This window comes from Streptomyces sp. SCSIO 75703 (assembly GCF_036607905.1).
Lineage (GTDB): Bacteria > Actinomycetota > Actinomycetes > Streptomycetales > Streptomycetaceae > Streptomyces.
In genome coordinates this window covers 4,294,818-4,352,488 of record NZ_CP144555.1, presented here as the reverse complement: position 1 = coordinate 4,352,488, position 57,671 = coordinate 4,294,818, and the positions used below count along the sequence as shown (strand labels likewise).

The 57,671-nt window shown below is 74.7% G+C and carries 42 protein-coding genes, 1 other RNA gene and 1 pseudogene (2 of these 44 cut by a window edge); 18 read left to right on the top strand and 26 right to left on the bottom strand.

Annotated elements, in window-relative coordinates; translation table 11 throughout:
• Positions 1 to 1,206, top strand: the 3' portion of a protein-coding gene (murA, locus tag VM636_RS19085) for a UDP-N-acetylglucosamine 1-carboxyvinyltransferase (RefSeq protein WP_030418461.1). Its footprint begins 141 nt before the window's first position; the window shows 1,206 of its 1,347 coding nt (coding positions 142-1,347); its start codon lies off the left edge, out of view; the stop codon is at positions 1,204 to 1,206.
• A 169-nt stretch (positions 1,207 to 1,375) separates the two neighbouring features.
• Here the strand turns inward: murA and VM636_RS19080 are convergent, their stop codons facing one another.
• The 12 genes and pseudogenes from VM636_RS19080 to VM636_RS19025 all read right to left on the bottom strand — a co-directional run bounded on the left by VM636_RS19080 (position 1,376) and on the right by VM636_RS19025 (position 17,547).
• On the bottom strand, positions 1,376 to 1,657 hold the full coding sequence (locus tag VM636_RS19080) for an HU family DNA-binding protein (RefSeq protein ID WP_004987462.1): 282 nt from the start codon (positions 1,655 to 1,657) through the stop codon (positions 1,376 to 1,378).
• Positions 1,658 to 2,015: 358 nt separating this feature from the next.
• Entirely contained in the window at positions 2,016 to 3,431 is a 1,416-nt protein-coding gene (locus VM636_RS19075; RefSeq protein ID WP_030418462.1) for an NAD-dependent malic enzyme, read from the bottom strand.
• Positions 3,432 to 3,946: 515 nt separating this feature from the next.
• Positions 3,947 to 6,256 carry a UvrD-helicase domain-containing protein gene (locus tag VM636_RS19070; protein WP_053913926.1) on the bottom strand — a complete coding sequence of 770 codons (2,310 nt, stop codon included), beginning with the start codon at positions 6,254 to 6,256 and terminating at the stop codon, positions 3,947 to 3,949.
• 74 nt (positions 6,257 to 6,330) lie between these two features.
• Complete coding sequence (locus VM636_RS19065) at positions 6,331 to 7,167, bottom strand: zf-HC2 domain-containing protein (RefSeq protein WP_305793753.1); 837 nt, start codon at positions 7,165 to 7,167, stop codon at positions 6,331 to 6,333.
• Complete coding sequence (locus VM636_RS19060) at positions 7,167 to 7,688, bottom strand: sigma-70 family RNA polymerase sigma factor (RefSeq protein ID WP_037857363.1); 522 nt, start codon at positions 7,686 to 7,688, stop codon at positions 7,167 to 7,169. Before VM636_RS19060 ends, VM636_RS19065 begins: the two co-directional genes overlap by 1 nt.
• Before the next feature lie 333 nt (positions 7,689 to 8,021).
• Positions 8,022 to 8,660, bottom strand: a complete 639-nt coding sequence (locus tag VM636_RS19055; protein ID WP_030418466.1) for a CGNR zinc finger domain-containing protein — start codon at positions 8,658 to 8,660, stop codon at positions 8,022 to 8,024.
• A gap of 163 nt (positions 8,661 to 8,823) precedes the next feature.
• Positions 8,824 to 9,651, bottom strand: a pseudogene (locus tag VM636_RS19050) (uroporphyrinogen-III synthase); the annotation flags it as partial.
• Between the two features lie 201 nt (positions 9,652 to 9,852).
• On the bottom strand, positions 9,853 to 10,815 hold the full coding sequence (locus VM636_RS19045; RefSeq protein WP_053913925.1) for a hypothetical protein: 963 nt from the start codon (positions 10,813 to 10,815) through the stop codon (positions 9,853 to 9,855).
• A gap of 111 nt (positions 10,816 to 10,926) precedes the next feature.
• Positions 10,927 to 12,399 carry an acyltransferase gene (locus VM636_RS19040; RefSeq protein ID WP_338485206.1) on the bottom strand — a complete coding sequence of 491 codons (1,473 nt, stop codon included), beginning with the start codon at positions 12,397 to 12,399 and terminating at the stop codon, positions 10,927 to 10,929.
• On the bottom strand, positions 12,396 to 14,600 hold the full coding sequence (locus tag VM636_RS19035; RefSeq protein ID WP_338485205.1) for a glycosyltransferase: 2,205 nt from the start codon (positions 14,598 to 14,600) through the stop codon (positions 12,396 to 12,398). Before VM636_RS19035 ends, VM636_RS19040 begins: the two co-directional genes overlap by 4 nt.
• Complete coding sequence (locus VM636_RS19030; RefSeq protein WP_338485204.1) at positions 14,600 to 15,997, bottom strand: hypothetical protein; 1,398 nt, start codon at positions 15,995 to 15,997, stop codon at positions 14,600 to 14,602. Before VM636_RS19030 ends, VM636_RS19035 begins: the two co-directional genes overlap by 1 nt.
• Positions 15,998 to 16,578: 581 nt before the next feature.
• Entirely contained in the window at positions 16,579 to 17,547 is a 969-nt protein-coding gene (locus VM636_RS19025) for a LysR family transcriptional regulator (protein ID WP_030418472.1), read from the bottom strand.
• 83 nt (positions 17,548 to 17,630) lie between these two features.
• Between VM636_RS19025 and VM636_RS19020 the strand changes: the two genes are divergently transcribed.
• On the top strand, positions 17,631 to 18,944 hold the full coding sequence (locus tag VM636_RS19020) for an MFS transporter (RefSeq protein WP_338485203.1): 1,314 nt from the start codon (positions 17,631 to 17,633) through the stop codon (positions 18,942 to 18,944).
• 58 nt (positions 18,945 to 19,002) lie between these two features.
• Here the strand turns inward: VM636_RS19020 and VM636_RS19015 are convergent, their stop codons facing one another.
• The 6 genes from VM636_RS19015 to ftsE form a co-directional block, all read right to left on the bottom strand.
• Positions 19,003 to 19,242, bottom strand: a complete 240-nt coding sequence (locus VM636_RS19015; RefSeq protein ID WP_159042127.1) for a hypothetical protein — start codon at positions 19,240 to 19,242, stop codon at positions 19,003 to 19,005.
• Positions 19,243 to 19,507: 265 nt separating this feature from the next.
• Positions 19,508 to 19,908: a transfer-messenger RNA gene (gene ssrA, locus VM636_RS19010) on the bottom strand.
• 117 nt (positions 19,909 to 20,025) lie between these two features.
• The gene (gene smpB / locus VM636_RS19005) at positions 20,026 to 20,505 is read right to left on the bottom strand and encodes an SsrA-binding protein SmpB (protein WP_030418475.1); all 480 of its coding nucleotides are present in this window, start codon (positions 20,503 to 20,505) and stop codon (positions 20,026 to 20,028) included.
• A gap of 76 nt (positions 20,506 to 20,581) precedes the next feature.
• A complete protein-coding gene (locus VM636_RS19000) occupies positions 20,582 to 21,754 on the bottom strand; it encodes a S41 family peptidase (RefSeq protein ID WP_199825492.1) in 1,173 nt (390 codons plus the stop codon).
• Between the two features lie 68 nt (positions 21,755 to 21,822).
• Positions 21,823 to 22,740: a permease-like cell division protein FtsX gene (gene ftsX, locus VM636_RS18995; RefSeq protein ID WP_030418477.1), complete on the bottom strand. Its 918-nt coding sequence runs from the start codon at positions 22,738 to 22,740 to the stop codon at positions 21,823 to 21,825.
• A gap of 48 nt (positions 22,741 to 22,788) precedes the next feature.
• Entirely contained in the window at positions 22,789 to 23,478 is a 690-nt protein-coding gene (ftsE, locus tag VM636_RS18990) for a cell division ATP-binding protein FtsE (RefSeq protein WP_030418478.1), read from the bottom strand.
• Positions 23,479 to 23,727: 249 nt separating this feature from the next.
• On the opposite strand from ftsE, the gene VM636_RS18985 reads away from it, so the two are divergent.
• Complete coding sequence (locus VM636_RS18985) at positions 23,728 to 23,922, top strand: hypothetical protein (protein WP_053913917.1); 195 nt, start codon at positions 23,728 to 23,730, stop codon at positions 23,920 to 23,922.
• A gap of 104 nt (positions 23,923 to 24,026) precedes the next feature.
• On the opposite strand, the gene VM636_RS18980 is transcribed toward VM636_RS18985, so the two are convergent.
• The 4 genes from VM636_RS18980 to VM636_RS18965 form a co-directional block, all read right to left on the bottom strand.
• Positions 24,027 to 24,905, bottom strand: a complete 879-nt coding sequence (locus VM636_RS18980; protein ID WP_338485202.1) for a hypothetical protein — start codon at positions 24,903 to 24,905, stop codon at positions 24,027 to 24,029.
• Positions 24,906 to 25,238: 333 nt separating this feature from the next.
• Entirely contained in the window at positions 25,239 to 26,345 is a 1,107-nt protein-coding gene (gene prfB, locus VM636_RS18975; protein WP_030418481.1) for a peptide chain release factor 2, read from the bottom strand.
• 99 nt (positions 26,346 to 26,444) lie between these two features.
• Positions 26,445 to 27,686, bottom strand: a complete 1,242-nt coding sequence (locus VM636_RS18970) for a serine/threonine-protein kinase (RefSeq protein ID WP_053913915.1) — start codon at positions 27,684 to 27,686, stop codon at positions 26,445 to 26,447.
• 225 nt (positions 27,687 to 27,911) lie between these two features.
• Positions 27,912 to 29,537, bottom strand: coding sequence for a serine/threonine-protein kinase (locus tag VM636_RS18965; protein WP_030418483.1), 1,626 nt, complete (start codon positions 29,535 to 29,537; stop codon positions 27,912 to 27,914).
• A 516-nt stretch (positions 29,538 to 30,053) separates the two neighbouring features.
• Here VM636_RS18965 and VM636_RS18960 point away from each other — a divergent pair.
• The 9 genes from VM636_RS18960 to VM636_RS18920 all read left to right on the top strand — a co-directional run bounded on the left by VM636_RS18960 (position 30,054) and on the right by VM636_RS18920 (position 46,647).
• Positions 30,054 to 33,623, top strand: a complete 3,570-nt coding sequence (locus VM636_RS18960; protein WP_338485201.1) for an FHA domain-containing protein — start codon at positions 30,054 to 30,056, stop codon at positions 33,621 to 33,623.
• Positions 33,624 to 33,953: 330 nt separating this feature from the next.
• The gene (locus VM636_RS18955; RefSeq protein WP_030418485.1) at positions 33,954 to 35,333 is read left to right on the top strand and encodes an ABC transporter substrate-binding protein; all 1,380 of its coding nucleotides are present in this window, start codon (positions 33,954 to 33,956) and stop codon (positions 35,331 to 35,333) included.
• Positions 35,334 to 35,399: 66 nt separating this feature from the next.
• Positions 35,400 to 36,683: a sugar ABC transporter permease gene (locus tag VM636_RS18950; RefSeq protein WP_030418486.1), complete on the top strand. Its 1,284-nt coding sequence runs from the start codon at positions 35,400 to 35,402 to the stop codon at positions 36,681 to 36,683.
• The gene (locus tag VM636_RS18945; protein ID WP_030418487.1) at positions 36,680 to 37,600 is read left to right on the top strand and encodes a carbohydrate ABC transporter permease; all 921 of its coding nucleotides are present in this window, start codon (positions 36,680 to 36,682) and stop codon (positions 37,598 to 37,600) included. The genes VM636_RS18950 and VM636_RS18945 overlap by 4 nt, the downstream gene beginning before the upstream one ends.
• 154 nt (positions 37,601 to 37,754) lie before the next feature.
• A complete protein-coding gene (locus VM636_RS18940; protein ID WP_338485200.1) occupies positions 37,755 to 39,095 on the top strand; it encodes a CDP-glycerol glycerophosphotransferase family protein in 1,341 nt (446 codons plus the stop codon).
• 159 nt (positions 39,096 to 39,254) lie between these two features.
• The gene (locus VM636_RS18935; RefSeq protein ID WP_030418489.1) at positions 39,255 to 41,459 is read left to right on the top strand and encodes a CDP-glycerol glycerophosphotransferase family protein; all 2,205 of its coding nucleotides are present in this window, start codon (positions 39,255 to 39,257) and stop codon (positions 41,457 to 41,459) included.
• 7 nt (positions 41,460 to 41,466) lie between these two features.
• Positions 41,467 to 43,689: a bifunctional glycosyltransferase/CDP-glycerol:glycerophosphate glycerophosphotransferase gene (locus VM636_RS18930; RefSeq protein WP_053913910.1), complete on the top strand. Its 2,223-nt coding sequence runs from the start codon at positions 41,467 to 41,469 to the stop codon at positions 43,687 to 43,689.
• Entirely contained in the window at positions 43,686 to 44,963 is a 1,278-nt protein-coding gene (locus VM636_RS18925) for a hypothetical protein (protein ID WP_338485199.1), read from the top strand. Before VM636_RS18930 ends, VM636_RS18925 begins: the two co-directional genes overlap by 4 nt.
• A gap of 142 nt (positions 44,964 to 45,105) precedes the next feature.
• Positions 45,106 to 46,647, top strand: a complete 1,542-nt coding sequence (locus VM636_RS18920) for a hypothetical protein (RefSeq protein ID WP_053913909.1) — start codon at positions 45,106 to 45,108, stop codon at positions 46,645 to 46,647.
• 16 nt (positions 46,648 to 46,663) lie between these two features.
• Here VM636_RS18920 and VM636_RS18915 read toward each other — a convergent pair whose 3' ends face one another.
• A complete protein-coding gene (locus VM636_RS18915) occupies positions 46,664 to 47,077 on the bottom strand; it encodes an organic hydroperoxide resistance protein (RefSeq protein ID WP_030418493.1) in 414 nt (137 codons plus the stop codon).
• 105 nt (positions 47,078 to 47,182) lie between these two features.
• On the opposite strand from VM636_RS18915, the gene VM636_RS18910 reads away from it, so the two are divergent.
• Both VM636_RS18910 and galE read left to right on the top strand, forming a co-directional pair.
• Positions 47,183 to 47,653, top strand: coding sequence for a MarR family transcriptional regulator (locus VM636_RS18910; protein WP_338485198.1), 471 nt, complete (start codon positions 47,183 to 47,185; stop codon positions 47,651 to 47,653).
• A gap of 90 nt (positions 47,654 to 47,743) precedes the next feature.
• The gene (gene galE, locus VM636_RS18905) at positions 47,744 to 48,724 is read left to right on the top strand and encodes a UDP-glucose 4-epimerase GalE (protein WP_030418495.1); all 981 of its coding nucleotides are present in this window, start codon (positions 47,744 to 47,746) and stop codon (positions 48,722 to 48,724) included.
• A gap of 137 nt (positions 48,725 to 48,861) precedes the next feature.
• Here galE and VM636_RS18900 read toward each other — a convergent pair whose 3' ends face one another.
• Positions 48,862 to 49,488 carry a TetR/AcrR family transcriptional regulator gene (locus tag VM636_RS18900; RefSeq protein WP_053913907.1) on the bottom strand — a complete coding sequence of 209 codons (627 nt, stop codon included), beginning with the start codon at positions 49,486 to 49,488 and terminating at the stop codon, positions 48,862 to 48,864.
• A gap of 186 nt (positions 49,489 to 49,674) precedes the next feature.
• Between VM636_RS18900 and VM636_RS18895 the strand changes: the two genes are divergently transcribed.
• The 4 genes from VM636_RS18895 to VM636_RS18880 all read left to right on the top strand — a co-directional run bounded on the left by VM636_RS18895 (position 49,675) and on the right by VM636_RS18880 (position 55,528).
• The gene (locus tag VM636_RS18895; protein ID WP_030418497.1) at positions 49,675 to 50,604 is read left to right on the top strand and encodes an ABC transporter permease; all 930 of its coding nucleotides are present in this window, start codon (positions 49,675 to 49,677) and stop codon (positions 50,602 to 50,604) included.
• Complete coding sequence (locus VM636_RS18890) at positions 50,597 to 51,475, top strand: ABC transporter ATP-binding protein (RefSeq protein WP_338485197.1); 879 nt, start codon at positions 50,597 to 50,599, stop codon at positions 51,473 to 51,475. Before VM636_RS18895 ends, VM636_RS18890 begins: the two co-directional genes overlap by 8 nt.
• A gap of 190 nt (positions 51,476 to 51,665) precedes the next feature.
• Positions 51,666 to 53,870 carry a CDP-glycerol glycerophosphotransferase family protein gene (locus VM636_RS18885; RefSeq protein WP_338485196.1) on the top strand — a complete coding sequence of 735 codons (2,205 nt, stop codon included), beginning with the start codon at positions 51,666 to 51,668 and terminating at the stop codon, positions 53,868 to 53,870.
• The gene (locus tag VM636_RS18880; protein ID WP_338485195.1) at positions 53,867 to 55,528 is read left to right on the top strand and encodes a glycosyltransferase family 2 protein; all 1,662 of its coding nucleotides are present in this window, start codon (positions 53,867 to 53,869) and stop codon (positions 55,526 to 55,528) included. The genes VM636_RS18885 and VM636_RS18880 overlap by 4 nt, the downstream gene beginning before the upstream one ends.
• A 106-nt stretch (positions 55,529 to 55,634) precedes the next feature.
• On the opposite strand, the gene VM636_RS18875 is transcribed toward VM636_RS18880, so the two are convergent.
• A complete protein-coding gene (locus VM636_RS18875) occupies positions 55,635 to 57,050 on the bottom strand; it encodes a hypothetical protein (protein ID WP_338486405.1) in 1,416 nt (471 codons plus the stop codon).
• A gap of 419 nt (positions 57,051 to 57,469) precedes the next feature.
• Positions 57,470 to 57,671, bottom strand: partial view of an NAD-glutamate dehydrogenase gene (locus VM636_RS18870; RefSeq protein ID WP_030418502.1) — the end only. 4,730 nt of this gene lie beyond the right edge of the window; only the last 202 of its 4,932 coding nucleotides appear in the window; its start codon lies beyond the right edge, outside the window; the stop codon is at positions 57,470 to 57,472.

Genomic DNA, 57,671 nt, shown 5'->3' with positions numbered 1-57,671 from the left:
CGCAACGTGCCGGACATCCGCGACGTGCGGGTCGTACGCGGGCTCCTCCAACTGCACGGGGTCACGGTCCGCCCGGGTGAGGAGCCCGGCGAGCTGGTGCTCGACCCGACCCACGTGGAGAGCGCGAACGTCGCCGACATCGACGCCCACGCCGGTTCCTCGCGCATCCCGATCCTCTTCTGCGGCCCGCTGCTGCACCGGCTCGGGCACGCCTTCATCCCGGGTCTGGGCGGCTGCGACATCGGCGGCCGGCCCATCGACTTCCACTTCGACGTGCTGCGCCAGTTCGGCGCGCGGATCGAGAAGCGGGCGGACGGCCAGTACCTGGAGGCACCGCAGCGGCTGCGCGGCACCAAGATCCGGCTGCCCTACCCGTCGGTCGGCGCCACCGAGCAGGTGCTGCTGACGGCCGTGCTCGCCGAGGGCGTCACGGAACTGTCCAACGCGGCCGTCGAGCCGGAGATCGAGGACCTCATCTGCGTGCTGCAGAAGATGGGCGCGATCATCGCCATGGACACCGACCGCACCATCCGGATCACCGGCGTGGACGAGCTGGGCGGCTACAACCACCGCGCCCTCTCGGACCGTCTGGAGGCCGCCTCGTGGGCCTCGGCGGCACTGGCGACCGAGGGTGACGTCTACGTCCGCGGCGCCCAGCAGCGCTCGATGATGACCTTCCTGAACACCTTCCGGAAGGTGGGCGGCGCCTTCGAGATCGAGGACGAGGGCATCCGCTTCTGGCACCCGGGCGGCCGGCTCAAGTCCATCGCCCTGGAGACGGACGTGCACCCCGGCTTCCAGACCGACTGGCAGCAGCCGCTGGTGGTGGCGCTGACGCAGGCCACGGGGCTGTCCATCGTCCACGAGACGGTCTACGAGTCGCGGCTCGGCTTCACCTCCGCGCTCAACCAGATGGGCGCCCACATCCAGCTCTACCGCGAGTGCCTGGGCGGCTCCGACTGCCGCTTCGGCCAGCGCAACTTCCTGCACTCCGCGGTCGTCTCCGGGCCGACCCGGCTGGAGGGCGCCGACCTGGTCATCCCCGACCTGCGCGGCGGCTTCTCGTACCTGATCGCCGCCCTCGCGGCCCAGGGCACCTCCCGGGTGCACGGCATCGACCTGATCAACCGGGGCTACGAGAACTTCATGGAGAAGCTCGTGGAGCTGGGAGCCAAGGTCGAACTGCCCGGCAAGGCGCTCGGCTAGCGGCCAGCACGCCGATGGGGCGGCCACCCGGGTCCCGGGTGGCCGCCCCATCGGCGTCTGGAGGGGGGAGCCCCACCGAGCGGCCCGGGGAACCGCGCGGCCGGCCGCGGGCGGCCCGCGAGCCGCGCGACGGCCCGCAGTCACCCTGCGCCCGGAGCGGGGCGCCTGCTTACTTGCCCTTGGCGGCTTCCTTGAGCTTGGAGCCCGCCGAGACCTTCACGCTGTAGCCGGCCGGGATCTGGATCGGCTCGCCGGTCTGCGGGTTGCGGGCGGTCCGAGCGGCACGGTGGGTGCGCTCGAAGGTCAGGAAGCCGGGGACGGTGACCTTCTCGTCGCCCTTGGAGACGATGTCGCCGACGACCTCGGCGAACGCGGCCAGCACGGCGTCGGCGTCCTTGCGGGTCACCTCGGCGCGGTCGGCCAGCGCGGCCACCAGCTCACTGCGGTTCATTTTCTTACTCCCGTGTTCTTCTTGCCATGGAGGCGTGCCACGCGGCGGAGCCGCATGTCAGGCACAGCGAAAGCCGATGCTGCCAGGGCCCTCGGACAGTTCCCTCACCCGGGTCCGTCGTCGGACCGTCGCGCCCAGGGAGGCATCCTGCCTGCACCTGCGGCGGTAATGCCAATCCGGCACCCCCAGGAGAGGTGAGAACACCCCAGGGAGTCACACGAAGAGACGGCCCGAGCCTGGCGCCACCCTAGAGGGCGACACGCGGCCCGCCGGTCCGCGACGCGCCGGAGGGGCGCAGCCGTGTGCGGATCGCCCGCACGCGGCCCGGACCCGCGGGCCCGCCGGCGCGCGCCCCGGCCTACGGGGCGACGCCCGCGGCCTTCGCCGCGTCCCGCACGGCGCCCGCGACGGCGCCCGCGACCTTGTCGTTGAAGACGCTCGGGACGATGTAGTTCGGGTTCAGCTCGTCCTCGGTCACCACGTCCGCGAGGGCCTGCGCGGCGGCCAGCATCATGCCGGTGGTGACCGCGCGGGACTGGGCGTCGAGCAGACCGCGGAAGACGCCCGGGAAGACCAGGACGTTGTTGATCTGGTTCGGGAAGTCGGAGCGGCCGGTGGCGACGACCGCGGCGGTCTGCCGGGCGACGGCCGGGTCGACCTCGGGGTCCGGGTTCGCGAGCGCGAACACGACCGCGCCCTCGGCCATGGCGGCGACGTCGTCGCCGTCCAGGACGTTGGGGGCGGAGACACCGACGAAGACGTCGGCGCCCCGCACCGCGTCCTTCAGCGTGCCGGTCACGTTCTCCGGGTTGGTGTTGTCCGCGATCCAGCGCAGCGCCGAGTCGGGCGCCGCGTCCACCAGGTCCTCGCGGCCGGCGTGCACGACGCCGTGGATGTCGGCGACGACCGCGTTCTTCACGCCCGCGGCGAGCAGCAGCCTGAGGATGGCGGTGCCGGCCGCGCCGGCGCCGGACATGACCACGCGGACGTTCTCGATGCCCTTGCCGACCACCCGCAGGGCGTTGGTGAGGGCGGCGAGGACGACGATGGCCGTGCCGTGCTGGTCGTCGTGGAAGACGGGGATGTCCAGGGCCTCGCGCAGCCGGGCCTCGATCTCGAAGCAGCGCGGCGCCGAGATGTCCTCCAGGTTGATGCCGGCGAAGCCCGGGGCGATGGCCTTGACGATCTCGACGATGGCGTCGGTGTCCTGGGTGTCCAGGCACAGCGGCCAGGCGTCGATGCCGGCGAAGCGCTTGAAGAGGGCGGCCTTGCCCTCCATGACCGGCAGCGCGGCCTTCGGGCCGATGTTGCCGAGGCCCAGCACGGCCGAGCCGTCCGTCACGACCGCAACGGAGTTGCGCTTGATGGTCAGGCGGCGGGCGTCCTCGGGGTTCTCCGCGATGGCCATGCAGACGCGGGCGACACCGGGGGTGTAGACCATGGAGAGGTCGTCGCGGTTGCGGATGGGGTGCTTCGACGCCATCTCGATCTTGCCGCCGAGGTGCATCAGGAAGGTACGGTCGGAGACCTTGCCGAGGACGACGCCCTCGACACCGCGCAGCTCCTCGACGATCTCGTCGGCGTGGGAGGTCGAGGTGGCCGCGATGGTGACGTCGATGCGGAGCTTCTCGTGGCCGGACGCCGTGACGTCGAGGCCGGTCACCGAGCCTCCGGAGGACTCGACGGCGGTGGTGAGCTGCGACACGGACGTTCCGCTCGCGGGCACCTCCAGCCTGATGGTCATCGAGTAGGAGACGCTGGGCGCCGTTGCCATGGCCGACTTCCTCTGCTTTCACGGTGTCGCTGGTTGTGCCGTCCGATCGTCGCACCTACCGCCGAGTACGCGGTAGCCGCCCCGGATTGCGAACTTTTTGTTCACGCTCCACCCGACCGGCGGATGTTCTTTCGGAAAACGACTTCCACCATACGAGAAATCACGTCCGTGACGGAAGGGGCGTACGGCTCCCGGAAACCCACCTGCGCGAGGGAATGGCCTCACGGGCATCGTTTGTTACCGTGGATGTGGCACCGGCTCGATCCAAGCCCCCGGGCCCAACCTTCGTCGCTGCGAGCGACCACTTGCCGCGAGGCGAGCATGGCGGGTCGGTGCCACCTGGAATTCCGTGAGACCACGAGAGAGGCCCGCGCCGCACGGCACGGGCCTCTCACCTGTCTCGGCCCCCTCTCCCGCGGGGCCTTCGGGCCCCCCGCCGCCGTCTCGTTCGTCACACGCCCCGGAAGCGTCCGGGCCCGCGTTCCGTACGTCACACGACCGGGGGCCGGCCGGGCTCAGTCGCGGAGGAGGTCCGGCACGCCCCGCGCGTCCGGCTCGTCGCGCTCGCCGGAGACGAGGGTGAGCTGCTGGGTGGCCCGGGTCAGGGCCACGTAGAGCACCCGCAGCCCGGCGGGCGACTCGTCGGCGATCTCCGCCGGCGAGACGACGACCGTCGCGTCGTACTCCAGGCCCTTGGCCTCCAGGCTGCCCAGCGCCACCACCCGGTCCCCGAGCCCGTCGAGCCAGCGCCGGGCCTCCTCGCGCCGGTGCATGGCGACGACGACGCCGACGGTGCCGTCGACCCGCTCCAGCAGCCGCGCCGCCTCCTCGCGGACCGTGGCGGCGAGCGACTCCCCCGCGACGGTGAAGCGGGGCTCCACGCCGGTCGAGCGCACCGCGGAGGGCGCCGCGGCGCCGGGCAGGGCGAGGGCGAGCACCCGGGAGGCCAGCTCGGCGATCTCGGCCGGGTTGCGGTAGTTGACCGTGAGGCGGAAGCGGCGGCGCGGGCGGCTGCCGAGGGCCTCGTCGCGGGCCGCCGCCGCCTCGTCCGGGTCGGACCAGGAGGACTGGGCCGGGTCGCCGACCACGGTCCAGGTGGCGTGCCGGCCGCGGCGGCCCACCATCCGCCACTGCATCGGCGTCAGGTCCTGCGCCTCGTCGACGATGACGTGGGCGTACTCGGTGCGCTCCCGGGCAAGCCGCTCGGCGCGCTCGCGCCGGCTCTCCTCGCGCTGCGGCATCAGCTCCTCCACACCGCCGAACTGGTCGAAGGCGTCCGGATCGCGCCGCGGGCGGGGCCGGGCGGGGGCGCCGAGCAGGGCCTGCAACTCGTCGAGCAGGGCGATGTCGTGCACGCTGCGGCCCTCGCGCCGCAGGGAGCGCGCCACCCGGCGCACCTCGCCCGGGGTGAGCACCCGGCGGGCCCAGCGGCCGAGCGCCTTCTCGTCGGCCATGGCGTCCAGCACGGCCGCCGGGGTCAGCTCGGGCCACCAGGCGTCGAGGAAGGCGACGAAGTCGTCCTCGGAGCTGACGTCCTCGTCGAAGGAGGAGCGCAGCTCGGCGGCGAGTTCCGGGTCGGTGTGGCGGGCGCCGGCGCCCGAGGCGTCCCACAGGGCGTCCAGGAGCAGCCGGCGGGCGCGGGGGCGCAGCAGGTTGACGGGGGCGGTGCCGCCGAGGACGGCGCGCCGGATGCCGGCCAGCTCCTCGGCCTCCAGTTCGAGCCGCCGGCCGAAGGCGACGACCCGCAGCCGGGTCGGGGAACCGCTCGGTTCCAGCGCGCCGCGGGCGGCCTTGCGCAGCACCTTGAGCATCCGGGCGGAGCCCTTGGCGCGGGCGGTGGCGGGCGCGTCGTAGAGGGTGGCCTCGGCGCCGTCGACGAGGGAGCCGAGGGCGCGGATGGCGACCTGCCCCTCCTCGCCGAGGGAGGGCAGCACGCCCTCGGTGTACGCCACCAGCAGCGGGGTCGGGGAGACGATCAGGATGCCGCCCGCGTACCGGCGCCGGTCCCGGTAGAGCAGGTACGCCGCCCGGTGCAGGGCGACGGCGGTCTTGCCGGTGCCGGGGCCGCCCTCGACGTGGGTCACGGAGGCGGCGGGGGCGCGGATCACCAGGTCCTGCTCGGCCTGGATGGAGGCGACGATGTCCCGCATCGTGTGGGTGCGGGCCTGCCCGAGGGCGGCCATCAGGGCACCGTCGCCGACGGCGGGCAGTTCGCGGCCGTCCAGGAAGGCCCGGATCCCGGGGCGCATCAGGTCGTCCTCGACGCCGAGGACGCGCCGTCCCCTGGAGCGGATCACCCGGCGGCGCACCACCCGGCCGGGGTCGACGGGCGTGGACCGGTAGAAGGGGGCCGCGGCCGGGGCCCGCCAGTCGATGACGAGCGGGGTGTAGTCCTCGTCGAGGACGCCGATGCGGCCGATGTGCAGGGTCTCGGCGATGTCGGCGGTGTCGTCCGGCCGGATGGCGCCGTCGGCGGGCTCGACGGCGGTGTAGGCGCCGTCGGGTCCCTTCTTGCCGTCCTTGCCGGCCAGCAGGTCGATCCGGCCGAAGAGGAAGTCCTCGAACTCGCTGTTGAGGCGGTTGAGGTGGACGCCGGCCCGGAAGACCTGGGCGTCGCGCTCGGCGAGCGCGCCGGGCGTGCCGACCTGGCCGCGCTGCGCCGCGTCGCGCATGAGGAACTCCGCCTCGTGGATCTTCTCCTCCAGGCGCCGGTACACCCGGTCCAGGTGTGCCTGCTCCCCGGAGATCTCCCGATCCCGTACGGAGTCGTGCGCGGCGGTGTGAACCGAGTCGACCGCGGAATCCTGTTGAGCCTGTGCGGCCACCGGGCCCCCTTCTGACGTGCTGGGCAGCCGTCAACCGTACGCGAAGGGGGCCCCGTGAGGCTACGGGCCGCGTCCTACATGTCCACTTCGACCAGCCGTTTGCCGTCGAAGGTCATGATCTCGAAATGGTCGATCTGGTTGGGTTCGAAGGCGGCGCCGCCCTGGACGTAGAGCGGTTCCCGGGCCTTCTCGGTGGTGGCGCCCGGGATGCCGTACCCCTCGTTCGGGACCGCCCAGGAGGCGAGGGTCTCCCGTTCGCCGTTCTTGCCGACGGCGATCAGGGAGCACCTCTCCGGGCCCTTGACGTTCTTCAGTTCGACCACCGCGTCGGTGCCCCAGACCTTCTTCTCCAGGGCGACGGTGGCGCTGACCTCGGTGGTGGGGTCGGTCGCCGTGATCCGGTCGGGCATGGCGGCGAAGGCCGACTCGGCCGGGCTCCCGGTGGTCCGCGCCTCGGTGGTCCGCCCGCCTCCGCCGTCGCCGCCCCCGCCGGTCGTCGCCACGGCCGCGAAGGGGCCGCCGATGATCAGCGCGGCGGCGGTGCCCACGAGGTAGAAGTTGCGGCGCCGCTTCTTCGCGCGGCGCTCGGCGACCTCGTCGGCCAGTCTCTCGGCCAGCCGCGGGCTGGGCCGGGCCACGAGCGACTCCGCGATCTCGGGCGTGCCGGTGTCCGGCAGGTCCGCGAGGGCGGCGAGCATGGGCTCCATGCCGGCCAGTTCGTCGAGTTGCCGGGCGCACCACTCGCAGCCGGCGAGGTGCGCTTCGAACGCGGTCGCCTCGCCGTCGTCGAGGATGCCGAGGGCATAGGCTCCGACGGTCTCGTGTTCGTTCGGCACCGATGACCCCTGCATAGGGGCAGAGTTACCCGAATCACCCGTGCCGAACCCCTGGAATCCCCCGTAACCGCTCATCACGCCGTCACCCCCCGCTCCTCCAGTGCCAGCTTCATCGAACGCAGGGCGTAGAACACCCGCGACCGCACGGTGCCGCTGGGTATGCCCAGCGTCTGCGCCGCCTCATTGACGGTACGTCCCTTGAAGTACGTCTCGACGAGGACCTCCCGGTGAGCCGGGGTCAGGTCGTCGAGCGCGTCCGACAACGTCATCAGCCACAGCGCCTTGTCGATCTCGTCCTCCGCGGGGATGACCTCCAGCGGCGACGGATCGACCTCCTGCGGCCGGGCCTGCCGGCTGCGGTGGCCGTCGATGACGATGCGCCGGGCGACCGTCACCAGCCAGGGGCGTACCGATCCGGTCGCACGATTGAGCTGACCGGCGTTCTTCCAGGCACGGATGAGCGTCTCCTGGACCACGTCCTCGGCGCGCTGGCGGTCCCCCGCGACCAGCCGCATCACGTAGGCCAGCAAGGGGCCGGCGTGCTCACGGTAGAGCGCACGCATCAACTCCTCGTCCGGCTCCGAGGACGGGGACATGCGATGTCGGGCCCTCGCTCCTCGTCCATTGGCCACGACGGAATCCTTGCGCACGCCCACCTCCGATGTCCGGGGGTTCCCCCAGTCGGTCGCTCGCCCATCCGGTACGGACGTGAAGTGCCGTGTGTTCAACGCGAGGTGGGAGTTTTCTCAGGGTTGCCGCGACGAACGGGGGCATGTGGGCCGACAAGGGGACACATCACCTCCGTGTTTTCTTCACACTTCCGCCACGCGGAAGCGGGGCGGAAGCGTGAGGGGCGGGGCGGTCTCCGGCCGCGTCGGCGATGGAGGGCGCCGGCCGCGTCGGCGGTGGAGGGTGCCCGGTGGCCGGGATCAGCGGGCCGCCGCGGCGCGACGGCGGTGCCGGGCGACGCGTTCCCGGTTGCCGCAGACCTCGCTGGAGCACCAGCGGCGCCGGCGCCCCCGGGAGGCGTCCACGTAGACCACGGGGCAGTCGTCACCCTCGCACTGCCGCAGCGCCGCCCGCGCGGCGGGGTCGGTGAGCAGGTCCACCAGGTCCCGGGCGACGGCGGCGAGCAGCGCCGTGCGGGTGGGCGGGCCGGCCGGCGCCCGGGTCAGCGTGCCGTCCTCGCCGCGCACCGCGCGGACCGCCGGGGGCGCCGCGCGGGCGAGGTCGTTGACGCGGACGAGGGCGAGGTCGTAGGGGCGGGCGGCCTCGTACGGGCGGGCCGCCTCCTCGCGGGGCCGGGTGCCGGGGGCGGCGGACGGGGCGTGGGCGCGCACCAGTTGGGCGGTGCGGCAGCGCAGTTCGCGGAAGCCCGTGAGCCAGGAGGGGTCGGCGTGGGCGAGGGGGGTGCCCGGCGGCACCAGCCCGGAGTGCGCGATCCACGTGCGGAGCGCGGCGACCGAGCCGAGCCGTTCCGCGGGGTGGGTGGTGGCGAGGAGGTCCAGGCAGACCCGTCCGGTGTCGAACCGCGGCTCGGACGGGGCGCCGGCCGTACCCAGTGCCATGTTCCTGTCACCGCCTAGGTGGTGCCCGGGGGCGGGCGAAAGGGAGCGGGAAGCGTTCCCCCTACAGTGCCCTTCCCGGGCCTCGCCCGGAACCCCTCCTGCCGCACCCGGTGGCCCCGGGGGCGCCCCGTCAGCCCTTCGGGTGCCCGGCCCCGCCCGCGGGCCGGGCCCGTCCGGGGAGTTCCCGGCACAGGAGCTGGACGAGCGGGCCGAGGCGGAAGCGCTCGGGGTGGACGGTGGGGACGCCCCGGTCGGCGAGCGGCGCGGCGGTGACCGGGCCGACGCAGGCGGCGAGCACCTCGTGGCCGAGGGCGGCGAGGAGCCCGTCCAGCAGGCCGCGTTCCCGGGCGCGGGAGAGCAGGGAGACGGCGGCGGGCGCGCTGGTGAAGGTGACGGCGTCCAGGCGGCGTTCGAGGAGGGCGTCCAGCAGCCGGTCGAGCGGGGCCGGGTCCTTCGGCGGCAGCCACCGGTAGACGGGCACCTCGACCACGTCGGCGCCGCCGTCCCGCAGCGCGGTCACGAACTCGGTGAGGGGTTCGCCGTGGAGCTGGACGGCGACGCGGCGGCCGTCGACGCCCTCGGCCAGCAGCCGGTCCCGCACCTCCGCCAGGGCCTCGGAGGCGGGCGACCAGCGCTCGGTGAGTCCGGCGGCCCGGATGGCACCGGTGACCTTGGGCCCGCGGGCGAGGAGTTCGGCCGCGCGCAGCCGGTCGAGCAGGGCCGGGCCGAGTCCCCATCCCTCGGCCGCCTCCAGCCAGCCCCGGAAGCCGACGGCGGTGTTGGCGACCACCACGTCGGGGGCCCGCTCGGTCAACCGGCGGGTCGCGGCGAGCAGTTCGGTGTCGTCGGCGAGGGGCACGGTGCGCAGGGCGGGGCCGTGCACGACCTCGGCGCCGCGCCGTCGCAGCAGCGCGGCGAACTCCTCGGCCCGGCGGGCGGCGGTCACCCCGACGGTGAACCCGGCGAGCGGCGGCGGCTCCTCCGCGGTCTGTCCGCGCCGCCCCCCGCCGGCCCGGTCCTCCCCGTCCGTCCGCCGCGCGTCCGGCGAGCCGACGGCCCCGGGGGTCCCGGGAGCCTCGGTGTTCCCGGGGGTCCCGGCGGCCTCGGGGGTCCCGGCGTGCTGCTGTGCGTCGTCGTGCGTCACTGTCGTCCGTCCCGTTCCCGTCGTAGGCAGCGGCGGCGCGTCCCCGGCTCAGCCCTGTGGCGGCTGGGGCTGCCAGTGCGGATTCTGCTGGAGGGGCTGCTGCGGGTGAGGGGGCTGGGCCGGCGGCTGCCCGTACGGCTGCTGCCCGTAGGGCTGCTGGGGGTACGGCTGCTGGGGGTACGGCTGATGCTGGGGCGGGTACGGCTGCCGCGCGTACGGCCCGGGGGCGTAGGGGCCGGGCGGCTGCTGCCCGTACGGCCCCTGGGCCTGGGGCGCAGGCGCCTGCGGGGTATGCGGGTGACCGCCGGGCGCCTGCGGCGGGTACGGGGGCGAAGCGGGGTGGCCGTAGCCCTGGGCCCGCGGGCCCGCGGGGGCCTGGTGACCGTAGGGTCCGCCGGGGCCGGGCGCTCCGGCGGGGGGCGTGCCGGGCGGCAGGTAGCGCACCCGCCCGCTCTCGTCGGTGACCGGCCGGAACCCGGCGGCGCGCAGCCGGGCCCCGAACGTGGCGTTGCGCTTGCGGGTGACGACGAGGCCCACGCCGAGGAGCGCCATCACGAGGGCCCAGACGATCCCGGCCACGGCGAACGCGCCGCCGTCGCCGCCCGCCCGCAGGGCGAGGATCACGCAGCCGACGGTGACGCCCGCCGCGCCGTACCCCATGCGCTTCTCGGCGTTCTTGCCGGTGAGGTCGAAGTTGATGCGGGCCTTGAGGAGTTCGAAGGCGTCGGGGACGAGGGGCGGCAGGGAGACGCCGTCGTGGGCGTTGGGGTACTGCGCCCAGTTCTGGACGGCCCGGGAGCGCGCCTGCGGGGACGGGTCGGGCACGAGCAGCATCGTCAGGGCGGCGTTGCGTCCCGAGCCCTGCCGGACGTCCGCGTACTCGTAGCCGAACTGCTGGGCCAGGAAGGCGAGTCGGGCGAGTTTCCGGACGGACGCCATCGGACTGGTGAGCTCGACCGGCTCTCCGCCCGCCATCATGCGCAGCAGTTTCTGCGTCTGGCGCTTGCTCATCCCCACCTGCTTTCCCTGTTCACCGCCGCGATCGGGGCAGTCTCGCACGACGGTGCGCCGCCGGGTACGGCGGCTCCGGGGCCGGTCCTGCGCCGGACCGGCCCCCGAGGGTCAGCCCCGGCGGGCCGACCGTGTGGCGCCGCCCCTGCCGGCCGGGCCGCCGCCGTTCGGCCACAGTCTCGGCCGGCGCTTCGCCGCGAGGTCCTCGATCCAGCCGACGGCCAGCACCGACAGGCCGATCAGCGGCCAGACCAGGGCGAACATCCACAGCGAGGAGGCGCTGTCCAGGGCGGCGGAGGCCCGCTCGCTCTGCATGAACGGCAGCCGGTACATCAGGTCGATGACGGGCACGGTCAGCAGGATGAGGAGGTTGTGCCACAGGTAGATCGTGACCGCGCGGTTGTTGGAGAGCGTGATCAGCTTGTCCCACTTGGCGAGCCGGCCGGGGAGTTCCCGCCAGGACGGCGAGTACTGGAGCAGGATCACGACGAAGCCGAAGGACCAGGCGGCCTGCGCGAGCGGGATGTCGTTGAGGTCCCAGCCGTCCGGGCCCAGGTGGCCCGAGGCCCACCACAGCCCGAAGGCCATCACCAGGGAGGCGCAGGAGACCGTGACGTACCGGGGGATCCGCTGGAGCATGCCCTCGTGGTGGGCGAAGCCGAGCACCCAGCAGCCGCCGTAGACCGCGAAGTCCGTGACCGCGTTGCCGGTCTCCCCGGGGAGGGTGACCAGGCCGGTGCCGACGATCGCGGTCAGCCCGAGCGGGGCGAGCAGCGTCGGCCAGGGCGCCCGGCGGAAGGCCCACAGCAGCAGCGGGGAGGCGAGCACGAACCACAGGTAGGCGCGCAGGTACCAGAGCGGTCCGACGGCATCCACCGCCCAGCCGCTCTCCAGCAGCCCGCCGGGGAACCCCGTCTCGGCCGGGTAGGGCGGGGCGCCGATCGGGACGATGTAGTTCAGCAGGGACAGCAGGCCCCAGGTGCCGCCGTGGTCGGGGTCCTCCCGGGGGTTCCAGCCGCCCGCGAACACCAGGGACAGCGCCACCGCGGCGAACGCCCACATCGGCGGCAGCAGGCGCCGCACGCGGCTGCGGATCACGCTCGCCGCCGGCCGCTTGAGCGAGCGCGCCATCAGCGAGCCGGCGAGCGCGAACATCACGCCCATCGAGGGGAAGAGCACGGTCAGCCAGGCCCAGCCGAACAGGTGGTAGACCACCACCCGGACCAGGGCGACGGAACGCAGCACGTCCAGGTAGCGGTCCCGGCCGGGCCGGGCCGGGGCGGGCGCCTCGGCGGCGGGCTCCGCGGCGCCGGCGGTCCCGGCCGCCTCGCCGAAGCCGGTGCCGGCGTGCGCGCCGGTCGCGGCGGCCCACCCGCTCCCGGCGGTCCCGGCGCTCTCGGCGATCCCGGCGGCCCCGGCGGTCTTCTGCCACGGGATGGCGTGGGGCGCCCCCGCCCCGGCGGCGCGGCCGGTCCCCGGCGCGGCACCGTAGGGGTCCGCGCCGGGGCGGCCCGGCGGGCGGGTTCCGTAGGGGCCGGCCGGCTCCGGGCTCCTGCCGGTGCCGGGCGGGTATCCGTGGGTCATGCCACGGGCCTCCGATCGTCGTCGCCGCGCGCACGCTGGCGCGGGACCGCGCCGCCGCCCCCGGGCGCCTCGACGACGCCGGTGCGGCGCAGCTTCTGCCAGCGCAGCCGGCCGCCGGTGAGCGCGGTGATCCAGGACTGGAGCAGCACGACGTACATGAGTTGGCGGTAGAGGATCTGCTGCAGCGGCAGCGAGATCAGGTGGGTCATGCGTTCGCGGTCGAGGCGGAAGGCGTAGGCCGCGCAGACCGCCTGGATGGCGAGGACGCCCAGCCAGGCCAGGATCGTCTTCTGGGTCGGGCCGAAGACGAGGCCGTAGAGCAGGAAGACGTCGATGAGCGGGGCCAGCAGCGGGGCCAGGACCATGAACAGGGAGACGAAGGGAAGGCCGATCCGTCCGAAGCGGCCCGAGGGCCCCCGTTCGATGACGGCGCGGCGGTGCTTCCAGATGGCCTGCATGGTCCCGTACGACCAGCGGTAGCGCTGGGACCAGAGCTGCTGGACCGACTCGGGCGCCTCGGTCCAGGCGCGGGCGTTCTCGGCGTAGACGACGCGCCAGCCGGCGCGGTGCAGCGCCATGGTGACGTCGGTGTCCTCGGCGAGCGTGTCGTCACTCATGCCGCCGATCGGCTCCAGCGCGGAGCGGCGGAAGGCGCCGACCGCGCCGGGGATGGTCGGCATGCAGCCGAGGACGTCGTACATGCGGCGGTCCAGGTTGAAGCCCATCACGTACTCGATGTGCTGCCAGGCGCCGATGAGACTGTCCTTGTTGCCGACCTTGGCGTTGCCCGCCACGGCGCCGACCCCGGGGTCGCCGAAGGGCTGGACGAGTTCGCGGACGGTGGACGGCTCGAAGACGGTGTCGCCGTCCATCATCACGACGATGTCGTACCGGGCGTTGGCCAGACCGCGGTTGAGGGCGGCCGGCTTGCCCGCGTTGAGCTGGCGCACCACGCGGACGTTGGGCAGGCCCATGGCCTCCACGATCCGCGCGGTCCCGTCGCTGGAGCCGTCGTCGATGACGATGACCTCGATGGGGTGGTCGCTGTCCATCAGCGAACGCACCGTGTTCTCGATGCACTTCGCCTCGTTGTACGCGGGCACCAGGACCGAGACCGGTTCGGTGACCGCCGGCCCCCAGCGGAAGTTCCTGCGGCGCACGCGGCGCGCGTGGAATCCGGAGAGCAGCAGCATCAGCACGAAGCGGCTGATGACCAGCGTGCCGATGACGGCGAGGCCGACCACCAGGGCGCCGGTGAGCTTCTCCGACGCCTGGACCAGGAAGATCCACGCCTTGCCCTTCCACAGCTCGGCGCCGTCGACCCGGGTCATGGCGCTGGGCACGTCCAGGGCCTCGGTCAGGTTGTCGAACCGGTAGCCCTTCTCCTTGAGGTCGGGCAGGAACCGGTCGAGCGCCCGCACGGTCTGGTGGCGGTCGCCGCCGGAGTCGTGCATGAGGACGATGGCGCCCTTGCCGCCGTGCGGGGTGGCGCGGCGGATGATCTCGCCGACGCCCGGCTTCTTCCAGTCCTCGCTGTCCGTGTTGTTGACGACGGTGATGTAGCCGCGGCTGCCGATGTACTCGGTGACCGGCCAGGACTTGTTGTCCATGGCGTCGGCGTACGAGGAGTACGGCGGGCGGAAGAGCGAGGTGCGGATGCCGGCCGCGCCGGTGATGGCGAGCTGGTTCTGCGACAGCTCCCAGTCGATGCGCCTGGTCGACTGGTAGGAGAGGTCGGGGTGGTTGAAGGTGTGCAGTCCCACCTCGTGCCCCTCGTCGACCATGCGCTTGACGAGGTCGGGGTAGCGGGAGGCCATGGTGCCGGTGACGAAGAAGACGGCGTGCGCGTCGTGCTTCTTCAGCACGTCCAGCACCCGCGGGGTCCAGACCGGGTCGGGTCCGTCGTCGAAGGTGAGGACGAGGCGGTGGTCGGGCACGGACAGGCCCTCGGTGCGCCCGCCGCGGGTGTCGATGACCGGCCCGCCCTCCAGGATCTTCCTCGGCACCTGGTCGGTGGGGGCGGGGGGCCGCACCCGGTGGTCGGCGAGGATCTCGCTGTGCACGTAGCCGCGGAGCATGAGCATCGCGGCGAGCGAGGCGAGGACGACCAGCGGGAGCAGCAGGCGCAGCGGCAGGCGGGGACGCCGGGCACCGCCACGGGCGCGGTGCGCGGCCCTGTGGCGGCGGGAGCGGGAGGCCATCAGAGAGTGTTCTCCGGGGACAGGGATGGGGACGTGGACGGGGCGCGCGAACCGGCGACGGGCGCGGTGGCGCGGCCGGCGGCCACGGGCGTGGAGTCGGCGGAGCCGTTGGCGGTGGTGCCGTCACCGGGGTCGGTGCTCGGTCCTGCCGAGGACGGCTGGCTCGGGTCGGCCGGCGACTCGCCGCCGGACGGGGGCGACGGCCGGCCGGCCGGCGGGGGCTGTTGCGGGGTGCTCGGCTTCGGGTCCGGGTCGGTGCCCGCGGTCCGCCCGGCGGACCCGGTCGCGGCCGGCGGCGGGTCGGCGGCGCCGCCGGGCGCGCTCGGGCCGCCCGTGGTGCCGGGCACCGTGGTCCCGGCGCCGGGTGCCGTGGTCGTGGCGTCGTCGGCGGACGGTTCGGCGAGGGGGTCCTCGCTCACCCCGGCGGACGGGTCGGCGGACTCGGCCGGCGGCGGGGTGGTGTCGACCCGGCCGGCCGGCTGCCCCTCCTCCTGGCCCGGTACGGGCAGCCAGGGCGCGTCGGAGTCGCCCGACAGCAGGGTGCTGACGATCACGACCGCGTAGACCGCGCAGGCCATGCCGAGGGCGATGCCCAGCCGGCGGAAGCGGCGGCTGCGGCGGCCCGACTCGTCGACGAAGACCGGCCCGTCGGAGCCGTCCGGACCGCCCTTGGCGGGGCTCCGTTCGGCCTGGCGCAGCACGCCGTCGCCGAACTGGACGGCGTCGAGCTGGACGGTCACCTCGTGCGGGTCGTGGGTCTGTTCGGCCTCCGGGACACCGGCGCCCAGCGGGTCCCGCCAGGGGTCGCGCAGCGCGGCGGTGGCGGGGCCGGGGCCGGCAACGGGGCCCGGCAGGGCGGTGGTCGGCGCGCCCGGGTCGGAGAAGGCCGCGGCGGCCGGGCCCCGAGCGGGGAAGCCCGTGCTCGGGTCGGGGAAGTCCGTGATCGGGGCAGCCGGATCGGCGAAGGCCGCGGTGGCCGGTCCCCCGGCGGGGAAGGCCATGGTCGGGTCGGGGAAGTCCGTGATCGGGGCAGCCGGATCGGCGAAGGCCGGTGGGGCTCCCCCCGCCCGGGGGAAGACCGCGGTCGGGGCGGCCGGATCGGGGAAGTGCGAGGGGGACGGGCCCGGTTCGGCGGCGAAGCGGGCCGCGGCCGGGTCGGGGTAGGCGGTGGTCGTGGCGTCCGTCGCGGGGAACCCGTGGGCCGGCGGTGTGCCGGGGGATATGTCACCCCGGTCGCTGTCGCGGCTCGCCGCGCCCCGGTCCCTGCCGTGCCGCGCCGTGCGGCCGTGGCCCGGCCCGCTCCGGCCGGCGCCGTGCCGTCCGGCACCGCCGCGGGGTATGCCGGCCCAGGGTCCGTCCTGGCCCCCGGCGTCCCCGCCGCTGCTGTCCGCGCCCATCGGGCTCCCGCCTGTGCTGTCGAGGCCGGTGCGCCACCGGTCCGTCCGCGCCCCGGGGAATTCCCCCCGGCCGGGGCCGGCGTAGGGATCGACGAGCCGGGTCTCGGCGGCGTCCTCGGGCCACGACGAGGCGGGCCCGGGTATCTGCCTCCCGGGGCGGCGCGCGCCGGGCGCGGGGTGTGCGAACCTCCGGTCGGAGCCCGGGTACCCGTCGTGGGCACCGGGCCCGTCCGGCCCCGGGCCCCCGCCGGGGCGTCCGTCGGTCGTTCCGCTCATCGGTGACTTCCCGGTCCCCGGGAAGCTCCCGTTCGCCGGAAACGCCTGAGTGGCGTCCCCATCCTGTCGTGCCTCCGGGAGATCACGAATTCCGGACGCCGCATCCGGCCACTCCGGTTGGGCGTCTTTTTGCCAATTCTTCACGCGCGCACTCTTCCCCCCACGGGACGGTTCCGGGTGCGCGTACGACTCCGAGCACCCGTCGGCCGAACCGGCCCCCACCAGGTTCGCGCGCCCCCTCTACCACACCGTGCTCAGGCCAAGAATGTAGCGCACGCGGAGGAAAGGTGGTTGCCGTGTGCCGGTTAAAGGACTGACATCACAGCGGCGTCACTGGCCGGAATCCACCCTCCCTCGGGGACGCGCAGCCATCCGTTTTCGGCCGCGAGCCGGGCGGCGGCCGAACGCAACGCGTCGAAGGCGGGATGCACCAGCCCCTTTCGCCAGACCAGGGAGACCGGCGAGAGCGGCACGGGGTCGACCAGCGGGCGGACCACGGAGGCGGGCATGGCCGGAAAGCCCACCACGGCGAGGACGGGGTGGCGGGTCTTCTCCATGAGCCGCCGGAACTCCGCGTCGCCGACGGCCAGCGGATGGGGCGGCGCGACCTCGATGCCGCGTCCCTCGAAGAGGCCGCGGGCGAGGTCGGTCCACTCCGGCGTCCGCGGGTTCCCGGCCCCGGCGTAGACCGTCTCCCCGGCCAGGGCGGCGAGGGGGACCTCCGCCAGCGGGGCCAGCGGGTGGTCCTCGGGCAGCAGGACCGCCATCGCCTCCAGGCGCACGGGCTGGTGGCCGAGTCCCGCGCGCAGGGCGGCGGGCAGTCCCGCGAAGCGGCCGAAGGAGGCGTCGAGGCGGCCGGCGAGCAGGTCGGCGGCGGCGCCGGTCAGTCCGCTCTCGTAGCGCGCCATCAGCTCCTGGTCCGGGGCGAGTTCGCGGGCGCGCTCCAGGACCGCGCGGCCGGTGGCCAGCCCCGGGGAGTTGAGGTCGACCAGGAGCGGGCGGGCCTGCCCGGCGGCGGCGAGCAGATCGGCCTGGGCCTGGAGGACCCGCCGGGCGTACGGCAGCAGCCGCTCTCCGTCGGGCGTCAGCGTGACCTGCCGGGTGGTGCGTACGAACAGTTCACGGCGCAGTTCGCGCTCCAGGCGCCGTACGTCGCGGCTGAGCGCCTGCTGGGCGACGAACAGGCGGGCGGCGGCGCGGGTGAAGTGCAGTTCCTCGGCGACGGTGACGAAGGCGCGCAGCAGGCGGGGGTCGAGGTGGGCGGGTGCGGACATCCCCCGAATTTACAACGTGGGTGCGTGAATGGGTGGCGCACAGGTGTTGGACCGCCGGGCGGGCCCGGGGCGACGGTGGGCGCATGCCGCGACCGACGCCCGAACACCCCCGCCCGCCCCAGGTGTTGCCCGCCCTGACGGCGGACACCCTGGTCCTCGCCGACTTCCGTCCCCGCGGGCGGGACCGGCCGCCCGGCCCCTACCGCCGGCTGCTGGCGCTGCCGGGGGCGCGGGCGTTCACGGCCGGGAGCCTCCTCGCGCGGCTGCCGATGGGGATGTTCGGCGTGAGCGCGGTGCTGATGATCGCCGCCCGGTACGGCTCCTACGCCCTGGCCGGTGCCGTCACGGCCACGGGGCTCGCGGTGACGGCGCTGGTCGCGCCCTGGGTGGCGCGGCTGGTGGACCGGCACGGCCAGGCCCGCGTGGCCGTGCCGGCCGCGCTGCTCGCCGCGCTCGGCTCACTCGCCCTGGTGCTGTGCGTCCGCGCGGGCACCCCCGCGTGGACCCTGTTCGCCGCCCACGCCGCCACGGCCACGGCGCCGAACACCGGGGGCATGGCCCGCGCCCGCTGGTCCCGCCTGGTCGGCCGGGACGCCGCCGCGCTGCACAGCGCGCACGCCCTCGAACAGGCCGCGGACGAACTGTGCTTCATGCTGGGCCCGGTGCTCGCGGCCTTCCTGTGCACGGCGTGGTTCCCGGAGGCGGGCACGGCGGCCGGAGTGGTGCTGCTGGTGACGGGGACGCTGCTGTTCGCCGCGCAGCGGGCGACCGAGCCGCCGCCCGTGCGGCACACCTCGGCGCGGGCGCCGCTCCGCTCCCCCGGGATGCCGGCGCTGCTCGCGCTCTGCGTCGCCATGGGCGCGGTGTTCGGCGCGACCGAGGTCGTCACGGTGGCCTTCGCCGACGCGCAGGGGCACCGGGCGGCGGCCGGTGTCGCCCTCGGCCTCCAGGCGGCCGGTTCGTGCGCGGCGGGCCTGGCCTACGGGGCACTGCGGCTGCCGGGGTCGGCGGCGCTGCGGCTGCCGTGGTGCGTGGCGGCGATGGCGGTCCTGATGACCCTGCCGTTCCTGGCCGCCACGTCCGGCTCGGTGCTCCTGGTCTCGGCGGCGCTGTTCGTCGCCGGTACGGCCACGGCGCCGACCATGGTCACGACCATGACGCTGGTCCAGCGACGCGCCCCCGAGGGCCGCCTCAACGAGTCGATGACCCTCGCGGTGACCGGCCTCCTCACCGGCATCGCCCTCGGCAGCGCCGCCGGCGGCTGGACCGCGGACCACACCCCGCCCGCCACGGGCTACGCCCTCCCGGCGACGGCGGCGGCGCTGGCCCTGCTCGTGGCGCCGGCGGGCGCGCGCCGCCGGAAGCCGGACGGTCAGATGAGCGTCATCACCAGATAGGCCCCGCTCACGAGGACCAGGACACCGCCGTTTCCCGGCCCCGGCGGGGCCTGCCGCCTCACCCCGGGGGGTCCGGTGGAACTATCCCCGCTCCCGCGCCGCCCCGGCCCCGGAAGAGATGCGGGAGCAGGACGTGATTCAGGGGGCCCGCCGCGATCACGGTGGGCAGGAAGAGCCAGGAGTCACGGAAGAAGAGGACCGCCACCACCAGGCACACCGCGTACACGGCGGTCTGGACGAGGCGCAGCGCCGTCGCCCGGGTCGCCGGGACGCCGACGGAGCGTTCGGGAGGCGTCATCGCCGGGTGGCCCGGCCGGTGCACGGGGGCTGGACGATCACGGGGGTGATCGCGTCGGACGGCTTCATGGCGGTCCCTTCCGGGTGGCGGCGGTCACCGGACGGCGAACAGGGCGCGGAGGGTGACGCGGTCTCGGCCGCGCGGAGCGGGGCCGGGGGGGGAGCATCAGGATGACAGGCCACCCGGGTGCGTCGCGGCCCGCCCGGCGCGGGCATGGCGAAGGCCCCGTCGCCCGGAAGCGGCGGGGCCTTCGCCCACATGGGAATTGTGGAGATGGCGGGAATCGAACCCGCGTCCAACGGTGTGGAACCAGGGCTTCTCCGTGTGCAGTCCGCTGCGCTTTTCTCAGCCCCGGAGATCACGCGGACAAGTCTCCGACGGGCTCAGTCACTGTGTGGTTTCCCTCTTCACCCCGTGACCGGGATCGAGGTTTAGTCCCCTAGCTGATGCCAGGATCCGGGTCGGGAACAGCCCCGGGCTGACACTCCCGTAGTAGGAGGCTCGCTCTTGCTACCTGAGATCAGGCAGCGAGGGCGAAGGCCTGCTGGGAGGAATCGCGCTTGGTGTTGGCGATTATTTGTTTCGGCCTGTGGTTTACGAGATCATGGCCGCTTCCTCGACACGCTTCCCCTGCTTCGACAGCCGCTGTCGAAACCGATCATCCCCATGTTGATTTTTCAAACCCTCCGAGGAGGGGGCTCGCACCCGCTGTGAGGCGCTGGTGCCATCGTACGTGACCAACGCGGCCGGGTGCCAGCGTATTCCCGGCCCGCCGGGGGCCGGTCAGGCCCGCTGGCGGCGCCGGATCGCCGAGATCGTCCGCTCGGCCTCGCGCCGGTCCTGCTTCTCGCGCAGTGCCTGCCGCTTGTCGTACTCCTTCTTGCCGCGTGCCAGGGCGATCTCGACCTTGGCGCGGCCGTCCTTGAAGTAGAGCGCCAGGGGCACGATCGTGTGACCGGTCTCCTGGGACTTCGACTCCAGCTTGTCGATCTCGGTGCGGTGCAGCAGCAGCTTCCGCTTGCGCCGGGCGCTGTGGTTGGTCCAGGTGCCCTGGCTGTACTCCGGGACGTGGACGTTGTAGAGCCACGCCTCGTGGCCGTCCATCTGCACGAAGCCGTCCACCAGCGAGGCCCGCCCCTGACGCAGCGACTTCACCTCGGTACCGGTGAGGACGATCCCGGCCTCGTAGGTGTCGAGGATCTGGTAGTCGTGCCGCGCCTTCTTGTTCTGCGCGATCAGCTTGCGCCCTTTTTCCTTAGCCATAGTGCGGCCCATTTTGGCACTACGGAGCCCGTTCCGGGAAAGCCGTTTCCCCGGCGGCGCGCGGCCCCGCCGGAGGTCAGCGGCCCAGTCCCCGCAGGACCGTGCGGGCACGCTCCAGCGCGGCCGGTCCGGCCGGGTCGACCTCCAGGTCGGGGGTGATGCCCGCGCCGTCGACGCCCCGGCCGGAGGGCGTGCGGTAGTGGCCGACGGTCAGCTCGGCGACCGACCCGCCGGGCAGCCGGCTCGGCATCTGCACGGAGCCCTTGCCGAAGGTGCGGGAGCCCAGCACGACCGCCCGTCCGCGGTCCTGGAGTGCCCCGGTGAGCAGTTCGGCGGCGCTCATCGTGCCGCCGTCGACGAGGGCGACCAGGGGCCGTGCCGTGTCGCCGCCCGCCTCGGCGTGCAGGACACGCTGGTCGCCGTCGACGTCGTACGTGGCGACCAGGCCGCCGTCGAGGAAGACGGAGGCGGCGGTGACGGCCTCGGCGACCAGTCCGCCGCAGTTGCCGCGCAGGTCCAGGACGACGCCGGTGCCGTCGGGGACCTGGCCCACGGCGGCCCGCACCTGGTCGCCGACGCCCTTGGTGAAGGAGGCGACCCGGACGACGGTGACGCCGCCCGCCAGGGTCCGTACGGTCACCGGGTCCGTGGAGAGCCGGGCGCGGCGGACGGTCTCGGTCCACGCGCGCGTGCCACGCTCCAGGCCGAGCCGGACGGCGGTGCCGGCGGGCCGCTCGAGGGCGTCGCCGCGGAGCAGGGCGACGACCTCGGTGACGGGGCGCCCGTCGACCCTCTCGCCGTCGACGGCGCGCAGCCGGTCGCCCGCGCGGACGCCGGCGTCGGCGGCGGGCGAGCCGGAGCGCACCCCGGTCACCTCGATACGGCCGTCGCGCTCGCGGCGCGCGGAGAGGCCGACGCCGGTGTAGCGGCCGTCGAGGGCCTCCTCCAACTCCTCGTACTCGCCCCGGGAGTACACGGCGCCCCAGCGGTCCCCGCTGCGGCTGACCGCGCGTTCGGCGGCCTCGACGGGGGACGTGCCGTCCGCCATCGCCTCGGCGGCGGCGCGGGCCACGTCCTCGTGGCGGAGCGCGACGGCGGTGGTGCCGGCCGGGGCGGCGGCGGTCTCCGGCTCGCTCGCGGGCAGGGAACCGGTGGCGGCGCCGGCCGCGAGGACACTGGTGAACACCAAGGTCAGGGCGGCCCCGTGGCGTGCGCGGCGGGGCTGACAGAACAGGTCACGGCCTGACATGCCGGTGAGTCTAGGACAACGCGAGGGGGCCGAACGGTCGCTTGACCGTTCGGCCCCCTTGGCATGCGTCACACCTTCAGGTACTTGCGCAACGCGAAGAAAGCGGCCAGGGCCGGCATGAGCAGGCTGGTGGCGAGGATGAGCGGCAACTTCGTGAGCACGGCGTCCCAGCCGATGAAGTCGACCACGCTCAGTTTCTCGGAGAGCGCGAGTCCGTGGTCGATGATGAAGTACCGCGCGAGCAGCAGGAAGGCGCAGGCGAGACCACCTCCGATGAGCCCGGCGACCGCCGCCTCCATGATGAACGGGGCCTGGATGTAGAAGCCGGAGGCGCCCACCAGGCGCATGATGCCCGTTTCGCGCCGACGGCTGAACGCCGAGACGCGCACCGTGTTGACGATCAGCATCAGCGCGACGACCAGCATGAGCGCCATCACCGCCCGCGCGCCCCACTTCATGCCGTCCAGCAGGTCGAAGAGGCTCTCCAGGATGCCCTTCTGGTCCTGCACGGACTGCACGCCGTCCCGGCCGTCGAAGGCGGTCGTGACGACCTGGTACTTCTCCGGGTCCTTGAGCTTGATGCGGTACGACTCCTGCATCTGGTCCGGCGTGAGCGAGCCGGCCAGCGGCGAGTCGCCGAACTGCTCCTTGTAGTGCTTGTACGCCTCGTCCTGCGACTCGTACGTCACCTTGTCGACGACGGCCATCTTGTCGAGGTCGGCCAGGATCTGCTTCTTCTGGTCCGCGGTCACCGCGCCCTTGGCGCAGTTGGAGTCGTTCGCCGCGTCGCTCTTGTTGCAGAGGAAGACGGAGACGTTGACCTTGTCGTACCAGTAGCCCTTCATGGCGTTGACCTGGTCGCTCATCAGCAGTGTGCCGCCGAACAGGGCCAGGGACAGGGCGACGGAGACGACGACCGCGAAGGTCATCGTCAGATTGCGGCGAAGACCGACACCGATCTCCGAGAGCACGAACTGGGCGCGCATGGCGTCTGATTAAGCCTTTCCGTGGATACCCGCGCGGGAGCGGCGGTGTCAGTGCTGGTAGCCGTAGACGCCGCGCGCCTGGTCGCGGACGAGACGGCCCTTCTCCAGCTCGATGACGCGCTTGCGCATCTGGTCCACGATGTTCTGGTCGTGCGTCGCCATGACCACGGTGGTGCCCGTCCGGTTGATGCGGTCGAGCAGCTTCATGATGCCGACGGAGGTCTGCGGGTCGAGGTTGCCCGTGGGTTCGTCCGCGATGAGCAGCTTGGGCCGGTTGACGAACGCGCGGGCGATGGCCACGCGCTGCTGCTCACCACCGGAGAGTTCGCCGGGCATCCGGTCCTCCTTGCCGCCGAGCCCGACGAGGTCGAGCACCTGCGGCACGGACTTGCGGATCTCGCCGCGGGACTTGCCGATGACCTCCTGGGCGAAGGCGACGTTCTCGCCGACGGTCTTGTTCGGCAGGAGGCGGAAGTCCTGGAAGACGGTGCCCAGCTGGCGGCGCATCTGCGGCACCTTCCAGTTGGAGAGGCGGGCGAGATCCCTGCCCAGGACGTGCACCTGGCCGTGGCTGCACCGCTCCTCGCGGAGGATCAGCCGCAGGAAGGTGGACTTTCCGGAGCCGGAGGACCCCACGAGGAAGACGAACTCGCCCTTTTCGACCTCCAGGGAGACGTCCCTGAGGGCCGGGTGGTTCTGTTTGGGGTAGACCTTGGACACGCTGTCGAATCGGATCACGGATGCACCACGGGTCGCCGGGGGTAGATGAGCGTGACCTTACGCGAACCGGGGAGTCCGCCGCAGTCACCGGTCGGGGTTGCGCATCAGTTGCGCGTTTTGTCCCCGCGCGCCTTCGTCCCGGGCGTGTCGCGGGCCCCCGGGGAGCGGGGGCGGGCCCTTGCGGAACCTGGCACAGTGGGAGGGGGGAACGTTCACGCGCGCGTGGGCGTTGTTCTGGTAGAGCCGGTTGCGAGGAGGGCGAGGCGCATGACGTACGACCGGTTGGTGTGCGCGAACTGCGCGGCGCCCGTGAGCGAGGGCCGGTGCCCGGTGTGCCGGGCCAGCCGCGAGCGGTTGCAGCAGGAGAACAACTTCCTGTCGGGTCTCCACCCGACGGCGCTGATCGTGCTGCTCGCGGTGCTGGTCGCCACGGTGGTGCTCCTGGCGCGCCAGGGCGTCTGACCCGGGGGTGCGCGGAGTCCCGGCACGGGGCGCGAGAGACGGGAAGGGCCCGGAGCCGTTGCTCCGGGCCCTCGTGCGTGCCGTGGGTGGGCGCGCGGCTACCGTCAGGCAGCGGCGCCGTCGCGGCCGGTCACCAGGCGCGGGAGCACCCGGAAGCCGATCCCGCCGGCGATCATCGTCGCGGCGCCGACCAGCAGGAACGTGGTCTGCGCGGCGCCCGTCTCGGCGAGCTGGGCACCGTCGCCCTGGGCCGAGGCGTCGGACGCGTTGCCCGTCTCGGTGAGGGCCGAGGAGCCCTCGTCCTGGGTGACGTTGTCGTTGCTGCCGCCGTCGGGGGTGGTGCCGCCCTCGTTGCCGGAGCCGCCCGTACCGCCGGAGCCGCCGGTGTTGCCGCCGGTCCCGCCGGTGTTGCCGCCGGAGCCGTTGCCACCGCCGGTCTCGTTGCCGCCGGAGCCGGAGCCGCCGCCGGAGCCGTTGCCGCCGCCGTTCCCGTTCCCGCCGTTGCCGTTGCCGCCGTTGCCGTTGCCGCCGGTCTCGTTCCCGCCGGTCTCGTTGCCGCCGGAGCCGGAGCCGCCGCCGTTGCCGTTCCCGCCGTTGTCCTCGCCGCCGGAACCGCCGCCGCTCTCGCCGCCGCCGTTGTCCTCGCCGCCCGAGCCGCCGCCGCTCTCGCCGCCGCCGTTATCCTCGCCGCCCGAGCCGCCGCCGCTCTCGCCGCCGCCGTTGTCCTCGCCGCCGGAACCGCCGCCGTTCTCGCCGCCGCCGGTCTCGCACTCGGGACCGGTGCCGATGTCGCAGCCGTCGCCGTCGCCGTCCTCGTCGCCGCCCTGGACGGAGAGGCCCGCCCGGACGCCGGTGCCCGCCACGTCCGCGCTGACACCGATGTCGAGGGCGGACGCGGCGCCCGCGGCGGTCAGCGAGGCACCGGCGGCGATCACCGCGCCGGCCGCTATGCGCGCGACACGGACACGTGTCTTCTTCGTCATGTAGCTGCTACCCCCAGTAGCCGAAATAGTCGGTGAGGCCGCGCGCGGGGCCGTGATCGACGGGGTGGCTGTGCACGATCCCCCGGTTCACATGCGCCCCGGAAATGCGCATGCCGCGCATCACCCTGGCGAATGTTCAAGTCGGCGTCAAGGTCGTTCCGCGCGCGTTGTCCCGGTACGGAACGTATGCCGGACACAAAGGGATGAAGAACTGTCACCTCGGGTACGTAAGCGGCATCGAAAAAGGCAACTGCCGCCCCTGGGACAGCAGTTGCCTTATCGACAAAGCGGCGGGCGGATGTCCCGGCGGAACACCCGTGACCTCCGCGCGGTCTACTTCTCGCGCTGCTTGCGCCAGCGGATACCGGCCTCCAGGAAGCCGTCGATCTCGCCGTTGAAGACCGACTCGGGGTTGCCCACCTCGTGCTCGGTGCGCAGGTCCTTGACCATCTGGTAGGGGTGGAGCACGTACGAGCGCATCTGGTTGCCCCAGGAGTTGCCGCCGTCGCCCTTGAGGGCGTCCATCTTGGCCTGCTCCTCCTGGCGCCGGCGCTCCAGCAGTTTGGCCTGGAGGACGTTCATCGCGGTGGCCCGGTTCTGGATCTGCGAGCGCTCGTTCTGGCAGGAGACCACGATGCCGGTGGGCACGTGGGTGATGCGGACCGCGGAGTCGGTGGTGTTGACGCCCTGGCCGCCGGGGCCGGAGGAGCGGTAGACGTCGACCCGCAGGTCGGCCTCGTCGATCTCCACGTGGTCGGCCTGCTCGACGACCGGCAGCACCTCGACGCCCGCGAAGGAGGTCTGGCGGCGCCCCTGGTTGTCGAAGGGCGAGATGCGCACCAGCCGGTGCGTGCCCTGCTCGACGGAGAGGGTGCCGTAGGAGTACGGCGCCTGGACGGCGAAGGTGGTCGACTTGATGCCGGCCTCCTCCGCGTACGAGGTCTCGTAGACCTCGGTCTTGTAGCCGTGCTGCTCGGCCCAGCGCAGGTACATCCGCTGGAGCTTCTCGGCGAAGTCGGCGGCGTCCACGCCCCCCGCCTCGGCGCGGATGTTGACCAGCGCCTCACGGGCGTCGTACTCGCCCGACAGGAGGGTGCGGACCTCCATCTCGTCCAGCGCCTTGCGGACGGCCTCCATCTCGGACTCGGCCTCGGCACGGGTGTCGGGGTCGTCCTCCTCCTCGGCCATCTCGAAGAGCACGGCGAGATCGTCGATCCGCTGCCGCAGCCCCTCGGCCTTCCTGACCTCGGCCTGGAGGTGCGAGAGCCGGCTGGTGATCTTCTGCGCCTCGTCCGGGTTGTCCCACAGCGAGGGCGCGGCCGCCTGCTCCTCGAGCACGGCGATGTCTGCCCTCGTCCGGTCGAGGTCCAGGACGGCCTCGATCGACTCCATGGTCGAGGAGAGGGACTTCAGCTCTTCGGATACATCGACGACTGCCACGCGTCCAGCGTAACGGCTCCGCCGGGCGGCCCTCGCCGCACCGGGGCCCGCGGGCGTCATGGGCACGGGTGTGCGGGCGCGCGGGCGGCCCGGCCGGGGTCACGGCGCGGCCGGTGCCGAGTTCCCCGAGTCCTGGGGGCCGGCGGGGGCACCGTCACCGTCCGTGGCGATCCACGTACCGACGCCGGCCGCGGCGAGCAGCGCGACGGCGGCGGTGGCGAGGGCCAGCCGGCGGCGGCGCGCGGCGGCCCGGTTGCGGGCGGAACCGGGGCGCGGGGCGCCGGAGGCGCGCGGGGCGCGGGCGGTGCCGCGGGCGCCGCCGGCCAGCTCGTCGGGGGCGGGGACGCGCATGGAGGTGTGCGTGTCGCGGTTGGAATCGGCCGGCCTGCCGCCGGGGACCAGCGGGACGGCCCCGCGGCGCCGGGCGGGTTCCCCCGCCGGCGCGGCGAAGGCGGGGGGCTCGTCGGGGTCGGGGCCCTGGTCGTCGCCGGGCTCGTCCACGTCCAGCGGGCCCATCCCGGCCAGCATCGGCAGCAGCTCGCGCAGCCGGGCGCCCAGCTCGGAGGCGCGCAGCCGAGAGGCGGGCGCCTTGGCGAGGCACTGGACGAGGAGCTGCCACAGCTCGTCGGGGATGCCGGGGAGCGGGACGACGGTCTCGGTCACGTGACGGCGCAGGACGGCGCCGGGGTGGCCGCCGCCGAACGGGGTGAAGCCGGCGAGCAGCTCGTACAGGACCGTGGCCAGGGCGTAGATGTCGACGGAGGCGCGCGGGGGCAGCCCCTCGACGATCTCCGGGGCGAGGTAGTCCGGGGTGCCGATGATCTTCGTGGCGCGGGTGCGGCGCGGGGTGTCGATGAGCTTGGCCACACCGAAGTCGGTGAGCAGGGCGGGGTGGGCGCCCCCGGGGCCGAGCGGGCCCTCCATGTCCAGCAGGACGTTCTCGGGCTTGACGTCGCGGTGGACGACCCCGGCGGCGTGCGCGGCGGCCAGCCCGTCGGCGATGTCGGCGACGATGGCGACGGCGGCCTCGGGGGCCAGCCGGCGTTCCCGGTCGAGGCGGGTGCGCAGGTCGGTGCCGCGGACCAGGTCCATCACGAGGGCGAGGTCGTTGCCGTCGACGACGAGGTCGCGCACGGAGACGACGTTCGGGTGCTCCAAGCCGAGCAGGGCGGTGCGCTCCTGCACGAAGCGTCCGACGAGTTCCTCGTCGGAGGCGAGGTCCTCGCGCAGCAGCTTGATGGCGACGGCTCCCTCGGGCCCCTCCCCGAGCCACACCGTGCCGGCGCTGCCCCGCCCGAGGATCTGGTGGGCGGTGTACCGGCTGCCGATCATCCGTGCCAAGACTGCTCCTACCGACGCGTGGTGCCGATGCCGCGGGCGCGCGGGGCGGTGCCCCGCCTCCGGCCGGCACACCCGGACCCCAGTCGCCCAACCTACGCGCCCGGGCGGGCCGCACCCGTGCGGGCGGCCCGAATCACCCGCCGGATGTCGACAAGTCTCCGACATCGCGGTGTCCGGGCGTGGACGCCGGAGCCTACCGGGCCCCGGCGGGGGCCGCGGCCCGGGTCAGCCGTTGCCTCCCGCGGCGTCGCCCAGGTCCCGGAACCAGTTGGTGACCGAGCCGAACCAGTCGCCGAGCTGCGCCCAGTAGCCCTTGCCCTCCCCGATCCAGCTCTGGAGCGGGCTCAGCTCCCAGACCAGCCAGCCGGCCACGAACAGGATGACGATCGTGAAGAGGCAGCCCTTGAGGCAGCCGAGGCCGGGGATGCGCATCGGGTTGGCGCCGCGCCGGCGCGGCTCGCGGGGCGGGCGGGGCTCCGGGGCGGGCCGCCGCGGTTCGGGGGCGGGCGGCGGCGCGTACCGCTGCGGGTGGGGCCGCTGCGGCTGCTGGGGCGGCTGCGGCGGCGCGTACGGCTGCTGCTGCGGGTAGCCGTAGCCCTGCGGCGGCTGCTGCGGGCGGCTGACCTGGCGCTGGGGACGGCGGCGCAGCGGGTCCTCGCCCGGGTCGAGGTACTGGACCTGCGTCTGCTCGTTGCGGTCGCGGGCGGCGCGGAGCTGGTTCTGCCAGGGGTGCGGGTCGGCGGGGTCGGGGCCGCCCTGTCCCGGCGGGCCGGGCGGCACGGGCGGCAGGACGGCGGTCGGGTCGGCGGCGGGGCCGCCCGGGGCGCCGGTGTGCGGCAGGACGCTGGTCGCGGCGTTCGGGTCGAAGGCGCCCTGGGAGCCGTGGGGCAGGACCTGGGTCGCGTCGGCGGCGCCGGGCTCCCCCGGCACCTGCGCGGGCGTGGGGTCGGGCAGCAGGAGGGCGCCGACGCCGTCCGCGGCGCCGATCTGCGCGCTGCTCGCGTGCACGCCGATGCCCTCGGCGACGACGCGCAGGCCGCGGGCGAGGTTCTCGGCGCTGGGCCGCTCGGCGGGGTTCTTGCGCAGGCAGCGCTCGATGACCGTCCACAGCGGCTCGGGGACGGTGGAGGGCCGGCGCGGCTCGGCGCTCAGGTGCTGGTGCAGCACCTCCAGGGCCGAGCCGCCGGAGAACGGCGGACGGCCGGTGACCAGCTCGTAGAGGAGGATGCCGGCGCCGTAGACGTCGACGGCGGAGGTCTGGGGGCGGCCCTCGGCGGACTCCGGCGCGATGTACGCGGGCGTGCCGACGAACTCGTGGGTGCGGGTGAGGCCGGGCGAGTCGGCGAGGCGGGCGATGCCGAAGTCGGTCAGCATCGGGTGCATCTCGTCGCCGGTCTGCCGCAGCAGGACGTTGGCCGGCTTGAGGTCGCGGTGGACGACGCCGTCGGCGTGGCTGGCGGCGAGCGCGTCGGCGACCTGCGCGGTCAGCAGCGCGGCGGCGACCGGGGTGAGGGGGCCGTTCTCCCGCAGGTACCGGTGCAGGTCGGGGCCGTCGACGAGGTCCATCACGAGGGCGAGCAGGTCGCCCTCGACCACCAGGTCGCGGACCCGGACGATGTTGGGGTGGGTCAGGCGGAGCAGGACGGAGCGCTCCCGCAGGAAGCGCATCACGATGTCGGCGTCGCTCGCCAGTTCCTCCTTGAGGACCTTGATCGCGACGGTCTCGCCGGGCTGTCCCGCCACGGCCGCCTCCGCGCCCGCGGTCTCGCGCTGGCGGGCACGCCAGACGGTCCCGGTGGCGCCGCGACCGAGCGGCTCCTCCAGGAGGTACTTGCTGCCTACCGGCCGCACGTCATGCGCTCCCTGTTGCTTGCTGGCTTGCTTGCTGGTCCGCCGGCCGTCCGCCCGCCGGGTCGCCCACCGGCTCGCGGTGTCGCCCGCCGGCTGCGACGGCCCACTTTAGTGCCGCGTGCGCGGCGGCGGCCGTTTCCTTCCCGTGCTCCCGCTCGCTCCGCCCGGTCCGGGGTGCGGACGGCGGGCGGCCGGTGTGCGGGGCGCGGTGCCCGGCTTCGAGGGGAAGACGCTCGACCTGATCGCTTGGTTGCCGGAGCCGGACACAGCCGGTCTCCAGCATGCGTCATCCGATCGCCCAGAGGTCACCTGTCGGGCATTTTTACGGGCAGAGCCGACCATTCAAGATCATTTATCGGCGGCCGACGGGCACGGTGCCGGGGTCAGGTGCGAGGATGCCTCCAGTTACTGGCCGACGTGCTCGTGTGGCGTGGGGGGAAGCCCGCGGTGGGGGACCGCGGAGAACGGCTTCGTCCCCGGCGCGCGGGCGCCCGCGCGAAGGGACCGCTGACGGCGATGCAGATCCGGCTGACCGTCGTAGACCCGCTCGGCCCGGGACCGTCCGGCCCACCGGGGCAGGGCGTCTCCGCGAGCCGTGACGCCCTGGTCACGGCGCCGGCCGGCACGGCGCTGGCCGCGGTCGCCTCGGCGCTCGCCGCGGCCGTCCCCGGCGGGGACGGCGCCGGTTCGGGCCCGGTGGTGCTCTACGCCGGCGCGCAGCGCCTCGACGCCCGGCGCTGCACCCTGGGCGAGCCCCCTCTGATCGACGGCGCCGTGCTCACCCTGGGCGCCCCCGGCGAGCCCGATCCGCACGCCGAGCCGGCCGGGGCGCCGGCCCAGCTCCACGTGGTGGCCGGTCCCGACGCGGGCGGGGTCCACCTGCTGCACGGCGGGCAGATCCGGCTCGGCCGGTCGGCCGACGCGGACGTCGCGCTCGACGACCCGGACGTCTCCCGGACGCACTGCGCGGTCACCCTCTCCCCCGACGGCCGGGTCCGCGTCGCCGACCTCGGCTCGACCAACGGCACCACCCTGGACGGCGTCCGGGTGGGTGAACGCCCGGTCCGCTTCACGCCCGGCGCGCTGCTGCGGATCGGCGAGTCGGCGCTGCGGCTGGTGCCCGCCGCCGCCCCGGCCGCGGCGCGGGTGGCGACGACGCCGGACGGCGAGGGACACATCCGGGTGTCCGCCCTGCCGCCGGGTGGCGCGACGCCCCCCGCGGGCGGGCCCGGCGGGGTCGGCGCGCCGGACGCGCCGACACACCACGCCTACGGCGACGCGGGGTACGGCACGGCGGGCCCCGGCGTGTCGCCGTACGGCGCCCCGGGTGACGGCACGCCGGGGCACGGCACGGCGGCGTACGACACGCGGGACTTCGACACGCCGGGGCACGGCACTACGGCGTACGGCACGCCCGGACCCGGCACGGCACCGGGCGGGCAGCCGGTGGTGCCGGGGCAGGGCGGCGCCCCGCGCATCGAGAGCCACGGCGGCCCGCCGCGCGCCACGTCGCTCGGCGCGGCTTCCCCGGCCGATCCCGCGGGCCTCGCGGGTCCCGGCGAGGGCACGGGCCGCAAGGGGACGCCGCTGCGGGGCACGGACGTGCCCCGGGACGTCGCCCGGGGCGGCCGGCGCGACACGCCGGAGGACGCGCACCAGGGCACCCGTCGGCGTGGCGGGCTCGGGGCGTGGGCGCGGCGGCTGACCGGCGGGCGCGGCGGCCCGCAGGAGGCGACCGGGGCGGACGCGTACGCGGCGGACGACGAGGAGGCGGCCCCCGCCGGACCGCCGGCCGGCCCCGCCCCGGCGCCGGAGACCTGGCCGGACCCGGCCGCGCTGCTGCTGACGGCGCTCGGACCGGGCCCGCGGCTGTGGGAGCGCGGCCCGGGGCATCCGGAGGCGCTGACGGTGCGGCTCGGTACCGCCGACCGGGTGGTACCCGGCGCGGGGACACCGCTGCCGGCCGTCCCGGTGACCGCCGGGCTGCGCGAGGCCGGGGCGCTCGGGCTGGCCGGGCCCCGCGAACGGCTCGCCGGGCTGGCCCGCTCGGTCGTGGCGCAGCTCGCCGCGCTGCACTCCCCCGACGTGCTGGAGATCGTGCTGATCAGCGCGGACCGCTCCCGTCCGCTCGCCGAGCGGGAGGCGGAGTGGTCCTGGCTCGGCTGGCTGCCGCACCTGCGCCCGGCGCACGGCCAGGACTGCCGGCTGCTGCTCGCCTACGACCGGGAGCAGAGCGCGGCCCGCGCGCGGGAGCTGCTGCGCCGCCTGGACGACCACCTGGCCGACACCCGGGACGCACGGGACATCAGGGACACCAGGGGCGTCGGAGGGCCGGGGGGCACACCGGCCGGTCCGGGCGGCACGGTCGCCACGGCCGGCTCCGGCGCGATCCCGGTCCAGCCCGTCGCGGGCTCGGGCACTCCCCCGGCACCCCCGGCGGCCCCGCCGTCCCCGGGGGGCGCGGCCGGGCCGGAAGCCGGCGCGGCCGGACCCCACGGCTTCGCCGGGCCCTTCACCGTGGTCGTCGTGGACGGGGACCCGGGCGGCGCGGAGGAACGCGAGGCGCTGGTGCGGCTCGCGGTGGAGGGGCCGCGGGCCGGGGTGCACGTGGTGTGCCTCGCCGAGACGGCCGCCGCCTCCCCCACCTCGCCGGTCGCCCGGACCTACGAGGCGGCCTGCTCGGTGTCGCCGGTGTTCCGGCGCTGCGGTGCCGTCGCCCTGCTCAGCGGGGACGTGGCGACCGCCCTGCGGCTGCTGCGGGTCGCGCCGTACGGGACGTCGCCCGGCGGGCCGGCCGGGCACGGCACCCTCGGCAGGGTGGACGCGGTCTCCCCGGCGTGGGCGGAGCGGTTCGCGCGGGGTCTGGCCCCGCTGCGGGCCGCGAACGCCTCGGGCGGGCGGCACGCGCGCGTGTCGGCGCCGCTGCCGCAGGCGGCCCGGCTCCTGGACGAGCTGGGCCTCGCACGGGCCACCCCGGCCTCCCTGATGGCCCGCTGGGCGGACGCGGCCGACGACCCGGACACGCTGGGCGGACGGGCGCAGGCCGTCCTCGGCGCGGGGGCCCGCGGCCCGGTCGGCGCCGACCTCGCGGCGGAGGGCCCCCACCTGCTGGTCGAGGGGCCGCCCGGCAGCGGACGGACCGAACTGCTGCGGGCGCTGGTCGCCTCGCTCGCCTCGGCCGAACGCCCCGACCGGCTCGGCATCGTGCTGGTCGACGGCCGGGACGCCGTCGGCGCGGGCACCGCGCACGGCGAGGGCCTGCACGTCTGCACGGACGTGCCGCACGTCACCACCCATCTCGCCGCCAACGACCCGCTGCGGATGCGGGAGTTCGCCCAGTCGCTCAGCGCCGAGCTGAAGCGGCGGGCCGAGTTGCTGGGCCGCGGTGACTTCGCCGACTGGCACGTCCTGCACTCCGGGGCCGCCGGGGGCGGGGCGGGCCGGGCGGCGGCCCCGCGCACGGCGACCGGCGGCCCGGGGGCGATATCCGGCGCCGGGGACCTCGACTCCCCGCCCAGCTCCACCCTGCGGCTGCGGCCCGGTGCGGCCCGGCGCCGGGCGGAGGCGGCGCCGCCGCTGCCGCGGCTCGTGGTGGTCGTCGACGACCTCGACGCCCTGGTCGCGCCCCCGCTCGGCTCGCCGGGCCGGCCTGCCGCCGGTTCGGTGATGCGGGCCGTGGAGGCGGTGGCGCGCGAGGGCGGGCGGCTCGGGGTGCACCTGGTGGCCGCGGCCGGCCCCGGGGGCCGTACGGCGCAGACGGAGCCGGTGCGCCGGGCGGCGCTGCGGGTCACGCTGGACGCGCCCGTGCCGGGCCCGGAGGAACCGGCCCCCGGCCGGGGGCGGTTGACGTACCCGGACGGCCGGGACGCGGTGTTCCAGGCGGGCCGGGTCACCGGCCGCATCCCGCGGACGGCGACGCTGCGGCCCACGGTGGTCCCGCTGGAGTGGCACCGCATGGGCGATCCGCCGGCCCGGCGCCCGGTCCGCGAGCTGGGCAACGGGCCGACCGATCTGGCGCTGCTGGCCAGTGCCCTGGAGCGGGCGGCGCGGGAGGTCTCGGCGGCGCGGGTGCCGTCCTTGCTCTGATCCGCCGGCCACCCGCCCGGCCCGCCGAACGCCCGGTGCCCCCGCCCCTCCCGGGGGGCGCCCCGGGCGGCCTTTCGCACCCGCGGGGCCGGCACCGGGGAAGCCCCGCCCCTGATACCCCGCGCGGCCCCGCCCCACACCCCGCGGGCCGCCCCTGACGTACGCGCGTAGACCGCCCGGCGCCCGCCGCCCCCGGCCCTGGTCACGAGGGCATTACGATCTTGGGCCCGGCACGGGACGCGCCCTTGCCGCCCTCACCCCCCTGGCGTACACCAGAGCCGCACGGGAAAAGCGCCGAGCGTTCGACGAGGAACGAAGAACGGGGCAGGTATGCGGACGAGCAACAGCATCCGGACAGGCAGAGCCGCGCGGACCGCGGCCGTCGTCGCCGCGGGGGCCCTCGCCCTCTCCCTGACCGCCTGTGGCGGCGGGGACGGCGACAAGGGCGGCGAGAGCGGCGCGGAGGGCGGCGGCAAGACCGCGGCCACCGTCACCCTCCCCCGGCTGGACGGCCAGAGCCTGGAGGTCGCCGCCGTCTGGACCGGCGCCGAACAGGACAACTTCAAGAAGGTCCTCGCCGAGTTCGAGAAGCGCACCGGCGCCAAGGTGGCGTTCGTCCCCGCCCAGGACCCGATCATCAACTTCCTCGGTTCGAAGATCGCGGGCGGAGCGCCGCCGGACGTGGCGATGCTGCCGCAGCCCGGCGCCATCAAGCAGGCCGTCGACAAGGGCTGGGCCAAGCCGCTGGGCGCCGAGGCCACCAAGGAGCTGGGCAAGAACTACTCCGCGGGCTGGCAGGAGATCGGCTCCGTGGACGGTAAGCCGTACGGCGTCTACTACAAGGCCGCCAACAAGTCCCTGATCTGGTACAACGCCCAGGTCTTCGAGAACGCCGGCGCCGCCGAGCCCAAGACCTGGGACGAACTGCTGAGCACCGCGCAGACGGTCTACGACTCCGGCGTCACCCCCTTCTCGGTCGCCGGCGCGGACGGCTGGACGCTCACCGACTGGTTCGAGAACGTCTACCTGTCGCAGGCCGGGCCGGAGAAGTACGACCAGCTCGCCAAGCACGAGATCAAGTGGACGGACCCCTCGGTCAAGGAGGCCCTGACCACCCTCGCCCAGATCTGGGGCAAGAAGGACTACGTCGCGGGCGGCCCCTCCGGCGCGCTCCAGACGGAGTTCCCCGCCTCGGTGACGCAGACCTTCACCGGCGGCGACCAGCCCAAGGCCGCCATGGTCTACGAGGGCGACTTCGTGCAGGTCAACATCGCGGAGACCGAGGCGAAGGTCGGCACCGACGCCAAGGTGTTCCCGTTCCCGGCCGTCGGCGACACCGCGCCGGTGGTCTCGGGCGGCGACGCGGCCGTCATCCTGAAGGACTCCGAGGCCGCGCAGGCCCTCGCCACCTTCCTCGCCTCCCCGGACGCGGCGGTGATCCAGGCGAAGCTGGGTGGCTTCCTGTCGCCGAACAAGGCCGTGGACACCTCCGCGTACCCCAACGAGGTGCAGCGGAAGACGGCCGAGGCGCTCATCGCGGCCGGTGACGACTTCCGCTTCGACATGTCCGACCAGGCGCCGCAGGCGTTCGGCGGCACGCCCGGCAAGGGCGAGTGGAAGGCCCTCCAGGACTTCCTGAAGAACCCGAAGGACGTCGACGGCGCCCAGGCACGGCTGGAGGCGGACGCGGCGGCCGCCTACGGAGGCTGACCGATGGCGTCCTCCGGCGCGGCGGGGGCCTCCGGGGCCCCCGCCGCACCCGCTCCGCGCAAGAGCGTGACCGGCACCCGCACGACCGTGGCGGTGCTGTTCCTGCTGCCCGCCCTGGTCCTGCTCGGCGCGCTCGTGGTCTACCCGATCGGGTACTCGCTGATCCGCAGCCTCTACGACCAGTCCGGCGACCAGTTCGCCGGAGTCGACAACTACCGGGCGCTCTTCACCGACGACGGCATCCGCACCGCCCTGCGGAACAACGTCATCTGGGTGGTGTTCGCGCCGACCGTCGCCACCGCGCTCGGCCTGGTCTTCGCCGTGCTGACCGAACGCATCCGCTGGGGCACCGCGTTCAAGCTGGTCGTCTTCATGCCGATGGCGATCTCCATGCTGGCGGCGGGCATCATCTTCCGCCTGGTCTACGACCAGGACCCGGACAAGGGCGTCGCCAACGCCGTGGTGGTCGGCGTGCACGACACCTTCGCCGAGTCGTCGGCGTTCCCGAAGGCGCACCCGGGCCGCGACTCGCCGCTTGAGGCGGCGGGCGGCGGGGCGTTCGTCACCCGGGAGCCGGTGCGGGTGGGCGAGCCGGTGGCGCTGCCCCTGGTCGGCGTCGCCCCGGAGCGGATGCCGGACGACGCGAAGGCCGCGGCGGCCCCCCGGCCCGAGCCGGACAAGGTCACCGGCACCGCCTGGCAGGACTTCACCCGCGGCAAGGGCGTCGGCCGGCTGGGCGAGGTCGACGCGGGCGAGACGGGCTACGCCGGGATGCGGATCGAGGCCGTCAAGGACGGCCGGGTCGTCGCCACGACGAAGGCGTCCGCGGACGGCACGTTCACGCTGCCCGCGGCGGCCGACGGGGCACTGCTGCGGCTGCCCGCCGACAACTTCAGGGAGCCCTACAACGGGCTGGACTGGCTCGGCCCCACCCTCGTCACCCCGGCCGTCATCGGCTCGTACGTGTGGATGTGGGCGGGCTTCGCCATGGTGCTGATCGCCGCCGGCCTGGCGGCGGTACCCCGGGAGCTGATGGAGGCCGCGCGGGTCGACGGCGCCAACGAGTGGCAGGTCTTCCGGCGGATCACGGTGCCGATGCTGGCGCCGGTCCTGGCGGTCGTCGTCGTCACCTTGATGATCAACGTGCTGAAGGTGTTCGACCTGGTCTTCATCATCGCCCCCGGCTCCTCCCAGGACGACGCGAACGTGCTCGCCCTGGAGCTGTACCGCAAGGGCTTCGCCGCGGACCAGCCGGGCGTGGCGAGCGCCATCGCGGTGCTCCTGCTGCTCCTGGTCATCCCGGTGATGTGGTTCAACGTCCGGCGGCTCAGGCGGGAGGTGCGGCGATGACCGTGCAGGCGGAGACGGTGACCGGGGCGGCCGAGCGGCCGGCGCCCGGCTCCCCCGGCCCGGCGAGGCGGTCGCTGGGGTCCCGGCTGGCCGAACGGGCCGGCGGCGGGGCGGTGCGGGTCTTCCTGGTCCTGGTGGGCCTGTTCTGGCTGGTGCCGACCATCGGCCTGCTGCTGTCCTCGCTGCGCAGTCCCCGGGACATGGCGGCGGACGGCTGGTGGACGGTGCTGACGAAGCCGTCGCAGCTCACCTTCGACAGCTACGCGGAGCTGCTGCGCAACGGGGACATCACCGGCTCCCTCGTCAACACCGTGCTCATCACGGTCCCGGCGACGGTGCTGGTGGTCGTCATCGGCTCGCTGGCCGGGTACGCGTTCGCCTGGATGGAGTTCCCGGGGCGCGACTGGTGGTTCCTGGCCGTGGTCGGGCTGCTGGTCGTGCCGGTGCAGGTCGCGCTCATCCCGATCGCCGAACTCTTCGGGAAGGTCGGTTTGTTCGGCTCGGTGCCCGGGGTGGTCCTGTTCCACGTCGGCTTCGGGCTGCCGTTCGCCGTGTTCCTGCTGCGGAACTTCTTCGCGGAGATCCCCCGGGAACTGCTGGAGGCGGCCCGGCTGGACGGCGCCGGCGAACTGCGGCTGTTCACGCGGGTGGTGCTGCCGCTCGGCGGCCCCGCCATCGCGAGCCTGGGCATCTTCCAGTTCCTGTGGGTGTGGAACGACCTGCTGGTGGCGCTGATCTTCGCCGACTCCGGCAGCCAGCCCATCACGGTCGCCCTCCAGACGCAGGTACGGCAGTTCGGCAACAACATCGACGTGCTGGCGCCGGGCGCGTTCATCTCCATGGTGATCCCGCTGGCCGTGTTCTTCGCGTTCCAGCGGCAGTTCGTGTCGGGCGTGATGGCGGGCGCCGTCAAGTAAGCGCCGCGACATCACCCTTGAGGGGCGGGCCGGGTCTCCGGTCCGCCCCTCGTCGTGCCCGGTGGACCCCCGAATGCCGCGGCGGCCGTAACCAAATCGGTTCATCGGCCGTTCCCGGGCCGAACGCCCCCGCCGCTCCTGTGAGGGATGCCCCGTGCCCCGGTTCCGTGTCATCGCCCCCGCGCACCTGGTCCGGACGTCCGTGCGGCGGTCGCTGGCCGGAGTGCTGCGCGCGGTCCGCGGACCGGCGCTGCGGCTGCACTACCGGTTCCAGCGGACCCTGCCGCTCCGCGCCGACCGGGCCCTGTTCGCCGCCGACCGGGGACGCGCCGGGGGCGATCCGGGGGCGCTGGAGCAGGCGTTCCGCACCGTCGCCCCGCACATCCGCACCGCGTGGGCCGCCGACCCGGCGCACCACCACGCCCTGCCGCCCGGCCCCCGGCGTCTGACCCCGGGCACGGCGGCGTACTGGACGGCGCTGGCCCGCTCCCGCTACCTGGTGCACGGCAGCGACCTCGACGGCCGGCTGGTGCGGCGGCGCGGCCAGATCGTCGTCAGGGCCGGCGCGGGCGCCCCGCTCGGCGTCACCGGGCCCGCCCCGGCCGCCGCCCGGGGGCCGGTCCCCGGGCGTCCGCCACGCGGGACCGGCGTCCGGGACGGTGTGATCCCGCTCTCCCCGCGCCCGGTGCCCGCCCGCGGGCGGATCCGCCCGGTCCCCGAGTTCGGGCAGCCGCGCACCGACCCGCTGCTGCGGGCGACCGAGGAGGACGTGGCCCGGCTGCGCCAGACGCTCGGCATCCCCGGCGGCATGGTCACGATCCTCTACGCGCCCGCGTACCGGGCGCCCCGCCCGGCCCGCCCGCCGGGCCCGGACCTGGGGCGCCTGCTGGACCGGCTCGGCCGGCGCCACGCGGTGCTGCTGCGCGCCGAGCCCCCGGGCGGCGCCGCGCCGGTCCCCGCGCCCGCGCGCCATCCCCGGCTGCTGGACGTGACCGCGCACCCGCGCGTGGAGTCGCTGCTGCTCGCCGCGGACGTCCTGGTCACCGACGGTTCGCCGCTGGTGTTCGACTACGCGGTGCTGGACCGCCCGATCGTGGTCCTGGCCGGGGAGGAGGGGGCCCGCCCGGACGGTCCGGAGGTCCCCTCGGCGCACGACGCGGTCCGCGCCGCACGGGCCGCCGTGCGGGCCCGCCCGCCGGGGCCGGTGGTGCGCACCGAGGACGGGCTGGCGGACCTCCTCGCCTCGGGCCGGTGGCACGGAGCGGAGTCCGCCCGGCTCCGGGCCGCGTTCCGCGAGCGGTTCTGCCGGTACGACGACGGACACGCCGCCGAGCGTGTCGTACGTCACATCGTGCTGGGGGAAACGGACCTTCCGCCGGTCGTACCGCTCCCCGCGCGCCGCCCGGCCCGGTCCGCCGCGGCCCTTTCTGGACGCGGTGCCTCCGCCCGCGTGCCACACTCTGCGGGTTCCCGCAGGACCACAGATAGCCTTTGATTCGGCTTTCCGTCCACCGGGAGTCCACTTGCCCCGCAGCTCTTCGCGGCCCATCCCCTCCCGGCCGCCCACGTGGCGGCCGGGCGGTCGTCCGGGCCGCCAGGCGGTCCGGACCGCGGAGGACTCACGGCGGACCAGGACAACGAGAGAAAGAGCAGTATGCCCCGCTTCAGCATCGTCGTTCCGTCCCATGGGGTCGCGGGCCGGCTGTCCCAGGCGTTGGATTCCGTCCTAGCCCAGTCCTTCACGGACTTCGAGCTGATCCCGGTCTGCGACGGGCCGGACAGCGCCGCGGCGGACGTCGCGACCGGCCTCGCCGGGCGGGACTCACGGGTCAGGCCCGTGCACTCGCCGCCGTCGGCCGGGCTGGCCGGGGCCCGCAACGCCGGGATCGCCGCGGCCCAGGGGGCGTACCTGCTCTTCCTCGACGGGGACGACACGCTGGCCCCGGGCGCGCTCGCCGCGGTGGAGGCACGGCTCGCCGACACCGGCGGCGTCGACGTCCTCTACACGGAGCACGAGCGGGTGCCCTGGTGGGAGGGCGATCCGGTCAACCCGGCGGCGGCCCTGCTCGCCGAGGCGCCGGAGGGGGCGTTCACCCCGGACCGGGCGCCGCGGCTGACCGGTGTGACGCTGCCCGCCTGGAGCGCGGTCCACCGCCGTGCCTTCCTCGACGAGCGCGGTCTGGTCTTCCCCGACGGGTACTTCACGGACATCGGTTTCGGCGCGCGGGTCGCCGCGGAGGCCGAGCGGGTGGCCGTCCTGCGCTCCGTGGTGGTCAGGCACCAGGAGCGGCGCCAGGGCAGCCGGCTGGAGCAGCCCGGCGAGCACCACGCCGAACTGCTGGACCAGGCCGAACTGGCGCTCACGCACGCCGCCGAGAAGGGCCTGCCGGAGGAGCGGCGCCGCCCGCTGTTCGAGCAGCTCTTCGCGGAGATCCTGCGCACGGCCGCCCACCCGAAGCTGCTGACCGGGGGGCGCCGGGCCTTCTTCCACCGGGCGAGCCGCCTCTACCGGCGCCACCGCCCCGCGGGTTTCCGCCCGCCGGCCGGCCGCGCCGGCTCGCAGTACCGGATGCTGGCCTCCGGCTCGTACACCGCCTTCCGCGCGCTGCGCGCCGGCGGCGCGGAGGAGGAGAGCGGCGCCCGCGTCTCCCTGCCGCGTCCGCGGGGGTCGCGCACCCCCATGGGCTACCGCCGCCACCTGCGCCGCCCGCTGGACCCCCACCTCGCCGTGTACTGCGCCTACTGGGGCCGCGGCTACGCCTGCAACCCGGCCGCGATCCACGCCAAGGCCAGGGAACTCGCCCCGCACCTGCGCTCGGTGTTCCTGGTCGAGGCCGACCAGGCGCACACCATGCCCGAGGGCGTCGACTTCGCCGTCATCGGCAGCGCCCGCTACTGGGAGGTGCTGGCCCGCGCCACGTACCTGATCAACAACGCCAACTTCGCCGAGGAGGTCGTCAAGCGGCCCGGCAGCGTCCACCTGCAGACACAGCACGGCACGCCGCTGAAGACGATGGGCGTCGACCAGTCGACGTACCCGGTGGTGGCCGCGAACAGCGGCAGCTTCGGCAAGCTGCTGGGCCGCGTGGACCGCTGGGACTACAACCTCTCCTCCAACAGCCACTCCACCCAGATGTGGGAGCGCGCCTTCCCCGGCTCCTACGAGCACCTGGAGTACGGCTACCCCCGCAACGACGTCTACTACACGGCGACCGCCGAGGACGTGGCCCGCGTGCGCCGCGAACTGGGCGTGCCGGAGGGCAAGACGGCCGTCCTGTACGCGCCCACGCACCGCGACTACGAGACCGGGTTCGGCGCGGGCGCGCTGGACCTGGAGGCGTTCTGCGAGGCGGCCGGCGAGGACGTGGTGGTGCTGCTGCGCGCCCACTACTTCTACGACCGGGGCGGGGCCCGCGGCAGCGGCCGGATCATCGACGTCACCTCGCACCGCTCCTCCGAGGACGTGTGCCTGGCCGCCGACGCGCTGATCACCGACTACTCGTCGATCATGTTCGACTACGCCAACCTCGACCGGCCGATCGTCGTCTACGCCGACGACTGGGAGATCTACCGGGAGACGCGCGGCGTCTACTTCGACCTGATGGAGGCGCCGCCCGGCCGGGTGGCGCGCACCCCTGAGGAGCTGGCCCGGGTCTTCGCGGACGGCTCGTACACGGACGCCGGGGCGACGGCCCTGCGCGCGGCCTTCCGGGAACGGTTCTGCGAGTTCGACGACGGGCACGCCGCCGAGCGCGTCGTGCGCCGGGTGCTGCTCGGTGAGCCGCCGGAGGCGATCCCGTCCGTGATCCCGCTCGCCGACCGCGTCCCGGCCCCCGCCGCCACCCTCGTTAGGAGCTGACCCCGCAGTGCCCCGCTTCAGCATCATCCTCCCCTGCTTCAAGGTGCAGGGCTTCCTGCGCGAGTGCCTCGACTCGGTCCTCGGCCAGTCCTACCGGGACATCGAGGTCATCGCCGTCAACGACTGCTCGCCCGACGGCTGCGGCGCGATCCTGGACGAGTACGCGGCCCGCGACGACCGGCTGCGCGTGCTGCACCTGGAGGAGAACGTCGGCCTGGGCCGCGCCCGCAACGCGGGCATGCCGCTGGCCACCGGCGACTACCTGTTCTTCCTGGACAGCGACGACACGCTGACCCCGGGCGCGCTCGCCGCCATGGCCGACCGGCTCGACGAGGCGGACGACCCGGACGTGCTGGTCTTCGACTACGCGCGCACCTACTGGTGGGGCGGGACCCGGCGCAACGCGCTCGCGCGGGTCCTCGCGGAGACCGCCGGCGAAACGTTCACGGCGGCCGAGCAGCCGGAGATCATGGACCTCCTCATGGTGGTCTGGAACAAGGTCTACCGGCGCGACTTCGTCGAGCGCGAGGGCTTCGCCTTCCCGCCCGGCTACTACGAGGACACGCCGTGGACCTTCCCGGTGATGTTCAGCGCCGAGCGGATCGCCACCCTGGACCGCATCTGCCTGTACTACCGCCAGCGCCGCCAGGGCAACATCCTCTCCACCACCAGCCGCAAGCACTTCGACGTACACGACCAGTACGCGCGGGTCTTCGCGTTCCTCGACGAGCGCCCGCACCTGGCGCACTGGCGGCCGTTCCTGCACGCCAAGATGGGCGAGCACTGCCTGGACATCCTGGCCAAGCCGGACCGGCTGCCGCCGTCCGACAAGCCCGAGTTCTTCCAGCGCACCGCGGAGATGTTCCGCGAGTTCCGGCCCGAGGGCGCGACGGTCCCGCCGGAGCTGCGGGTGCTGGAGGGGAGCTGGGCCTCCTACCGGCTCGGCCGCCGCTCGGCGCAGACCAGGAAGACGGTGGTGCGGCGGGCCAGGAAGACCCGTACGGCGGCGATCCGGCGGGTCGGCCGGGTCCGGGCCGCGGTGAACAACCGCCGTCCGCTGGACCCGAACCTCGTGGTGTACTCGGCGTTCCGCCACCGCGGCGTGCTCGGCGACCCGGCCGCGATCTACCACAAGGCCAGGGAGATCGCCCCGCAGCTCCGCGGGGTGTGGGTGGTGCGCAGCAAGCAGGAGGCCGAGCTGCTGCCGCCCGGCACCGAGCACGTGCTGCTGGGCAGTTCGGCCTACCGCCGGGTGACGGAGCGGGCCACGTTCTTCGTCAACAACGTCAACTGGCCCAACAGCCTCACCAAGCGCCCCGGCAGCGTGCACATCCACACCCACCAGGGCACACCGCTCAAGTACATGGGCGCCGACCTCCTGGGCAAGCCGGGCGCCCGGCACCGGGTGGACGTGCCGCAGATGCTGCGCCGCGCCGACCGCTGGGACTACAGCCTGGTCGCCAACCGGCACTCGGAGCTGGTGTGGGAGCGGGCCTACCCCTGCGGGTTCACCTCCGTGCGCACCGGCAGCCCGCGCAACGACCGGCTGGTCGCCGCCGGAGCGGAGGAGGGCGCCCGGGTGCGCGAGCGGCTCGGCGTCCCGGCCGGGAAGACGGTGGTGCTGTACGCGCCGACCCGCCGCGAGTACCGGCGCGGCGGCCATGTCGACCGGGTCGACCTGGCGAAGCTCGCCGCCGCCCTCGGCGAGGACCACACGCTGGTGGTCCGCCTGCACCCCTCGCTCGCCACCGGTCCCGCCCGCGGCATGGGCCTGGCCGACCTGCACCGCCGGGGCGTGCTGATCGACGCCACGGACGAACCGCACGTCGAGGACCTGATGCTCGCCTCGGACGTCCTGGTGACCGACTACTCGGCCCTGATGTTCGACTACGCGCTGCTGGACCGGCCGATCGTGATCCACGCCGACGACTGGGGCGCCTACGCGGCGAGCCGGGGCGCCTACTTCGACATCACCGCCGAGTCGCCGGGCCCCGTGACCCGCACCGAGCGGGAGCTGTCCGAGGTGCTGGTCTCGGGGAGCTGGCGGGACGCGGAGTCGCGGCGGCTGCGGTCGGCGTTCCGGGAGCGGTTCTGCGAGTTCGACGACGGCCGGGCCGCCGAGCGCGTGGTGCGCACGCTGCTGCTGGGCGAGTCGATGCCCGCTCCCGCGGTCTCGGTGCCCGTGGCCCGGTCCGTGCCCGCCGACAGCGACCTGCTCGCCTCTTCGTGAGGCCGCGCACCTGGGTGCTGGTCCTGGCCGCGCTGTTCGCCGTGCTCCAACTGGCGAACGTCACCGGCCGGGACACGCCCGACACCCGGAACTACCTCTCGTACGCCCTCAGTCTGAGCGGGGAGAGCAAGCGGGGGGCGGCCTCGGCCACCATCGACTACGTCTGCGCGGGCAAGGCGTCGGTCGCCCGGCGCGACCAGAGCGTGGACGTGGTGCGGTTCCACCGGGCCGACCCCACCCGGCAGGTGACGGACACGTGCCGGGAGCGGGAGTGGCGTCACGTGGAGCCGCGGCTGGCGGCCGGTCAGACGGCCGGGCACACGGCGCCGTACATGTCGGAGCGCTTCATGCGGATCTTCGAGGTCCGGCCCGGCTATCCGGCGGTGCTGGTGCCGTTCATCGCCGCGTTCGGCGTGACGTGGGGCGTGTGGGCGGCGAGCGTGGCGATCACGGTGACGGGCGGTGTCCTCGTCTTCCTGATCCTGCGCACCCTGTCCGTGTCGGTGCCCCTGGCCCTGGCCGGGCAGGTGCTGTACTACGTGCTGCCGAGCGGGACGACCGCGATGCGCCCGATGACCGAGGGCCTGCTGATGGCGCTCACCCTGGCGGCGGTGTGGGGGTGCGCCCTGGTGCTGCGGGCGGGCCGGCGGCGGGCCGGTCTGCTGCTCGTCGGCGGGTCGCTGCCCGCGCTGTTCGCCGTCAAGCACTCCCAGGCGCTGTTCCTGGGGCTGTGCCTGGCGGCGGCGGCCGTGCTGGTCTCGCTGCGGCGGCGCGCGCGGGGCGAGGCTCCGGACCGGGACGTCCTCGCCGTCGGGGCGCTGGGGGCGGCCGGGGTGCTGTGCACCATGGCGCTGACCCGGCTGCTGCACTACCCCTCGGAGATGGACAGCCTCCAGGACCTGCTGACCCAGCACTTCGCCCTGCCGGACCGCGAGCACCCCTGGCGGGAGTTCTGGCAGTTGCAGGGCAACTTCTGGGTGGAGTGGCTGCGCCGGCAGGCGTGGCAGCCGCTGTTCGTGGCGGCGCTGGCCGCCGGGGCGTGGGGCGCGCTGCGGCGCGGCGGGACCGTCGGCGTGTTCCTCGTCGCGGCGGCGTTCACCGGGGTGCTCACCCAGGCCGGCCACCCGGACATCACCATCTGGGGCGAGCGGCTGATCGTGCTGGCCTGGCTGCTGCCGGTGGTGGGTCTGCCGCTGCTGCTGGAGCCGGTGGTCCACGCGCGCGTGCCGCTGCCGGGGCAGGGCCGTCGGGACCGGGCCGCGGCCACGGGCTGACGTGTTCGCCCCGGACGGTCCCGGGGCGACCGTCCCCCTTCGACAACGACCTCTCACCCGATCAGGTGATCTGACGTCATGTCTTTGACGGCATCGGGAACATACGCCAAATGTCCTGCATGTCCCCGTCCTCGATCATCCCGTGAGCGCCGGCGTCCTCACCCGGCAGTCCGTGCGCGGCGCCTCGGCGCTGCGCGGGGGCCGCTCCTGGCGCCCCACCCCGTACCAGGCCGCCGGGTTCCTGTTCTTCCTCGTGATGACCCTCGCGTACTGGCGGGTGCCGCTGTGCTGTGACGCGGGGCAGCACGCCGCCGTGGTGGAGCGGCTGAAGGCGTCCCTCCTGCACCCCCGGCACCCGATGGCCGACCTGCCGGGGGCGGGCAGCGCTTACTACTCGCCGTACGCCGTCGCGCAGGGCGCCTTCGCCCGGCTGACCGGGCTGGGCGGCTGGGAGGTGGTGCGGCTCGCCGGCCCGCTGAACCTGCTGGTGCTGCTGACCGGCCTCAACCGCTTCGTGCGCGTGCTGTCGCCCCGGCCGTGGGCGCCGGTGCTGGCGCTGGGCGCGATGACGCTGCTGTGGGGCACCGAGCGGGCCTGGTGGAGCGGGTACCTCGGGCTGATGTCGATGACCGGCAACCTGGGCTACCCCTCGGCCTTCGCCATCGGGCTCACCTTCTGGGCCTGGGCGCTGACCGGGGCGCGGGCGCTCGACGCCCGCCGGGTGCGCTACGTGGGACCCGACGGGCTGCGCGGGCTCACCGGGTACGCGGGCCTCGGCGTGCTGTACGGGCTGGTCCTGCTGGTCCACCCGATCACGTCGGTGGCCTCGGCGCTGGGCGCGGTGGCGCTGGTGGCCGGCGGGCAGCGCGGGTGGCGGGGCGCGGTCGCGGGGCGGTGGGCGCTGACCGGCGGCACCGCGGCGGCGACGGCGGCGTGCTGGCCGTACTTCGACGTGTTCGCGCTGACCGGCGACGGGAGCGTGGACGGCATCCACCGGGTGCTCTACGCGGACCTGCCGGGGCAGTTCTGGCTGGCGCTGCTGGGGCTGCCCGCGCTGTGGCTGCGCGGGCGCCGCTCGGCGCGGGACCCGCTGGTGCTGATGTTCGCGCTGGAGTGCGCGGTGGTGGCGTACGGCTGGTTCAGCGGCCACTACACCTACGGGCGCATCCTCGGACTCACGCTGGTGCCGCCGCAGTTCGCGCTGGCGGTGGAGCTGGCGGAGCCCCGGCCGTGGGGGCGCCGGCGGCGGGCGCTGGGCTGGACGGCGGCGGCGGGGGCGCTCGCCGGCCTCCTCACCGTCCAGGCGGGCGCGGTGGTCCCGGCCGGTTTCGCGCAGCCGCCGCGGTGGCCGCAGTACGCCTGGGCGGCGCGGCACATCGGCCCCGGCGAGGTCGTGATCACCGACGGCTACTACGCCGGGCACGCCATCGCCGGGTACGGGCCGAACCTGGCGGCGCCCGCCTGGCCGGACCCGTCGCTGGACGAGCGGGAGCGCGGGCGGCGGGTGGCCGACGTGGCGGCGTACCTCGCTCCCTCCTCGACCCGGGACGAGCGCGAGGCCGTCGCCCGTCGCTACCACGTGCGGTGGCTGCTGCTGACGCGCTGGCGGGCGGTGCCCGAGGAGGCCGTGGTGGTGGCCTGGAGCGAGGAGACCGGCGAGGTACTGGCGCGGGTCGGCGGCTGAGCCGGTCCGGCCCCGGCTACTCGACGACCAGCCGGACCGGGATGTTGCCGCGGGTGGCGCGGGAGTAGGGGCAGACCTGGTGGGCCCGGCCGGCCAGGTCACGGCCCGTCGCCTCGTCGACGCCCGACGGCAGTTCGACCCGGAGGGTGACGGCGAGCCCGAACCCCTCGCCCTCGCGGCCGATGCCGACCTCGGCGGTGACCGCCGCGTCGGAGAGGTCGGCCCCGGCCCGGCGGGCGACCAGGGCGAGGGCGCTGCCGAAGCAGGCCGCGTACCCGGCGGCGAAGAGCTGCTCGGGGTTGGTGCCGCGGCCGTCGCCGCCCATCTCCACCGGCGCGGCGAGGGGGAGGTCGAGCGTGCCGTCGGAGCTGACGGCACGGCCCTCGCGGCCGTGTGTGGCGGTGGCTGCGGCGGTGTAGAGCGCGTCCATGGGAACCGTCCCTGCGGTGGTGGAGCCGGGTGCCGACACTCCGAGTAGAGCACGCAATTAAATTGCGCGCAATCTAATCTCGGGCGGAAAGCTACTCTGGGAGGCATGACCACGCCCGTGCCGGACCGGCTCCGCCTCGACCAGCAGATCTGCTTCTCCCTGAACGCGGCCTCCCGCGCCTTCGGCGGCGTGTACCGGGTGCTGCTGAAGGACCTCGGGCTCACCTATCCCCAGTACCTGGTGATGCTGGTGCTGTGGGAGCACGGCGACCTGCCGGTCAAGCGGCTCGGCGAGCACCTGCGCCTGGACTCCGGCACGCTCTCGCCGCTGCTCAAACGGCTGGAGGCGGCCGGGCTGGTGGTGCGGGAGCGCAGCGAGCGCGACGAGCGCTCGGTGCGGGTGCGCCCGAGCGAGGCGGGGACGGCGCTGCGCGAGCGGGCCGCCGAGGTGCCGCTCCGGGTCGCGGCGGCGACCGGGTTCGACCTGGCCGAGGTCCAGGACCTGCGCGCCCGGCTGGACCGGCTCACCGCCGCCCTGGACGCCTTCGGCCCGGCGGCCGCGCCCGCCCCGTCCTGACCTTCCGGGTGTCCGGGGCACGGGAATGACCGACCATGACCACCGGGGACCACCGACGATGCGAGATCCACTGACGAGGGGACGGCCGCAATGACCTGGCTGATCACCGGCGGCGCCGGCTACATCGGGGCGCACGTCGTCCACGCGATGACCGCGGCGGGCGAGAGGGCGGTCGTGTACGACGACCTGTCCAGCGGCGTCGCCGAACGCGTTCCCGACGGCGTGCCCCTCGTGGTGGGCTCCGTGCTGGACGGCGAGCGCGTCGCCCGCGCCATGCGCGACCACGGCGTCACCGGTGTCGTCCACCTCGCGGCGAAGAAGCAGGTCGGCGAGTCGGTGGAGCTGCCGCTGCTCTACTACCGGGAGAACGTGGAGGGCCTGCGCGTCCTGCTCACGGCGGTGACGGAGACCGGTGTCCCGTCCTTCGTCCTCTCCTCCTCCGCGGCCGTGTACGGCATGCCCGACGTCGACCTGGTGACCGAGGACACGCCGTGCGTGCCCCTGTCGCCCTACGGCGAGACCAAGCTGGCCGGCGAGTGGCTGGTCCGGGCGACCGGCCGCGCCACGGGCCTGTCCACGGCCGCCCTGCGGTACTTCAACGTGGCCGGCGCGGCGAGCCCGCGGATGGCCGACACGGGCGTCTTCAACCTCGTCCCGATGGTCTTCGAGAAGCTGACGGAGGGCGCCGCCCCGCGCATCTTCGGCGACGACTACGACACGCCGGACGGCACCTGCGTACGGGACTACATCCACGTGGTGGACCTGGCCGAGGCCCATGTGGCCGCGGCCCGCGCGCTGGAGGCGTCCCCCGGACGCGCCCTGACCCTCAACATCGGCCGGGGGGAGGGTGTGTCCGTCCGGGAGATGATCGACCGGATCAACGCGCTCACCGGCCGGGACCTGCCGCCCACGGTGGGGCCGCGCCGCCCCGGCGACCCCGCCCGCGTCGTCGCCTCGTCCGAGCGCGCCGCGGCCGAGCTGGGCTGGAAGGCGAAGTACGGCGTCCAGGACATGATCACGTCCGCCTGGGAGGGCTGGGTGGCCCTCCACCCGGAGGCGGCGAACGCGTAGGGCGCCCCCGCCGCCGGCCCGCGCGGCGAACCCGCCCGCGCCCCACCCCCCGGCCCGCGCGGCGAACCCGCCCGCGGCCCGGCCCGGTGGCGCACGGCTGCGCGCGGGCCACGGCCGCGGGCCACGGCCGCGGGCGCTCAGAGGGCCTTGAGCGCCCGCGCCGTGGCCCGCGCCAGCGCCGCGAGGTACCCCTTGGGCGGCTTCGGGCCGCGCACGACCACCGACCGCCAGTAGAGCGGCCCGGAGATCAGGTCCAGGGCCAGGTCCATGTCGAGGCCGGGGCGGACCTCGCCGCGGTCCTCCGCCGACTCCAGGATCGCGCTGGCCACCCCGTCCTGCCCCTCCCGCAGCGCCTTGCCCAGCGCCTCGGCGATCTCCGGGTTGCGGGCCGCCTCGGCCTGGAGGTCCGGGATGATCTGCGAGGCCACCGGGTGGCGCAGCGCACGCGACGTCACCTCGTAGAGCAGGCGCAGGTCGCTCTCCAGCGCGCCCGTGTCCGGGGCGGGCAGGCCGCCGACGGCGAGCGCGGAGACGACGTCCAGCACCAGGTGCAGCTTGGAGCGCCAGCGCCGGTAGACGGCGGTCTTGCCGACGCCCGCGCGGCGCGCGATCCCCTCGATGGACATCCGCGCGTAGCCGACGGCCGCCAGTTCCGCGAAGACGGCCGCCCGGATCGCCTCCGTCACGTCCTCCCGCAGCACGGCCGCCCCGGCGGGGGCCCGGCGGCGCGGGGGCTGCTGCGGCTGGTCGGCGTTGGTCGTCATGCGAGCCAAGCATAGGGGCGTCACGACGCAACGGTTGCGTCCCGACGTACCCACGCCCTACGCTCGCGTAGCGACGATACGGTCCCGTCCCGACGTGAACGCAGGGCGTCCCGCGGGAGGACACCGCGTGCCCCGGCCGGCCCCGACGTCGCCCCCTCCCGAACTCCCCGAGCGAAAGCAGCGGATGTGAGCCAGGTCCTCGACACACCGCCCCCCTCACCGGCCCCGGTGGCCGGCGCCCCCGGCGAAGACCTGGCGGCGCTCGCCGCCCGCCACGGTCTGTCGGTGAGCGGCGCCCGCCCCACACTGGCCGTCTACGTCCGCCGGCTCTGGGCGCGCAGGCACTTCATCGGCGCCTTCGCCACCGCCAAGCTCACCGCCCAGTACAGTCAGGCGCGGCTGGGCCAGCTCTGGCAGGTGATGACCCCGCTGCTCAACGCGGCCGTGTACTACGTGATCTTCGGCGTGCTGATGCAGACCAGGCGGGGCGTGCCGGACTACGTGCCGTTCCTGGTCACGGGCGTGTTCGTGTGGACGTTCACGCAGAGCTCGATCATGGCGGGCACCCGGGCGATCTCCGGCAACCTCGGGCTCGTGCGGGCCCTGCACTTCCCGCGCGCCGCGCTGCCCGTCTCCTTCTGCCTCCAGCAGTTGCAGCAGTTGCTGTTCTCGATGGCCGCCCTGGTGGTGATCCTGCTCGCCTTCGGCGTGCCGCCCGCCCCCTCCTGGCTGCTGGCCGCGCCGGTGCTGGTGCTCCAGTTCGTCTTCAACGCGGGCGTGTCGCTGATCATGGCCCGGGTGGGCGCGAAGATCCCCGACATCGCCCAGCTCATGCCGTTCCTGCTGCGCACCTGGATGTACGCCTCCGGCGTGATGTTCAGCATCGACCGCATGGTGAGCGCCCAGAGCGACCTGCCGTCCTGGCTCGGCACGGTGCTCCAGGCCAACCCCGCCGCCGTCTACATCGACCTGATGCGCTTCGCCCTGATCGACAGCTTCGGCGGCGGCCACCTGCCCCCGCACGTGTGGGCCCTCGCCACCGGCTGGGCGCTGCTCGCCGGGGCCGGCGGCTTCCTGTACTTCTGGAAGGCAGAGGAGACCTACGGCCGTGGCTGACCTCACCGAAGGGACCGGCGAGCGCGTCCCCACCGTCGTCGTCGACGGCGTCGACATCGTCTACCGGGTCAACGGCACCGGCGCGGGGCGCGGTTCGGCGACCGCCGCCCTGCACCGCGTGCTGCGCCGTGGGAAGGCCGGGAAGGCGTCCGGCGTCCGCCGGGTGCACGCGGTGCGCGGCGTGTCCTTCGTCGCCCACCGCGGCGAGGCGATCGGCCTGATCGGCACCAACGGCTCCGGCAAGTCGACGCTGCTCAAGGCGATCGCCGGCCTGCTCCCGGTGGAGAGGGGCCGCGTCTACACCGACGGCCAGCCCTCGCTGCTCGGCGTCAACGCGGCGCTGATGAACGACCTCACCGGCGAGCGCAACGTCCACCTCGGCGGGCTGGCGATGGGCATGTCCCGGGCGCAGATCAAGGAGCGCTACCAGGAGATCGTCGACTTCTCCGGGATCAACGAGAAGGGCGACTTCATCACGTTGCCGATGCGCACCTACTCCTCCGGCATGGCGGCCCGGCTGCGCTTCTCCATCGCCGCCGCCAAGGACCACGACGTGCTCCTGGTGGACGAGGCGCTGGCCACCGGCGACCGCTCCTTCCAGAAGCGGTCCGAGCGGCGCATCCGGGAACTGCGCGCGCGGGCGGGCACGGTGTTCCTGGTCAGCCACAGCAACAAGTCGATCCGGGACACCTGCGAGCGGGTGCTGTGGCTGGAGCGCGGCGAACTGCGCATGGACGGGCCGGCGGAGGACGTCCTCAAGGAGTACGAGCGCTTCACCGGCGGACCGGACCGCAAGGCTCCGCGCGCGAAGCCCGCGGCGGGGCCCGACTCCACGGCGCAGCCCGACTCCGCGCCGTCACCCGCCTGCTGACGCCCTTTCCCCCGGTCCACGGGGTCCACCGGGGCCCCATGGACCGGCCCGGCAAAAACGGAAGAAAAGGCTCCACCTCGCCCTAAACCCTTTTACACCCGAACGGTCCCCTCATAGGCAGCCGTTTCGGCCGAACGGTGACACCATGGTCGAACAGGAGTGCCGGAGCGTCGGACCGAAGGAGCCCCGCGTGAGACCCGAGCCACCCGTACTGAGCGTCGTCGTGCACGGTGACAACGTCCAGGACCACCTGCCCGCACTCCTCGGCTCCCTGGACGCCCACCCCCTGCCCGGCACCGAGGTGGTCGTCGCGGCGGTCGGCGACTGGGCCCGGGAGGCCGCCGAGGAACACGCCCCCGCCTTCACGGTGCTGCCGCTGCCGGACGGCACCGGCGGGGCGGCGGCCCGCGCGGCCGGGGCGGCACGGGCGACGGGACGGTGGCTGCACTTCGTCCACGCCAAGGACGGCCTGCCGCCCGGCGGACCCCACGCGGTCGCCGAGCGCGCCGCGGGCCTGCCGGACCAGGTGGACGTCCTCCTGTTCGACCACGTCCGCAGCACCTGGCGGGCGACCGGGCTGCCCTCTCCGGACGGGCCCCGCCTCGCCCGCGCCGGCCGCGCCGCCCTCACCCTGGACGACGGCGTGGGGCTGCTCGGACTGAGCCCGCTGCTCGGCAACCGCGCCGTGCGCGCCGCCTTCTGGCGGGCCCACGAGGAACTGCTGACCACCGACGACGAGGAACTCGCCGCCCGGGCCGCCCTGCTCCTCGCCGACCGGGTCGCCTGCCTGCCCCACCCGGCCCTGGAGGACCGCGGGCTGCGCCCCGAGAGCCTCCCCGGCGTCCCGCCGGAGCGGCACGGCGCCGTCATCGACCGGTACGAACGGCTGCTCGGCCTCGCCGCCGGCCGCCCCGCCGTCCACGGCGCCGTCTACGACCTGATGCTCCGCGACTGCCTGCGCACCTTCGCCCGGTCGGCGATGCCGGAGCACGCCGCCCGGGAGTTCTTCCGCCGCGCCTCCGCCGCCGCCCGGCGCCACCGCCCCGAGGGCCACACGCACCCGGCCGGCTTCGAGGGCGTGCGCCGCGCCCTGCTGGAGGAGGGCGCGTACACCAGGTACCGGGCGCTCCAGTCCGCCAACCGCGCCCGCCGCGAGGTGCGTTCGGCGCTGCGCACCGGCAGGCGGCACGCCGTCACCCGCCTGCGCGACCAGGGGTACCGCCGCGCCCTCGCCCGCCCCGTCGACCCCGGCCTGGCCGTCTTCTCCGCGTACTGGGCCCGCGGTGTCGCCTGCAACCCGGCCGCCGTCGCCGCCAAGCTCGCCGAACTCGCCCCGCACGTCCACCCCGTGTGGACGGTCTCCGCCGACAACGCCGCCCTGCTGCCGCCCGGCACCGACCACGTCGTCCCCGGCACCCCGCGCTACTGGGAGGTGCTGGCCCGCGCCCGGTACCTCGTCAACAACGTCAACTTCCCGGACGCGGTGGTCAAACGGCCGGACGCGATCCACCTCCAGACCCACCACGGCACCCCGCTCAAGCGGATGGGCCTGGACCAGATGCCCTACCCGGCCGCCGCCCGCGGACTGGACTTCGCCGCCCTGATGGAACGCGTCGACAAGTGGGACTACAGCGTCTCCGCCAACAGCCACTCCACCCGCATGTGGCAGCGCGCCTACCCCTCGCGCTGGGTCCCCCTCGACCACGGCTACCCGCGCAACGACGTCTTCCACACCGCCGGCGCCGACGAGGTCCGGGCCGCCCGCGAACGGCTCGGCATCGCCCCCGGGCGCCGCGCCGTCCTCTACGCGCCCACCCACCGCGACTACGAGGCCGGCTGGACGCCACGCCTGGACCTCGCCGCCCTCGCCGACCGGCTCGGCGAGGACACCGTCCTGCTGGTGCGCGCCCACTACTTCTACGACGGCGCCACCTCCCCGACGACCGGGCTGCGCCGCACCGGCCGGATCGTCGACGTCTCCTCCTACGACCCGGTGGAGGAGCTGTGCCTGGCCGCCGACGCGCTGGTCACGGACTACTCCTCGATCATGTTCGACTACGCCAACCTCGACCGGCCGATCGTGATCCACGCCGACGACTGGGAGACCTACCGCACCACCCGAGGCGTCTACTTCGACCTGATGGCGGAGGCCCCGGGACCGGTGGCCCGCACCCAGGAGGAGCTGACCGAACTGCTCGCCGGCGACGCCTGGCGCGACGAGCGCGCGGAGAAGCGGCGGGCCGCCTTCCGCCGCCGGTTCTGCGAGTTCGACGACGGCCGCGCCGCCGAACGCGTCGTGCGCCGGGTCTTCCTCGGCGAGGACGAGGCGTCCCTGCCGCCCGTGGTCCCGCTCGCGGACCGCACCCCCGCCCCGCGCCCCGAGGAGGTCGCGTGACTCCCGACGTCACCGTCACGGTCATCGTCTACAACGACGCCGGGCGGCTCCCGCGCGCGGTGGATTCGGTCCGCCGCCAGACCCACGCGAACGTCGAGATCGTCATCAGCGACGACCACTCGACCGACGAGACCCCGCGGGTGGCCGGGGAACTGGCGGCGAGCGACCCGCGGATCGTGTACCTGCGGCTGGAGGAGAACAGCGGCGGGTGCAGCGCCCCGCGCAACCGGGCCATGGAGATCGCGCGGGCCCCGTACCTGATGTTCCTCGACAGCGACGACGAACTGCCCGAGCGGGCGGTGGAGGTCCTGCTCGCCGCCCACCGGGAACGCGAGCTGGACTTCGCCATGGGCGCCGTGCGCCGGATCCGCGTCGACAACGGGCGCCGCACCACCTGGATGCCGCACCTGGTCGCCGAACGGCGCACGCTGGAGGGGATCGAGGCCGATCCGCGGCTGCTCTTCGAGCACCTGGCGACCAGCAAGATGTACTCGCGCGCCTTCCTGGACCGGCACGGCCTGCGCTTCCCCGAGGGCATCCACTACGAGGACCAGCTCTTCTCCGCGCAGGCGTACTGCCTCGCCGAGACCTTCACCATCGTCCCGGAGCCGGTCTACCGCTGGTACATCGAGCCGTACGCCACCGGGGCCGCCGCCTCCATCTCCAACCAGCGGCACAAGCTGGACAACGTCCGCGACCGCGTCCACGTGCAGCGGCTCATCGACGCCTTCCTCGCCGAGAGCGGGCACGAGGCGCTGCGGGAGGACAAGGACCACAAGTTCCTCAAGCACGACTTCCGGATGTACGCCGGGGACCTGCCCTACCGGGACGAGGAGTGGCTGGCCTCCTTCGCCGGCCTCGTCGTCCCCTACCTCGACACGCTCGCGCCGGGGGCGTACGCGCGGCTGGCGCGCCCCGAGCGGGTGGTGCTCCGGCTGCTGCGCGACGGGCGGCTGGACGAGGTGCGCACCGCGGCGCGCGGGCTCGGGCACGCGGTGGGACCGCGCGAGGTGACCCCGGACCCGGAGAGCGGGCGGACCTTCTGGGGCGAGGGCGTGCCCGGCTCCGAGGAGGCCCGCCGCGAGCTGGACCTGACCGAGCTGGAACCGGACACCTGCCCCTTCTTCGCCGCCCTGCTCCGCCACGAGATCACCGCGGTCGAGGAGGGCCCGGACGCCTCGGTCGACCTGACGGTCCGCACCCACGACCCCGCCCGGCGGCTGCCGGTCGGCCCGCAGCGCGCGGTGCTGCACCTCTCCCCCGGCCGCCGGCGCCTCGCGCTGCCGTTCCGCCTCGCCCCCGTCCGGCCGGGCCTGTTCGAGGGGCGGGTGCGGCTCGACCCCGCGGCCGTGCCGCTGCCCCTCCACGGCTTCGAAGGGGCGCGCCACCCGGTGCTGCGCCTGCGCCACCAGGGCCAGACGCACACGGGGGTGCTGCTGGCGCCGCTGGACTTCCCGGCCCGCACCGTCCGCGTGGCCTACCGGGGCGGCGCGGCCCCGCACGAGGTCACCGTCGAGCCCGAGGGCCACGACCCGGGCCGGCTCCAGCTCCGCTGGCGTCCGGTGGGGGCGACCGCGGTGATCCGGCCGGTCGCCCGGCGCCTGGCCACCCCGCGGGTGCGGAAGGCGGCCCGCCTGGCGGCGAGCGCCCTGCGCTAGGGTCCTTCGTTTGGATCAGGCCGGACCATGCGAGCCCGGCGTGATCCGAACGAGAGGCCCTGGCACACGGCCCGGTCGCCGGGCCCGCCCGGCAGTGGCCCGGCGACTATCCGCCGGGCCGCCGCCGGGCCGGGCCCGGCGCCGCGTAGAGGACCTGGCCGTGCGGCCCCCGGGCGACCTCGCGCAGTTCGGCGTCCCCGCCGAGGACGCCGTCCCGGTCCACCACCCAGCGCACCCCGTACCGCCGCTCGGTCTCCCGCCGGGCGTCCGAGCGGGCGTCCGGCGCGAAGTACCGCTCCACGGCCGCCTCCCGGTCCGCCGCGTCCGCCAGGAAGACGTCGGGGTAGCCGGGCGCCACGGTGTACGCCCCGTACGCCGGGATCTGCCGCGACGGCTCGACGCGGGCCATGACGACGTCCCCGCGGCGTACCCAGGGCGTGATCCAGTGGTACCCGGCCCAGGGCCGCCGGTACTCGGCGCCGACCGCCCGGGGCAGCGCCGCGCGGCCGGTGGCGTGGCCGAGCGTCCCCGCCTGCGCCCACGCGCCCGCCATCAGGGCTCCGGCCAGCGCCGCCGCCCAGGCCGCGCGCACCCGGCGCCGGGCCGGCTCCAGCACCTCCAGGGCCGCCGCGAGCTGCGCCGGGATCAGCGCGGCGGGCAGCGCCCTGCCCCACGACCAGTGCCCGGTCGCCCGGCCCGCCACGAACACGGCGGCTCCGCACGCGAAGAAGAGCACCAGCGGATCGCGCCGGTCCCGCCGGAACCGGGCGCCGAGGGCCACGACGCCGAGCAGCACCAGCCAGTACCGCCCGAGCAGGTCGTCGTAGAGCGACCGGTGCACCGACTCCAGCCCGTTCTCGGCGCCGACCAGCGCGAAGAAGTCGTAGTACGGCCACGACCACAGCACCAGCGCCCCCGCCGCGAGACCCGCGACGGGCCGCAGCCCGCGGCGGCGCCCCGGCCACGCGGCGAGCACGGTGGCGAGGGCGCCGAGGGAGGCGACGACGCCCGAGAACTGGTGGCACAGCAGGATCACCGCCCACAGCACCCCGAGCGCGATCCACGTGCCCCAGCCGCCGGACGCCGCCGCGCGGGGCAGCCACGCCCACAGGTGCAGGGCGAGACCGAGCGCCGGCACGCTCGGGTAGGCGACGGTCAGCGCGAGGGAGTCCAGGGCGAGGAAGCCGCTCCAGGCGAACAGCGTCGTGCCCCACAGCAGCACCAGGCAGAGCAGGGCGAGCGGGGGCGCCGCCGGATGCCGGCTCAGCGTGCGCACGTACCGCCACACGCCGGTGACCAGCAGCGTCAGCCCCACCAGCGCGCCGATGCGCAGGACCACGAAGACCGACAGGCCGGTCACCCGGGCGACCCAGCCGAGCAGCAGCGTCCACGGCGAGTAGTACGGGCTCGGGGTGTCGGCGTCGACGAGCGGGTTGCCGGGGTGGCGGAGGTCGCCGCGCAGGCGTTCCACGGTCGCCGCGTGCATGCCGAGGTCGCCGATCCAGGGCAGGCGGACGATCACCGGGAGCAGCAGGAGGAGGACGAGCGCGGCGAGGGTCCCGGCGACGGCCGCGGACGCGGACCCCGTTCGGCGCGACGTGGCGCGGGTGTCCCCGGAGTAGCCGATCACGCGGCCACTTTATCCGCGATGCCTGCTATGCCCGCCATGCCTTCCATGCCCGCCATGTCGTCGATATCCGCACTGTCTGGGGTGTCTGGGGTGTCTGTGTCGTTCCGGGCGGGCGGCGGGGCGGGCCGGGCCGTACGCGCTCCGTCGCCCCGCCCGGACAGGGGAACGCGCCCCGGGCCGTGGGGCCCGGGGCGCGTTCCCGGTCGTGCCGTGCTCCCTGTCGGCGGTGCTCCGTGCCGGGAGTCCCCGGGTCGGGAGCGCCCGGTGTCACCGGCGGGTGTCACACGCGCCCGGTGTCACAGGCGCTCGTGTCACGAGTGCGAGCGCAGCAGCGTCCGCATGGTCCGCATGGCCACCGACAGGTTGGACAGGTCGAAGGCGTCCGAACCGTGGATCTCCTCCAGCGTGGTGCGGGCCCGCGACAGCAGCGCCGCGTTCTTCTCCTGCCACAGCTCGAACCGCTGCTCCGGCGTCGACGCCTCCCCGCCGACGGCGAGCACGTCGGCCGTGAGC

What these genes read in the sequence shown, in the direction of transcription:
- VM636_RS18935 (WP_030418489.1), top strand. Translation starts at nt 39,255, where the DNA reads ATGCCCCGCTTCAGCATCGTCGTTCCGTCCCATGGGGTCGCGGGCCGG.
- VM636_RS18955 (WP_030418485.1), top strand. Translation starts at nt 33,954, where the DNA reads ATGCGGACGAGCAACAGCATCCGGACAGGCAGAGCCGCGCGGACCGCG.
- VM636_RS19080 (WP_004987462.1), bottom strand. Translation starts at nt 1,657, where the DNA reads ATGAACCGCAGTGAGCTGGTGGCCGCGCTGGCCGACCGCGCCGAGGTG.
- VM636_RS18960 (WP_338485201.1), top strand. Translation starts at nt 30,054, where the DNA reads ATGCAGATCCGGCTGACCGTCGTAGACCCGCTCGGCCCGGGACCGTCC.
- VM636_RS18985 (WP_053913917.1), top strand. Translation starts at nt 23,728, where the DNA reads ATGACGTACGACCGGTTGGTGTGCGCGAACTGCGCGGCGCCCGTGAGC.
- VM636_RS19000 (WP_199825492.1), bottom strand. Translation starts at nt 21,754, where the DNA reads ATGTCAGGCCGTGACCTGTTCTGTCAGCCCCGCCGCGCACGCCACGGG.
- VM636_RS19065 (WP_305793753.1), bottom strand. Translation starts at nt 7,167, where the DNA reads ATGAGCGGTTACGGGGGATTCCAGGGGTTCGGCACGGGTGATTCGGGT.
- VM636_RS18945 (WP_030418487.1), top strand. Translation starts at nt 36,680, where the DNA reads ATGACCGTGCAGGCGGAGACGGTGACCGGGGCGGCCGAGCGGCCGGCG.
- VM636_RS19030 (WP_338485204.1), bottom strand. Translation starts at nt 15,997, where the DNA reads ATGGGCGCGGACAGCAGCGGCGGGGACGCCGGGGGCCAGGACGGACCC.
- ftsX (WP_030418477.1), bottom strand. Translation starts at nt 22,740, where the DNA reads ATGCGCGCCCAGTTCGTGCTCTCGGAGATCGGTGTCGGTCTTCGCCGC.
- VM636_RS18900 (WP_053913907.1), bottom strand. Translation starts at nt 49,488, where the DNA reads ATGACGACCAACGCCGACCAGCCGCAGCAGCCCCCGCGCCGCCGGGCC.
- VM636_RS19025 (WP_030418472.1), bottom strand. Translation starts at nt 17,547, where the DNA reads ATGTCCGCACCCGCCCACCTCGACCCCCGCCTGCTGCGCGCCTTCGTC.
- VM636_RS19055 (WP_030418466.1), bottom strand. Translation starts at nt 8,660, where the DNA reads ATGGCACTGGGTACGGCCGGCGCCCCGTCCGAGCCGCGGTTCGACACC.
- VM636_RS19060 (WP_037857363.1), bottom strand. Translation starts at nt 7,688, where the DNA reads ATGTCCCCGTCCTCGGAGCCGGACGAGGAGTTGATGCGTGCGCTCTAC.
- VM636_RS18915 (WP_030418493.1), bottom strand. Translation starts at nt 47,077, where the DNA reads ATGGACGCGCTCTACACCGCCGCAGCCACCGCCACACACGGCCGCGAG.
- VM636_RS19035 (WP_338485205.1), bottom strand. Translation starts at nt 14,600, where the DNA reads ATGGCCTCCCGCTCCCGCCGCCACAGGGCCGCGCACCGCGCCCGTGGC.
- galE (WP_030418495.1), top strand. Translation starts at nt 47,744, where the DNA reads ATGACCTGGCTGATCACCGGCGGCGCCGGCTACATCGGGGCGCACGTC.
- VM636_RS18980 (WP_338485202.1), bottom strand. Translation starts at nt 24,905, where the DNA reads ATGACGAAGAAGACACGTGTCCGTGTCGCGCGCATAGCGGCCGGCGCG.
- VM636_RS19020 (WP_338485203.1), top strand. Translation starts at nt 17,631, where the DNA reads ATGCCGCGACCGACGCCCGAACACCCCCGCCCGCCCCAGGTGTTGCCC.
- VM636_RS19045 (WP_053913925.1), bottom strand. Translation starts at nt 10,815, where the DNA reads ATGAGCAAGCGCCAGACGCAGAAACTGCTGCGCATGATGGCGGGCGGA.
- VM636_RS19040 (WP_338485206.1), bottom strand. Translation starts at nt 12,399, where the DNA reads ATGACCCACGGATACCCGCCCGGCACCGGCAGGAGCCCGGAGCCGGCC.
- smpB (WP_030418475.1), bottom strand. Translation starts at nt 20,505, where the DNA reads ATGGCTAAGGAAAAAGGGCGCAAGCTGATCGCGCAGAACAAGAAGGCG.
- VM636_RS19015 (WP_159042127.1), bottom strand. Translation starts at nt 19,242, where the DNA reads ATGACGCCTCCCGAACGCTCCGTCGGCGTCCCGGCGACCCGGGCGACG.
- VM636_RS18910 (WP_338485198.1), top strand. Translation starts at nt 47,183, where the DNA reads ATGACCACGCCCGTGCCGGACCGGCTCCGCCTCGACCAGCAGATCTGC.
- VM636_RS19075 (WP_030418462.1), bottom strand. Translation starts at nt 3,431, where the DNA reads ATGGCAACGGCGCCCAGCGTCTCCTACTCGATGACCATCAGGCTGGAG.